General features: G+C 60.3%; 52 protein-coding genes and 2 tRNA genes (2 of these 54 only partly in view). 41 read left to right on the top strand and 13 right to left on the bottom strand.

Annotated elements, in window-relative coordinates; genetic code table 11:
* Together topA and OHL11_RS08420 are read left to right on the top strand one after the other, a co-directional pair.
* Window positions 1-1,229 carry the 3' portion of a type I DNA topoisomerase gene (gene topA, locus OHL11_RS08425; RefSeq protein WP_263371043.1) on the top strand. Its footprint begins 1,684 nt before the window's first position, so only the last 1,229 of its 2,913 coding nucleotides appear in the window; the start codon falls outside the window, past its left edge; its stop codon occupies window positions 1,227-1,229.
* A 9-nt stretch (window positions 1,230-1,238) separates the two neighbouring features.
* A complete protein-coding gene (locus OHL11_RS08420; protein WP_263371042.1) occupies window positions 1,239-1,700 on the top strand; it encodes an OsmC family protein in 462 nt (153 codons plus the stop codon).
* Between the two features lie 25 nt (window positions 1,701-1,725).
* Here the strand turns inward: OHL11_RS08420 and OHL11_RS08415 are convergent, their stop codons facing one another.
* Window positions 1,726-3,894 carry a M28 family metallopeptidase gene (locus OHL11_RS08415; protein WP_263371041.1) on the bottom strand — a complete coding sequence of 723 codons (2,169 nt, stop codon included), beginning with the start codon at window positions 3,892-3,894 and terminating at the stop codon, window positions 1,726-1,728.
* Between the two features lie 91 nt (window positions 3,895-3,985).
* Window positions 3,986-4,384: a large conductance mechanosensitive channel protein MscL gene (mscL, locus tag OHL11_RS08410; RefSeq protein WP_263371040.1), complete on the bottom strand. Its 399-nt coding sequence runs from the start codon at window positions 4,382-4,384 to the stop codon at window positions 3,986-3,988.
* A gap of 163 nt (window positions 4,385-4,547) precedes the next feature.
* Between mscL and OHL11_RS08405 the strand changes: the two genes are divergently transcribed.
* From OHL11_RS08405 to OHL11_RS08370, 8 genes are all read left to right on the top strand, one after another.
* The gene (locus OHL11_RS08405; RefSeq protein WP_263371039.1) at window positions 4,548-5,255 is read left to right on the top strand and encodes a molybdenum cofactor biosynthesis protein; all 708 of its coding nucleotides are present in this window, start codon (window positions 4,548-4,550) and stop codon (window positions 5,253-5,255) included.
* Window positions 5,252-6,187 carry a VWA domain-containing protein gene (locus tag OHL11_RS08400; RefSeq protein ID WP_263371038.1) on the top strand — a complete coding sequence of 312 codons (936 nt, stop codon included), beginning with the start codon at window positions 5,252-5,254 and terminating at the stop codon, window positions 6,185-6,187. Before OHL11_RS08405 ends, OHL11_RS08400 begins: the two co-directional genes overlap by 4 nt.
* Window positions 6,188-6,221: 34 nt before the next feature.
* On the top strand, window positions 6,222-6,500 hold the full coding sequence (locus tag OHL11_RS08395) for an RNA chaperone Hfq (RefSeq protein ID WP_263371037.1): 279 nt from the start codon (window positions 6,222-6,224) through the stop codon (window positions 6,498-6,500).
* A 24-nt stretch (window positions 6,501-6,524) separates the two neighbouring features.
* Window positions 6,525-7,394, top strand: coding sequence for an inositol monophosphatase family protein (locus OHL11_RS08390; protein ID WP_263371036.1), 870 nt, complete (start codon window positions 6,525-6,527; stop codon window positions 7,392-7,394).
* Window positions 7,394-7,849, top strand: coding sequence for an NUDIX hydrolase (locus OHL11_RS08385; protein WP_263371035.1), 456 nt, complete (start codon window positions 7,394-7,396; stop codon window positions 7,847-7,849). The genes OHL11_RS08390 and OHL11_RS08385 overlap by 1 nt, the downstream gene beginning before the upstream one ends.
* Before the next feature lie 139 nt (window positions 7,850-7,988).
* Entirely contained in the window at window positions 7,989-8,249 is a 261-nt protein-coding gene (locus tag OHL11_RS08380; protein ID WP_263371034.1) for an indolepyruvate ferredoxin oxidoreductase subunit alpha, read from the top strand.
* A gap of 79 nt (window positions 8,250-8,328) precedes the next feature.
* Complete coding sequence (gene recO, locus OHL11_RS08375) at window positions 8,329-9,075, top strand: DNA repair protein RecO (protein ID WP_263371033.1); 747 nt, start codon at window positions 8,329-8,331, stop codon at window positions 9,073-9,075.
* A 32-nt stretch (window positions 9,076-9,107) separates the two neighbouring features.
* Window positions 9,108-9,479, top strand: a complete 372-nt coding sequence (locus OHL11_RS08370; RefSeq protein ID WP_263371032.1) for a hypothetical protein — start codon at window positions 9,108-9,110, stop codon at window positions 9,477-9,479.
* A 70-nt stretch (window positions 9,480-9,549) separates the two neighbouring features.
* Here OHL11_RS08370 and galB read toward each other — a convergent pair whose 3' ends face one another.
* On the bottom strand, window positions 9,550-12,264 hold the full coding sequence (galB, locus tag OHL11_RS08365) for a beta-galactosidase GalB (RefSeq protein WP_263371031.1): 2,715 nt from the start codon (window positions 12,262-12,264) through the stop codon (window positions 9,550-9,552).
* A 97-nt stretch (window positions 12,265-12,361) separates the two neighbouring features.
* Between galB and OHL11_RS08360 the strand changes: the two genes are divergently transcribed.
* From OHL11_RS08360 to OHL11_RS08350, 3 genes are all read left to right on the top strand, one after another.
* A complete protein-coding gene (locus OHL11_RS08360) occupies window positions 12,362-13,339 on the top strand; it encodes a glycine--tRNA ligase subunit alpha (protein WP_263371030.1) in 978 nt (325 codons plus the stop codon).
* Entirely contained in the window at window positions 13,339-15,423 is a 2,085-nt protein-coding gene (glyS, locus tag OHL11_RS08355; protein WP_263371029.1) for a glycine--tRNA ligase subunit beta, read from the top strand. Before OHL11_RS08360 ends, glyS begins: the two co-directional genes overlap by 1 nt.
* A gap of 215 nt (window positions 15,424-15,638) precedes the next feature.
* Window positions 15,639-16,688: an alkene reductase gene (locus OHL11_RS08350; RefSeq protein ID WP_263371028.1), complete on the top strand. Its 1,050-nt coding sequence runs from the start codon at window positions 15,639-15,641 to the stop codon at window positions 16,686-16,688.
* A gap of 61 nt (window positions 16,689-16,749) precedes the next feature.
* On the opposite strand, the gene feoB is transcribed toward OHL11_RS08350, so the two are convergent.
* Together feoB and OHL11_RS08340 are read right to left on the bottom strand one after the other, a co-directional pair.
* The gene (gene feoB, locus OHL11_RS08345) at window positions 16,750-18,657 is read right to left on the bottom strand and encodes a ferrous iron transport protein B (RefSeq protein WP_263371027.1); all 1,908 of its coding nucleotides are present in this window, start codon (window positions 18,655-18,657) and stop codon (window positions 16,750-16,752) included.
* A gap of 3 nt (window positions 18,658-18,660) precedes the next feature.
* Window positions 18,661-18,918: a FeoA family protein gene (locus OHL11_RS08340; RefSeq protein ID WP_263371026.1), complete on the bottom strand. Its 258-nt coding sequence runs from the start codon at window positions 18,916-18,918 to the stop codon at window positions 18,661-18,663.
* Between the two features lie 152 nt (window positions 18,919-19,070).
* Between OHL11_RS08340 and OHL11_RS08335 the strand changes: the two genes are divergently transcribed.
* Window positions 19,071-20,114 carry an acyltransferase family protein gene (locus OHL11_RS08335; protein WP_263371025.1) on the top strand — a complete coding sequence of 348 codons (1,044 nt, stop codon included), beginning with the start codon at window positions 19,071-19,073 and terminating at the stop codon, window positions 20,112-20,114.
* Window positions 20,115-20,196: 82 nt separating this feature from the next.
* On the opposite strand, the gene OHL11_RS08330 is transcribed toward OHL11_RS08335, so the two are convergent.
* Window positions 20,197-20,272 (bottom strand) — tRNA-Arg (locus OHL11_RS08330).
* Window positions 20,273-20,396: 124 nt separating this feature from the next.
* Here OHL11_RS08330 and OHL11_RS08325 point away from each other — a divergent pair.
* The 6 genes from OHL11_RS08325 (at window position 20,397) to efp (ending at window position 26,636) form a co-directional block, all read left to right on the top strand.
* The gene (locus tag OHL11_RS08325; RefSeq protein ID WP_263371024.1) at window positions 20,397-20,642 is read left to right on the top strand and encodes a hypothetical protein; all 246 of its coding nucleotides are present in this window, start codon (window positions 20,397-20,399) and stop codon (window positions 20,640-20,642) included.
* A gap of 91 nt (window positions 20,643-20,733) precedes the next feature.
* The gene (locus OHL11_RS08320; RefSeq protein ID WP_263371023.1) at window positions 20,734-21,549 is read left to right on the top strand and encodes a cytochrome C assembly family protein; all 816 of its coding nucleotides are present in this window, start codon (window positions 20,734-20,736) and stop codon (window positions 21,547-21,549) included.
* Window positions 21,546-22,799, top strand: coding sequence for a glutamyl-tRNA reductase (gene hemA, locus OHL11_RS08315; protein ID WP_263371022.1), 1,254 nt, complete (start codon window positions 21,546-21,548; stop codon window positions 22,797-22,799). The genes OHL11_RS08320 and hemA overlap by 4 nt, the downstream gene beginning before the upstream one ends.
* A gap of 44 nt (window positions 22,800-22,843) precedes the next feature.
* Window positions 22,844-23,803, top strand: coding sequence for a hydroxymethylbilane synthase (gene hemC, locus OHL11_RS08310; protein WP_263371021.1), 960 nt, complete (start codon window positions 22,844-22,846; stop codon window positions 23,801-23,803).
* Between the two features lie 214 nt (window positions 23,804-24,017).
* Window positions 24,018-26,003 (top strand): O-linked N-acetylglucosamine transferase, SPINDLY family protein, encoded by a 1,986-nt coding sequence (locus OHL11_RS08305; RefSeq protein WP_263371020.1) that lies wholly within the window; start codon window positions 24,018-24,020, stop codon window positions 26,001-26,003.
* 57 nt (window positions 26,004-26,060) lie between these two features.
* The gene (efp, locus tag OHL11_RS08300) at window positions 26,061-26,636 is read left to right on the top strand and encodes an elongation factor P (protein WP_263371019.1); all 576 of its coding nucleotides are present in this window, start codon (window positions 26,061-26,063) and stop codon (window positions 26,634-26,636) included.
* Window positions 26,637-26,698: 62 nt separating this feature from the next.
* Here efp and OHL11_RS08295 read toward each other — a convergent pair whose 3' ends face one another.
* The 4 genes from OHL11_RS08295 to deoC all read right to left on the bottom strand — a co-directional run bounded on the left by OHL11_RS08295 (window position 26,699) and on the right by deoC (window position 33,359).
* Window positions 26,699-28,705: a putative bifunctional diguanylate cyclase/phosphodiesterase gene (locus OHL11_RS08295; RefSeq protein WP_263371018.1), complete on the bottom strand. Its 2,007-nt coding sequence runs from the start codon at window positions 28,703-28,705 to the stop codon at window positions 26,699-26,701.
* A gap of 222 nt (window positions 28,706-28,927) precedes the next feature.
* Complete coding sequence (locus OHL11_RS08290) at window positions 28,928-31,318, bottom strand: aldehyde dehydrogenase family protein (RefSeq protein WP_263371017.1); 2,391 nt, start codon at window positions 31,316-31,318, stop codon at window positions 28,928-28,930.
* Between the two features lie 26 nt (window positions 31,319-31,344).
* Window positions 31,345-32,316 carry a hypothetical protein gene (locus OHL11_RS08285; protein ID WP_263371016.1) on the bottom strand — a complete coding sequence of 324 codons (972 nt, stop codon included), beginning with the start codon at window positions 32,314-32,316 and terminating at the stop codon, window positions 31,345-31,347.
* Between the two features lie 14 nt (window positions 32,317-32,330).
* A complete protein-coding gene (gene deoC / locus OHL11_RS08280; protein ID WP_263371015.1) occupies window positions 32,331-33,359 on the bottom strand; it encodes a deoxyribose-phosphate aldolase in 1,029 nt (342 codons plus the stop codon).
* 115 nt (window positions 33,360-33,474) lie between these two features.
* On the opposite strand from deoC, the gene OHL11_RS08275 reads away from it, so the two are divergent.
* On the top strand, window positions 33,475-36,777 hold the full coding sequence (locus OHL11_RS08275; RefSeq protein ID WP_263371014.1) for an alpha-mannosidase: 3,303 nt from the start codon (window positions 33,475-33,477) through the stop codon (window positions 36,775-36,777).
* A 68-nt stretch (window positions 36,778-36,845) separates the two neighbouring features.
* Here OHL11_RS08275 and OHL11_RS08270 read toward each other — a convergent pair whose 3' ends face one another.
* The gene (locus tag OHL11_RS08270; protein WP_263371013.1) at window positions 36,846-38,852 is read right to left on the bottom strand and encodes a S9 family peptidase; all 2,007 of its coding nucleotides are present in this window, start codon (window positions 38,850-38,852) and stop codon (window positions 36,846-36,848) included.
* Between the two features lie 94 nt (window positions 38,853-38,946).
* On the opposite strand from OHL11_RS08270, the gene OHL11_RS08265 reads away from it, so the two are divergent.
* The 5 genes from OHL11_RS08265 to truB all read left to right on the top strand — a co-directional run bounded on the left by OHL11_RS08265 (window position 38,947) and on the right by truB (window position 42,115).
* Entirely contained in the window at window positions 38,947-39,699 is a 753-nt protein-coding gene (locus OHL11_RS08265; protein ID WP_263371012.1) for a uroporphyrinogen-III synthase, read from the top strand.
* 52 nt (window positions 39,700-39,751) lie between these two features.
* Window positions 39,752-40,165: a 6-pyruvoyl trahydropterin synthase family protein gene (locus OHL11_RS08260; protein ID WP_263371011.1), complete on the top strand. Its 414-nt coding sequence runs from the start codon at window positions 39,752-39,754 to the stop codon at window positions 40,163-40,165.
* Window positions 40,162-40,596 (top strand): 6-carboxytetrahydropterin synthase, encoded by a 435-nt coding sequence (locus OHL11_RS08255; protein WP_263371010.1) that lies wholly within the window; start codon window positions 40,162-40,164, stop codon window positions 40,594-40,596. Before OHL11_RS08260 ends, OHL11_RS08255 begins: the two co-directional genes overlap by 4 nt.
* A 101-nt stretch (window positions 40,597-40,697) precedes the next feature.
* The gene (folE, locus tag OHL11_RS08250; RefSeq protein WP_263371272.1) at window positions 40,698-41,246 is read left to right on the top strand and encodes a GTP cyclohydrolase I FolE; all 549 of its coding nucleotides are present in this window, start codon (window positions 40,698-40,700) and stop codon (window positions 41,244-41,246) included.
* Window positions 41,243-42,115 (top strand): tRNA pseudouridine(55) synthase TruB, encoded by an 873-nt coding sequence (truB, locus tag OHL11_RS08245; protein ID WP_263371009.1) that lies wholly within the window; start codon window positions 41,243-41,245, stop codon window positions 42,113-42,115. The genes folE and truB overlap by 4 nt, the downstream gene beginning before the upstream one ends.
* On the opposite strand, the gene OHL11_RS08240 is transcribed toward truB, so the two are convergent.
* Window positions 42,112-42,810: an arylesterase gene (locus OHL11_RS08240; RefSeq protein WP_263371008.1), complete on the bottom strand. Its 699-nt coding sequence runs from the start codon at window positions 42,808-42,810 to the stop codon at window positions 42,112-42,114. The two genes, truB and OHL11_RS08240, sit on opposite strands and share 4 nt — an antisense overlap.
* A 113-nt stretch (window positions 42,811-42,923) precedes the next feature.
* On the opposite strand from OHL11_RS08240, the gene OHL11_RS08235 reads away from it, so the two are divergent.
* From OHL11_RS08235 to OHL11_RS08220, 4 genes are all read left to right on the top strand, one after another.
* Complete coding sequence (locus OHL11_RS08235; protein WP_263371007.1) at window positions 42,924-43,619, top strand: ABC transporter ATP-binding protein; 696 nt, start codon at window positions 42,924-42,926, stop codon at window positions 43,617-43,619.
* A gap of 4 nt (window positions 43,620-43,623) precedes the next feature.
* A complete protein-coding gene (locus OHL11_RS08230) occupies window positions 43,624-46,233 on the top strand; it encodes an ABC transporter permease (protein ID WP_263371006.1) in 2,610 nt (869 codons plus the stop codon).
* Between the two features lie 74 nt (window positions 46,234-46,307).
* Window positions 46,308-46,381 (top strand) — tRNA-Gln (locus OHL11_RS08225).
* Between the two features lie 190 nt (window positions 46,382-46,571).
* Window positions 46,572-47,801 carry a tyrosine-type recombinase/integrase gene (locus OHL11_RS08220; RefSeq protein WP_263371005.1) on the top strand — a complete coding sequence of 410 codons (1,230 nt, stop codon included), beginning with the start codon at window positions 46,572-46,574 and terminating at the stop codon, window positions 47,799-47,801.
* A 1-nt stretch (window position 47,802) separates the two neighbouring features.
* Here the strand turns inward: OHL11_RS08220 and OHL11_RS17335 are convergent, their stop codons facing one another.
* Window positions 47,803-48,096 (bottom strand): AlpA family phage regulatory protein, encoded by a 294-nt coding sequence (locus OHL11_RS17335; protein ID WP_396269584.1) that lies wholly within the window; start codon window positions 48,094-48,096, stop codon window positions 47,803-47,805.
* A gap of 435 nt (window positions 48,097-48,531) precedes the next feature.
* On the opposite strand from OHL11_RS17335, the gene OHL11_RS08215 reads away from it, so the two are divergent.
* From OHL11_RS08215 to OHL11_RS08165, 11 genes are all read left to right on the top strand, one after another.
* Window positions 48,532-49,530 carry a LysR family transcriptional regulator gene (locus tag OHL11_RS08215; RefSeq protein ID WP_263371004.1) on the top strand — a complete coding sequence of 333 codons (999 nt, stop codon included), beginning with the start codon at window positions 48,532-48,534 and terminating at the stop codon, window positions 49,528-49,530.
* Window positions 49,531-49,773: 243 nt separating this feature from the next.
* Window positions 49,774-50,070: a hypothetical protein gene (locus OHL11_RS08210; RefSeq protein ID WP_390236519.1), complete on the top strand. Its 297-nt coding sequence runs from the start codon at window positions 49,774-49,776 to the stop codon at window positions 50,068-50,070.
* 14 nt (window positions 50,071-50,084) lie between these two features.
* The gene (locus OHL11_RS08205; protein ID WP_263371002.1) at window positions 50,085-50,348 is read left to right on the top strand and encodes a VirB3 family type IV secretion system protein; all 264 of its coding nucleotides are present in this window, start codon (window positions 50,085-50,087) and stop codon (window positions 50,346-50,348) included.
* A complete protein-coding gene (locus tag OHL11_RS08200; protein WP_263371001.1) occupies window positions 50,329-52,698 on the top strand; it encodes a VirB4 family type IV secretion system protein in 2,370 nt (789 codons plus the stop codon). The genes OHL11_RS08205 and OHL11_RS08200 overlap by 20 nt, the downstream gene beginning before the upstream one ends.
* A gap of 25 nt (window positions 52,699-52,723) precedes the next feature.
* Window positions 52,724-53,560 (top strand): TrbG/VirB9 family P-type conjugative transfer protein, encoded by an 837-nt coding sequence (locus OHL11_RS08195; protein ID WP_263371000.1) that lies wholly within the window; start codon window positions 52,724-52,726, stop codon window positions 53,558-53,560.
* The gene (locus tag OHL11_RS08190; protein ID WP_263370999.1) at window positions 53,560-54,834 is read left to right on the top strand and encodes a TrbI/VirB10 family protein; all 1,275 of its coding nucleotides are present in this window, start codon (window positions 53,560-53,562) and stop codon (window positions 54,832-54,834) included. Before OHL11_RS08195 ends, OHL11_RS08190 begins: the two co-directional genes overlap by 1 nt.
* Before the next feature lie 16 nt (window positions 54,835-54,850).
* Entirely contained in the window at window positions 54,851-55,054 is a 204-nt protein-coding gene (locus OHL11_RS08185; RefSeq protein WP_263370998.1) for a hypothetical protein, read from the top strand.
* 22 nt (window positions 55,055-55,076) lie between these two features.
* Window positions 55,077-55,862, top strand: coding sequence for a hypothetical protein (locus tag OHL11_RS08180; RefSeq protein ID WP_263371271.1), 786 nt, complete (start codon window positions 55,077-55,079; stop codon window positions 55,860-55,862).
* A gap of 9 nt (window positions 55,863-55,871) precedes the next feature.
* Window positions 55,872-56,078 carry a hypothetical protein gene (locus tag OHL11_RS08175; RefSeq protein WP_263370997.1) on the top strand — a complete coding sequence of 69 codons (207 nt, stop codon included), beginning with the start codon at window positions 55,872-55,874 and terminating at the stop codon, window positions 56,076-56,078.
* 18 nt (window positions 56,079-56,096) lie between these two features.
* Window positions 56,097-57,020 (top strand): type IV secretion system protein, encoded by a 924-nt coding sequence (locus tag OHL11_RS08170; RefSeq protein ID WP_263370996.1) that lies wholly within the window; start codon window positions 56,097-56,099, stop codon window positions 57,018-57,020.
* Between the two features lie 141 nt (window positions 57,021-57,161).
* Window positions 57,162-57,671, top strand: the 5' portion of a protein-coding gene (locus OHL11_RS08165; protein WP_263370995.1) for a VirB8/TrbF family protein. The gene runs 297 nt beyond the window's last position; only the first 510 of its 807 coding nucleotides appear in the window; the start codon lies at window positions 57,162-57,164; its stop codon lies beyond the right edge, outside the window.

Below are 57,671 nucleotides of genomic sequence, written 5' to 3'. Positions count from 1 at the left end.
AGATCGGCATGGTCGTCACCGATCTGCTGGTGAAGAACTTCCCGTACATCTTCAAGGTGGAGTACACGGCCGATCTCGAGAACGAGCTCGACGCCGTGGAAGCTGGCAACGAGAAGTGGACCGCGCTGCTGGGCGGCTTCTACGAGCATCTTGAGAAGGAACTCAAGGTTGCCGAAAACGAGATGGAAGACATCAAGGCCTGGGAGAAGCCTTCCGCAGAAGTCTGCGAGAAGTGCGGCGCGCCGTTGATTCTGAAGTGGGGCAAGTTCGGCTCGTTCTATTCGTGCTCGAACTTCACCAAGGAAAAGCCTGTCGCTGTAAGCGCGGCGGCGTTGAAGAAGGACGCGAAGGCCGTACTGAAGAAGGTGCACGACAAGTTCGGGCCGATGGACCTGATCGTCCGCGGCGTGGATGATGCCGGTCGCGAGCACGAGGTTCCGGTGGGGGACCCGAAGAAGCTCGAAGCGGAACTGAAGGCCGCAGTGAAGCAGTGGAAGAAGGTCGTCGTCGACCCTGACAGCTGCGACTTCACGAAGGAGAATGTCGAGGCGAAGCCCGACCTAACGGTGCCGGGCGCAGACGCTGCCGACGAGCAGGAAGATGAGGCGTGCGACAACTGCGGACGCACGATGGTGCTCCGCAATGGACCCTGGGGACCGTTCATGGCGTGCCCCGGTTACAACGAAGATCCGCCGTGCAAGACGATCCGCAAGCTGACGCAGAAGGTGCAGTCGAAGCCTCCGGTGCAGTTGGAGGAGCCGTGCCCGAAGTGCGGCAAGCCGCTGCTGCAGCGTGATGGTCAGTACGGCGAGTTCATCGCCTGCTCGGGTTACCCCAAGTGCAAGTACGTGAAGCAGGAGCTGCTTGACGTGCCTTGCCCGAAGTGCGGCAGCGAAGTGGCGGTGCGCAAGAACCGCCGCGGCGATACGTTCTACGGCTGCACGCGGTATCCAAAGTGCGACTTCACGAGCAACCAGAAGCTGGTGAACGAGACCTGTCCGAAGTGCGAATCAGCGTATCTCGTCGAGGTGTCGAACGCGGAGGGCACGTTCCTCGTCTGCCCGAACAACTCGGAGAAGATGCCGAAGCGCCGCGCGAAGAAGGGCGAAGCTGAGGTCGTACAGACCGCGCCTGACTGCTCGTACGAGAAGAAGATTGGTCCGCCGAAGGTGAAGGAAGAGCTCGCCAAGCCGGACCCTGAGAAGACTCGCCCTGTGGCGATTGCTTAAGAGGAAACAATGGTCAAGATTTCACTGGAGTATGAAGGTCAACTGCATTGCAAGACCGTGCACGAGCCTTCCGGGACGGTGCTGTTCACGGACGCGCCGAAGGACAACCAAGGACTCGGCGAGAGCTTCTCGCCGACCGATCTGGTGGCCACGGGGCTGGCAAGCTGCATCCTGACGACGATGGCGATTCAGGCGCGCACGCTGGGCATCGACATCGACGGTGCCACGGCCTCGGTGACGAAAGAGATGACGGCGGCGCCTCCGCGCAAGATTGCGCGTCTGGCCGTGACCGTGAACATTACCAAGCCTGTGGATGAGCAGAACCGCATCAAGCTCGAGCGCGCCGCGCACACCTGCCCGGTGCATCGCAGCTTGAGCCCCGAGGTCGACGCTCCGATCGAGATCACCTGGCATAGCGCTTCGCTGCTTCGCACGAAGATCTCTTGCAAAGACAGAAGGGGCGTGGCCTAAGCCACGCCTCTTCTGTTCTTGTAGGCTACTTTGCTGCTGCGTCGAGGATTGCTGCTGACTTGTTCAACGCCGCTGCCAGCGCATCGATCTGCGCCTGCGTGCGTGCTTCGTCCTTCGCGTCGATGCCTTCGGTCACGCCCGGAATCACCACCGCTGCATAGCCGGTGAATTCGCCCGGAGCGTAGATGAGGTGCTTGTAGAACGGTCGCTTCGGCAAGCCCTGTTCGCTGAGCAGCGCCGACTCTGCATCGCGCAACGCCGCGTTCAGCTTGGCCTGCCTGGCATCGGCGTTCACCGCGCCGGTCTGCACCGCGTAGACCGCGTTGCCCGCCGCTGCGAACTTCGAAGAGGCATCGTCGAGCGCCGACCAGTTTAGCTTCATGCCGAGCTTGTCGGCCCGCTTCTGCTGCTTTTCGATGTAGCCGGCGACGTCCTTGCCGTAGAGGCGATAGTCGTAGGGCAGTACATCGGCATCGGCCATGTGGAGCAGTTCGAGGCCGAAGACCTGCGACATCTCCTTCAGATACGCGAAGGTCGGGTCAGCGTTCTTGATGAACCAGTTGTAGTTGTCGAAGACCGAGTGATAGACGCCGTACGGGCCGTGCGAGCCGATGTCGGTCGAAGGCACGCCAAGGTGCTGGATGAAGGGCGTGTAGTCCGAGCCGGAGCCGAGCACACCGACGTGAACCTCGTCGCTCTTGCTCGACGCAAAGGTCGGCGTGGCGTGCGGATCACCGAAGTCTGGCTTCTTGCGCGGCGCCTCTTCGTCATCGCCGCCCTTCCACTGTGAGTACACCGTGCCGCCCTTCGGCGAAGGCACCTGGCGTGCCACATCGCGGACGAAGTCCATCAGCGAAGGCACCGACGATGCGCCGAAGTTCGGTCCGGAGACACCGACGTCTACGTTGAAGTAGGCGACTGCCTTGGAGAGTTCCTTGGTGTGGCCTTCAGCCCACTCGGTCGAGCCGATCAGGCCTTCTTCCTCGGCGTCCCAGCTGGCAACGACGATCGTGCGCTTCGGCTTCCAGCCCTGCTTCAGCAGTTCGCCGAGGCCGTGGACGCTCTCGAGCATCGCGGCCGTGCCGGAGTTCGGGTCGACCGCGCCATAGACCCACGCATCGCGATGATTGCCCGCGATGACCCATGCATCCTTCTGCGCCTTGTCCGTGCCTTCGATCGTGCCGATAACATCCCAGATCGTGCGCAGCTTGTAGTCCTGCTCAAGGTGCATGTGCACCTTCACGCTGCCGGTGCCGCCGAGGTGGTAGGCGAAGGGCAGGCCGCCCTGCCACTCCTTCGGTACGTTCTTGCCTTCCATCGCTGCGAGGATCGGCGCGGTGTCCTTGTACGACAGCGGGTTCACGGGGATCGACGGCTGGTTCTGCTTAGCCGGATCCATCACGCGCTTGGAGTCAGGCAGGTTCACCGTGGCCGACTCACCCGGCGATGACGGATCGCCCGGATAGATGGGCAGGAACTGCACGGAGCCGCGCTGTACGGCCGTCTCAGGGTGATACGCGCCACGCGGATACATATCTCCGCGCACGTAGCCGTCATCGGCGGGGTCGGAGTAGATGATGACGCCTGCCGCGCCGTACTGCTGCGCGATGTAGCTCTTGATGCCGCGGAAGTTTGCGCCGTAGCGCACGATGACGATCTTGCCCTTGACGTCGACACCCATCTCCTTGAGGCGCTTGAAGTCCTCAAAGGTGCCATAGTTCGCGTAGACGGCCTCGGCGGTTACGTCGCCCGAAGGCGCGGAGCCATTGAACGCGGGCAACACGCGCGGATCATCCTGATAGGGGTCGCCGCCGAAAGCGGCGTCGACGTGCTCGGGCGTGGGACCGCTCATCAACTGCTTGCCATTGGCGTCGGTCGCGGTGATCTCAATCTTCACCGGCTTGTTCAGCCACACGCGGTAGGGAACGATCTCGGTCTTGAGGCCGGCGGCACGGAACTTCGCGGCCACATAGTCGGCGGTCTCTTTGTCCTCGGGGGACGAGGCCCAGTGAGGAGCCTTCGTCAGCTCCTTGAGGTGCGCGCCAGCGAGTGCGGCGTCCGGCACCTTCATGAAGGCCGAGTCCCACTTGGACTGCTGGGTGAAGTCCTTGTAGCCGAACACAGGAGCGGTTTGGCTATAGGCAACGGGAGCGGCCAGGGCCGCAAGCAGAAACGCCACGCGCAGTCTTTGCATACTGAGAAATCCCTCGTTGAAGCTGGAGTGATCCTAGTATGTCAGGTGCGCGTGGCGTTCGGGTTCGCTTATCGAATCTGCGGGTCGAATCTTAGACCGGCTGCGTGCAGAACTTGCAGCGCGTAGCGGCCAGCGGGATTTCGCCGAGGCACTGCGGGCAGGCCTTGGTCGAAGGCGGTTCAGCCGCAGGCGGGTTGAACTTCTTGAGCAGGTACTGCGTCGGCACGACGAGGAAGAAGTAAACCACTGCCGCGATGAGCAGGAAGTTGATGACGGCCGTGATGAAGACGCCGTACTTGATTTCGCCGCCGTGCACGTGGGCAACCAGGTAATCGAAGTTCGGCTTGCCGATCACCGCGCCAAGAAGCGGGTTGATGATGTTCGCCGTCAACGCCGTAACGATGGAGGTAAACGCTGCACCGATGATCACGGCGACAGCCAGGTCCATCACATTGCCGCGCAGAATAAAATCGCGAAAGCCTTTGAGCATGAGTCAATTCTCCGGTAGGTTACTTGCGTGCGAGTATATCGCTTCGCTATCGGTTGTGAAGACAATTCGTACGTCTCAACGTCTATCTGGGATGGGCGTTCTTACACTGCGCGTTGCATCGCTGGCGATGCCAAGGTCGGCGCTCCTCGCGTATCGTGAACACATGTCGCAAAGCTCTATCCACGTGCGCGTGCTGTCGTTCGGGCCTCTCAAGTCAGTCTTCGGAGAGGGCGGATCGGTGCGTGAACTACCCACTGGCACCACCGTGCGTGAACTCCTGCAACGCCTGCGTGCAGAAAGCCTGATCGCCGAGCAGATGCTGTGCTCTGCGGCGGTTGCAGTGAACCAGGAATACGTGAAGCCTCCGCATGTGCTCGCCGATGGCGACGAAGTAGCGGTGCTGCCGCCGGTGAGTGGTGGGTCTGACGATGCTGTGAAGCTGACGCGCGAGCCCATTGTGATCGCTGAGGTCGTGGCTGCGTTTGCCCACAGCGCGGACGGAGCGATGGTGACCTTCGACGGCGTGGTGCGCAACAACACGCGTGGTCGCCAGACGCTGCATTTGGACTACGAAGCCTACGAAGAAATGGCCGTCAACGAGATGCGCAAGCTGCGCGCGGAGGCGATGGCGCGCTTCGGTGTGCGTGAGGTCGCGATCGTGCATCGACTCGGACGATTGGTGATCGGCGAGACGAGTGTGTTGATCGTGGTCTTCTCCGCGCATCGTGGTCCGGCGTTTGAGGCGAGTCGCTTCGTCATCGACACGCTGAAGAAGACGGTGCCGATCTGGAAGCGCGAGCAGTTTGTGGATGGCGCCGTCTGGGTGGATGGGGAGCCATTCCCCGAAGAGATCGTGGAGTCTGCGCAGTGAAGTCGTTGTGGCTGCTTCCGTTGGCCTTGGCCTGTGCGCTGCACGCGCAGCAGGCGCCTGCGCCTGTCGAACGCCACATGCCGGACCTGCCCACGATCAAGGTCACAAGTCGCCTTGTGCCGGTTGCCGTGAATGTTGTCGACGAGCATGGAGCACCGGTTGCGGGACTCACGCAGGAGGACTTTGAAGTGCTCGAGGACGGCAAGCCGCAGAAGATCGCGGTCTTCGAGAAGGAGTCGACCACGCCGCTCAGCATGGTGATCACCGTGGACGCAAGCGAGAGCACGATTGCGCAGAACAAGCTCGAACGCGATGCGATGCGCGATTTTCTGCGCAAGCTGATGCGTCCGCAGGACCGGGCTGCGCTCTTCGCGTTCGCTGACACCGTCGATGAAGTCGTGCCGTTCACCAACGACGCGCACAAGCTCGAGAGCGGCTTCGGCAAGATTCAGCGCGGTGACGCGACCGCGATGTACGACGCGATCTACCTTGGCGCGCAGCACCTCGGCACCTCGCAGGACCCCGCCGCGCGCCGCGTGCTGGTGGTCATCAGCGATGGCGTGAATACGACGCATCATGGAAGCTACGATGCGGCGTTTGAGCAGGCGCAACGTGCGGGCGCGATGATCTACTCGCTGATCGTGGTGCCTGTGGAGGCTGACGCCGGTCGCAACACCGGCGGCGAGCACGCGCTGATGCAGCTCAGCAAAGACACCGGCGGCAAGTTTTACGAGATCATCGCCAAGCAGGATGTCGTTGCGGCCTTCGAGCATTTGTCCGACGATCTGCGCACGCAGTACACGGTGGGCTATTACGCGCCGCAGCAAAAGCTGGGCCGCGACAACCTCCACCGCATCGAACTGCGTCTGAAAGACCAGAGCCTGCGCGCAAAATACACGCTTCGTTACCGGACCTCGTACTACGCGCGTTGAGGCGATTCGCTACGTCAGGACGTACAATCAGCGCATGAGAATCTGGAATCGGCGGCAGAAAACGCCCACGGGCGACACCGGGCAGGAAGCGCTGTATCTGAAATCGCTTTCCGACCGACAGGTGCAGGTGCAGGTGAAGCTGCGCGATGGCGAGACGGTCGCGGGTTGGATCGAGTACTTCGACGACATGATGCTGCGTCTGACGCGCGAAGGTCAGCCGAACCTCTTCATCTACAAGGCGCAGGTGCGCACCATCACCGAAAATACGCAGGGCTCGGGCCTGAAGCGTAACGGCAACCGCGACGATCTGTAAGTTTTTCCTTTGGAGTTTGTGGCGATGAGTGAGTTTGTAGAGAAAGCCTCGGCGATTGCGCGCGAAGCCGGCGCGCTACTGCGCGAGTATTACAAGACGGGCGTGCGCGCTGAGTACAAGGGCGATGTGGACCTCGTCACCGAAGCCGACCGCGCCAGCGAAAAGCTTATCGTCTCGCGACTGCAGGAGGTCTTTCCCGACCACGGCATCTACGGCGAAGAGGGGACGCGTTCCGGTCTCGAAGCCGAGTATCGTTGGTACGTCGATCCGCTCGATGGCACGACAAACTTCGCTCACAGCTTTCCGGTCTTCTGCGTGGTACTTGGCTGCGAACGTCGCATGCCGGACCTGAAGCCGGAGGAAGACGGCGAGATGGTCGCGGGCATCATCTACGATCCGCTGCGCGATGAGCTCTTCACGGCCGCGAAAGGCGAAGGTGCGTTTCTCAACGGGGAGCGCATTCATGTTTCCAAGGCGAAGCTGCTGCAGGAGTCGCTGATCGCGACGGGCTTCCCGAGCCACAAGCGCCACCGCTCGCCGAATGTGCACTTCTACCAGGAGTTCACGCTGCGCTCGCATGGCGTCCGCCGCGCGGGTTCGGCAGCGATTGACCTTGCGTACGTCGCCTGCGGCCGCCTCGATGGCTACTGGGAGTTCAAGCTGAACCCGTGGGACACGAGCGCCGGCTATCTGCTGGTGGAAGAAGCTGGCGGCAAGATTACGCACATCGATGGCGCTAAGTTCACGCTCGACAGCGTCGAAGTGCTTGCGACGAATGGCAACATCCACGACGAGATGCAAGCGCTCTTCATGCAGATGATGGCTGGGGAAGGGCTTGAGCCGATCCCGACGCCTGCAGAGTTTGCGGCACGGCGCGCAGCGGGCGAGCAGTAGTGCGACTTCGTCGTTCCGCTCGCGTTTTGCTCTTCGATGCGCAGGACAATATCTTCCTGATTCGCTTCACCGCAGAGCTCGACGGCAAGCCTTTCATCTTCTGGGTGACGCCCGGTGGTGAGGTAGAACTGCTCGAGGACGATCACACCGCTGCGTCACGTGAACTGCTCGAGGAAGTGGGGCTGTCGCTGCCGCTGATCGGGCCGGTTCTGGAGAACACCGGCGGCACGTACACACACCTTGGCGAGACCGTGCGCAACTACGATGTCTACTTCGCGGCATGGTGTGAGCACGATGCGCCGAAGCTCTCTGGCGTGACCGCGGACGAGATTCGCTTGATGACCGAGGCGCGCTGGTGGTCGCTGGAGGAGCTTGCCAGCAGCACGGAACGTGTCTTCCCAGAGCAGCTTGCGGGGCTCGCCCGGCAGGTGCTGGCGGAGCGAAAACCCGCGTAAATAGGCCTGATTTAGTCCTATTTGTGAAAAACTTCCTGCTTTGGATTCCGCGAAATCCTTGCTACTATCGACTGGTCTAAGCGAGCAGGGTTGAGGGACTCAGAGCTCAAAGTTTTCGCACCAAGGAGATCAACGAACAATGGCTTACGTAATCGCAGAACCCTGCATCGGCACCAAGGACCGCGCTTGCACTGACGCTTGCCCGGTGGACTGCATCCACCCCAAGGCTGGCGAACCCGGCTCCGAAGAGCTCGACCAGCTCTTCATCGACCCGGTCGAGTGCATCGACTGTGGCGCTTGCGTTCCGGTTTGCCCGGTTTCGGCGATCTACGCCAGCGACGATCTGCCGGACAACTGGGTACACTTCCGCGATCTGAACGCGACCCACTTCGGCCGCTAAACCTCGCGAGAGATTCGCAAAAGGCACAGAGCTTCCGCTCTGTGCCTTTTGCTTTGCGCGAGATGAGACGATAGAAACAGTGGCTCAAGGCAGGCAAATCCCGCACCACAGCGAAGCGATCGTGCTGCGCACCTGGCCGTTTCATGAGGCCGATCTGCTCGTCAGCCTCTTCACGCGCGAGCAGGGTAAGGTGAAGGGCGTGGCGCGCCATGCGATGAAGTCGCGCAAACGTTTTGGTGGTGCGCTGGAGCCTGCAAGTTACGTCCGCGCGCACTATACGGAGCGCCCGCGCGTCGAACTGGTACGGCTCGATAGCTTTGAGATCCTTTGGTCGCCGATGAAGGCGACGGTTTCGCTGGAGCGGCTCGCAGGGCTGCAACTGATCGCCGAAGTGCTGGAAGAAGCGGTCCCCGAGGGCGCGCGCGAGGACAATCTCTTCCGCCTCGCGATGACCTGTCTCACCGCGATGGACGAGCATCCGATTTGGCTGCCGGTGACGTACTTCGCGGTATGGATGGCGCGCCTGATGGGCTGCTGGCCGGAGCTGGGGCATTGCGTGGTGTGTGGGCTGGACCTGCGCGGGCAGGACGTATGGTGGTCGCCTGTGGCCGATGGCGTAACCTGCATGGACGATCGAAGGCCGCAGAGCCGCAGGTTGTCCGCTGAGAGCATCGTGACCGCGCAACATCTGATGCGCAACGGGCTGGAGACACTGCTCGAACAGCAGTGGACGTCGGCGACGGCTCGCGATCTGCGACAGCTTGCGGTGGCGATGCTGGAGCGGCATCTGGAGCGCCGACTGCGCAGCGCTTTTACGCTCGTCTAAACGCGCCAGCGCGGTGTAGAGTCGGCCTATCCATGAATCTCAAGCGAACTGGAACGGTGGCACGTGAAGTGCTCGCGGCGGCCTTGCTGCTGGCTTCGGCGGCGCTGCTTGCGATGCGTTATCGCGCGCTGCCGCTGCGAATGCATACGCCGATCAATGGCGCAGGCGATGCGCACGGCATGGGCAGTCGCGATCATCTATGGCTGCTGCTGATGATGGCCGGCTGGTGCTTCGTGCTGATGAGCGCCGTCAATTTCCTTCCAGTGGAAGCGGTGAATCTGCCCGAAGGCACAAGCCTTAAGACGAAGCGGAAGACGCTTGCGGTCTGCAAGCAAATTGTCGGCTGGCTCAAGGTAGTGTTGATGGCCGGATTGCTCGTTTGGATTTGGCGGTTGGTGCGGTAGGCAGGCATTCTCGCTTGCCCATCCGTCCGCAAGAAGCCGCGTACGGATGGGGCACCCAGATTTGTGGGGACTAGCGAATTGCGATGCTTGTTGAGCCGAGGGTGAGGCCGTCGGCCTTTGCGGTGATGTGGAGGATGCCGTGTTCGCCGCGCTTGGCGCGCACGATCACCAGAGCCTTTCCGTGGAACGCTTTGCGGGTGTGATCCGGGAAGGCGTTGAGGTCGGTGGCGTCGCCGTTGTCGGTCGCGACGATCTCGCCGGCGCCGGTGACGCTGAAGGTAATCGCGGCGTCGGAATTCGGGTTGATGATGTCAGCTTTGTCTTCCACGTAGGCACGGATGAAGGCGAGGTTGGTGCCGTTTGCGGCGATCTGCTTCTCTTCCGGTGCGAGCTTGATCTGGGTTGCGGCGCCTGCGGTTTTCACTTCATCTGTTGCCCAGAGCTTGCCGTTCTTGTAGGCAACGACCTTCAGCACGCCCGGTTGATAGACCACGTCATCCCAGCGCAAGCGGTACTCAAATGGAGCCTTCTTCTTGCGACCGAGCGACTTGCCGTTGAGGAAAAGTTCGGCTTCGTCGCCGGAGGTGAAGACGTGCACCGGCGTGACCTTGCCGACGCGGTCGGGCCACGTCCAATGCGGAAGAATGTGCACCATCGGCAGATCTGCGCGCCAGCGCGACTGGTAGAGGTAGAAGCGGTCCTTCGGGAAGCCCGCGAGGTCGATGAAGCCGAAGTACGAGGAGCGCGAGGTGTAGTACGGCGTGGGTTCGCCGATGTAATCCCAGCCGGTCCAGACGAACTCGCCGGCGACGTAGGGGTGATGGTCCTGCGCGCTGAAGACCTTGTCGGCGGAGGAGCCGAAGTCGGCGGCGTAGAGCTCGTACGCGCTCACCTGGTGCGTCTTGTCGTCGCTGCCGGAGCCATCACGCGCGGGGTAGCTCTTGCCCGGAGGCACGGGGAAGAGATAGCTGTCGCGCGAACTGATCGCCGCTGCGCTCTCGCTGGTGAAGATCATGCGCTGCGGGAAAGCAGCGCGGAAGTTGTCGTACTGCGGCAGCGTCTTCAGGCCCTTGAATCCGGTGTACTCCACGGTGTCGCGGATGCCTTCACCCTGGTAGTTGATGCTGACCACATCCATCGCCTTCGCGAAGCCGGAGTCGGACTTTGCGAAGTTCATCGACGCGGTCGCTGGGCGCGTGGCGTCCTCTTCATGCGCGAGCTTTACCATCTCTTGCGCGACCTTGACGCCTACCTCGCCGTTCTGCTGCTCGCCGACTTCATTGCCGACGCTCCAGAGAAAGACCGAGGGATGATTGCGGTCGCGGCGCATGAAACTGCGCAGGTCCTGCTCGTGCCAGTCGGGGAAGATGAGGTGGAAGTCGCCGGTGGTTTTCTGGCGCACCCAGCCGTCGAAGATCTCGTCCATGACGAGGAAGCCCATGCTGTCGGTGAGCTCAAGCAGCTCCGGCGCGGGCGGGTTGTGCGACATGCGGATGGCGTTCGCGCCGGCTTCGCGCAATTCGTCGAGCTGTCGCTTGGCCGCGTTCTCGTTGAACGCTGAGCCGAGCGTGCCGAGATCATGATGCTGGTTTACGCCCTGGATGCGGATGCGCTCGCCGTTCACGTAGAGGCCGTCGGGTTTGTACTCGATCTTTCGCACGCCGAAGCGCGTTTCGTAGCGATCTACGAGCTTGCCGCGCTGCGTGATCGTGGTGACGGCGACGTAGCGATTCGGCTGCTGCGTGGGCGGCGGGCCCCAGAGCTTCGGATGCGCGAGATTGGCGGTCGCAAGCGCGTCTTCATGCGCGCCAGCCGCGAGCGAAAGCTTCACCGGCTTCATCGCTGCGAGCGGGGCGCCTATCTGCTTGCCGTTTGCGTCGAGCGCGTAGATCTTCGTATTGACCTCTGCGTCGGTTGCCGCGGCCGAGTCGTTGTCCACGGTCACCTTCAGGTCCACGCGTGCAGAGTCTTTATCGATGATCGGCGTTGTGACGAACGTGCCCCACTCGCCGACGTGGACAGGCTGCGTCTTCACCAGCCACACGTTGCGATAGATGCCCGCGCCGGGATACCAGCGCGAGAAGTTCGTCGGATTGTCGAGGCGGATGGCGAGCTCGTTCTTGCCGCCGGGCACGAGATACGGCGTGAGGTCGAGTTGCCACGTCGCGTAGCCGTAGGGCCAGCCGCCGACGAGCTTGCCGTTGCACCACACCTCGGCATAGCTCATCGCGCCGTCCACCTGCAGGAAGATGCGCTTGCCCTTGTCGCTCACGGGCACGTCCAGCGCCTTGCGATACCACGCGATGCCCGGGCTGGGGAGCTTGCCCATACCGCCGCCGACCCTGTCGGTGAACGGGCCCTCGATCGCCCAGTCATGTGGCAGGTCGAGCTTGCGCCAGCCGCTGTCGTCGAAATCCGTATGCGTGTAGGCCACGCTCTCGCCGGGGTTGCCCGCAGGCCGCGCGTGGTGCTTCGACGCATCGGGCAGGAAGGCATCGCCGCTCGGCAGAATCCACGGTTTTAGCACCGGGAACTTGGCTTCTTCGAGCTTCGCGGCGTCAGAAACGGCCTCGGCCACGTGCGGCTTCTGATCATCGCTTTTCGCCACCGGCCGCACGTCGTAGAGCAGTGTGCGGGAGTCCACACCAGCGGGGTCGCCGTGCGTGAAGCGCCAGTCACGGTCGATCAACACCTTCTCGCGCGGCTGTTGGGCAGCGGCGATGGCGGGGAAGAGGGTTCCGGCGGAGACGAGGACAGCGAGGGCGGCGCGGGAGAAGGGTGTCATGGGTGATTATTTCGTCGAGCGAAAGTATTATGCTCCCGCCGCGGGACCACCGTCGAGCCGCAATATCCTCGGCCCTAAGTTGGCTACACTGTAAAGGATGAAATCCGAAAGCCAGAAGAAAGCCCTGACCTTCCAGGAGCTTCTGTTTACGCTGCAGAAGTTCTGGGCCGAGCATGGGTGCGTGTTGCAGCAGCCGTATGACCTCGAGGTCGGCGCGGGAACCATGTCGCCCGACACCTTCCTGCGCGTGTTGGGGCCGAAGCCCATCAACATCGCCTACGCACAGCCCTCGCGCCGCCCTGCGGACGGCCGGTACGGAGAGAACCCGAACCGCCTCTTCCGCCATACGCAGCTGCAGGTCATCTTGAAACCGCCACCCGAGCGCGTGCAGGAACTCTACCTGCAGTCGCTGGAGGCGATCGGTATCGTGCTCGCGGAGCACGATATCAAGTTCGAGGAAGACAACTGGGAGTGGCCGGTGGGCGGCGCCTGGGGCGTCGGTTGGCAGGTCATGCTCGACGGCCAGGAGATCACGCAGTTCACCTACTTCCAGCAGTGCGGCGGCATGGACCTTGACCCTATCTCCGGGGAGATCACCTATGGCCTGGAGCGCCTCGCGCAGTTCGTGCAGGACCTCGATTCGGTGTATGACATCGTGTGGTCGCGCGATGCGGTGACGGGGAAGGAGCTGACCTTTGGCGACGTGCGCCTGCATGAAGAGCAGCAGTTCTCGGCCTATGCGTTTGACTACGCGGACGTGGACAAGCTCTGGCAGCACCTCAACCTCTATGAGGAAGAGTGCAAGGCGTTGCTCGCGCGCGCGAAGGATGTGTTGGTCGAAGAGTGCGGCGACACGCTGACGATCTTGCGCTTCCCGACGATGGGTGCGTATGAGCTTGCGTTGAAGTGCTCGCATACCTTCAATCTGCTCGATGCACGCGGCGCGATTTCGGTGACCGAGCGCGTCGGCGTGATGGCGCGCATCCGTAACCTGATCGTGGGCGTGGCGAAGATCTACGCCGAGCAGGAACGCCTGAAGGCAACGAGCAACGAACAAACATTGGTGGGTGCGTAGTGGCAGAGTTTCTGTTTGAGATTGGTCTGGAAGAAGTCCCCGCGCGCATGATTCCCGGCGCAGAGGCGGAGTTGCTGCGTCGCGTCGTTGCGTTGCTGGGCAAAGAGCATCTGCTGCCTGAGGGCTTTGAGGCGTTGAGTGATGCGAAGAGCTACTCGTCGCCGCGTCGTCTTGCGGTGTACATCAGCGACGTGCTCGCGGTGCAGCCGGACATCACCGAAGAGGCGACTGGCCCTGCGGTGAAGATCGCGTTCAAGGACGGCGTGCCTACGCCTGCTGCGGAAGCCTTCGCGAAGAAGAACGGCATCGCCGTCAGCGAGCTCAAGACGATCACGACGCCGAAGGGCGAGTACATCGCTGCCTCGACCGTGAAGAAGGGCCGCAGCGCTGCAGAGGTCATTGCAAGCGAACTGCCGAAGGAACTCGCCGCGATCTACTGGGCGAAGAACATGCGCTGGATCCCCGGATCGACGCAGACCTTTGTGCGCCCGGTGCAGTGGATGGTTTGCCTGCTCGGCGACGCTGTCGTTCCCGTCGAGTTCGCAGGCAAGACGGCAGAGCGTGTGAGCTTCGGTCATCGCGTGCTTTCGAGCGGCGAAGCATTTGAAGTGCAGACGCCTGCAAGCTATCTCGCGCAACTCGAAGGCGAATATGTGCTTGCTGACGTTGAAGCGCGCCGCCACAAGATTCGCAAGACACTTGATCATGTTTGCCGCACCGTGCCCGGCGCGCGTTGGCGTGAGGACGAAGCGCTCGTCGAAAAGATGACGCACCTCGTCGAGTGGCCCGATGTGTTGCTCGGCTCCTTCGAGCCCGAGTATCTCGCGTTGCCGGAAGAGGTGCTCGTGACCGTGATGCGTGATCACCAGAATTACTTCGCGCTCGAAGGTGCAGATGGCAAGCTGCTGCCCTACTTCCTCGCCGTGACCAACATCTCGCTGACGGAAGCGAACGCGCCGATCATCAAGGGCAACAACGAGCGCGTGCTGCGTGCGCGTTTCAACGATGCTCGCTTCTTCTGGGAGTTCGACCAGCGCACGCCGCTCGAAGAGCGTGTGAAGCTGCTCGAGAATGTCACGTTCCAGAAGGACCTCGGCACGTATGCACTGAAGTCTGAGCGCATCGGCGCGTTGGCTGCGAAGCTCGCGCAGGGCATTGACGGCGTCGATACAGCTGCGCTTGCAGAGGCTGCCCGTCTGGCGAAGGCCGACCTTACGACGGAGCTCGTGAAGGAGTTCACTGAGCTGCAGGGCGTGATCGGCGGCTTGTACGCGAAGTCGCAGGGCGTGTCTGCTGTGGCTGCGGATGCGATCTACGACCAGTACACGCCGGCGAGCATGGAAGACGGTGTGCCGCGTTCGCTTGAAGGCGCGCTGCTTGGCGTTGCGGACCGCGCAGACACGATCGCGGGTATGTTCGGGCTTGGCCTGGAGCCGACAGGGTCGAAGGACCCGTTTGCTCTGCGCCGCGCGGCGAACAGCATTGTGAAGATCCTCGTAGAAGGTGAGCTCGCGCTGACGTTGCAGCAGATCGTCGAACACGCTGCGAAGGATGAAGCGACCGCGACGAAGATGCTGAATTTCTTCCGCGATCGCGTTGAGTTCTACATGCGCGAAGTGAACGGCACGTCGTATGACGTCGTCGCTGCGGTGCTCGCTGCGGGCTTCTACGACGTGCGTGATGCTGTGGCTCGTGCTGCGGCGGTGAGCGCGGCTCGCGGCGGTGATGACTTCATTGCTGTCTCTGCGGCCTTCAAACGCATGAAGAACATTCTGACGCAGGCGAACTTTGCGCTTGCTGCAGATGCGAAGCTTGCGCCCGCGGGCGTCGCTGTTGAAGATGCGCTGATCGCCAAGTTCAATGAGGTTGAAGCTGTTGTGACGAAGGCTGCAGCCTCGCAAGACTACGCTGCGGCATTGGCTTCGATTGCAACGCTACGCAAGGAAGTGGACGCATTCTTCGAAGGCGTGATGGTCAACGATCCTGACGCAGCCGTGCGTGAGCGCCGTCTGACACTGCTCGCGAAGATCGTCGCGAGTGTTGCTGCGATTGCGGACTTCGCGGAGATTGTCGCGGCAGGTTAGCCGTGAACGTCGGGTGCCCCACATCTGCGCTTTATGCAGATATGGGAGAGCGAAGATTTAGCCTCACGCGCATCCTGCAAACCCACATCTCAAAAATCGAGATGTGGGGCACCCATTCGTGCTGGGTTTGTTTTGAAATTTCGATGCTCGTCGAATCTTTCCCGCAAGCGCGCTCATCCTACAAGGTGAGCGCGTTCGCGCTTTAGGAGAGAACTGTGCCTGGTTTGTTTGACCCCTTGAAGGTGGGCGATCTTGAATTGCCGAACCGCATCCTGATGGCTCCGCTCACGCGTCTGCGTGGCACCGGCGATCACTTCCCGACGCCGATCATGATCGACTACTACAAGCAGCGTGCCAGCGCTGGCCTGATCATCACCGAAGGCACGCCGATCGATCCGATGGGCGTGGGGTATCCGCAGGTGCCGGGGCTCTGGAGCGAGCGTCACGCCGAGCTTTGGAAGCCGATCACCGAGGCTGTGCACTCGGCGGGTGGGCGCATCTTTGCGCAGATCTGGCACGTGGGCCGCGTGAGCGACCCGGTGTATCTCAATGGAAAACTGCCTGTAGGGCCGAGCGCGATCGCACAGCATGGACACGTCAGCCTGATTCGCCCGATGAAGCAGTATGACGCTCCGCGTGCGCTGGACCTTGATGAGATTCCGGGCATCATCGCTTCGTACAAGAGCGGTGCACAACACGCCAAGGACGCGGGCTTTGACGGTGTGGAGTTGCATGGCGCGAACGGCTATCTGCTTGACCAGTTCCTCGAGTCGAACAGCAACCATCGCACCGATGCCTACGGTGGCTCGATTGAAAATCGCGCGCGCTTGATGCTCGAGGCTACTGACGCCGTGAGCGAAGTCTTCGGTGCTGGTCGCGTGGGCATGCATCTCTCGCCGCGCGCCGACGGTCAGTGCCCCGGCGATGCGAACCGCGCGGAGACCTTCGGCTATGTGGCGACGGAGCTTGGCAAGCGCAAGATCGCATTCATCATGGCGCGTGAGTACGAAGCTCCGGACTGGCTTGGCCCGCAGTTGAAGCAGCAGTTTGGTGGAGTCTATGTGGCCAACGAACGCTTCACGCGCGAGAGTGCAGAGGCTGCGATTCAGCGTGGCGATGCAGACGCCGTGAGCTTCGGTGTGAAGTACATTGCGAACCCCGATCTTGTGGAGCGTTTCAAGCAGGATGCTGCTTTGAACGAGCCCGTGCCTGCGACGTTCTACCTGCACGGCCCGGAAGGCTACATCGATTACCCGACGCTGTAATCTGCAGCGCAACACAAAGGCCGCGAGTCCATCGACTCGCGGCCTTTGTGTTGCGTAGAGCTTAGAGGATGCGCATCAGCAGTTGGTTCGTGAGCAGTGCGGCGATATATGCCACGCCGGTCATATAGCAGAACTGCAGCAGCGGGAACTTGATGCTGTTTGTTTCGCGCTTCACGATGGCGAGCGTTGAGGTGCACTGCATCGCGAATGCGAAGAAGACGACGAGCGCGATCGCGCCGGCGACGGTCATGTCATGGTGCAGGGCGAGCTGCAGGTTCTGTGCGTGGGTTGCAGGGTCCACGCCGTAGAGCGTGCCCAGCGTACCGACGATGACCTCACGCGCCACGATGGAGCTCAACAAGCCGATACCGATCTTCCAGTTGAAGCCCAGCGGGTGAATGATCGGCTCGATGAAGTGGCCGATGTGGCCGATGATCGAGGACGAGATCTCCGAGAACTGGCCGCCATGGACCGGCAGTACGCTGAGCAGCCACACCACAAACGTGGCACCGAGGATGATCGTGCCTGCCTTCTTGAGAAAGAGGCCCGCGCGGTCATACAGACGCAAGGCGAGACCGCGCAGCGTGGGCCAGCGGTACTGTGGCAGCTCCAGCACGAAGGGAGTGGGCTGCGCCCTGAGCACGCTGGACTTCAACATGCGAGCGGTGAAGAGCGCGGCGAAGAATCCCAGCGCGTAGAGCCCGAGCATGACCGCAGCGCGCAGGCCGAAGATCGAGCCGAGGAAGCGCTTGTCGGGCACGAAGGCCGCGATGATCAACGTGTAGATCGGCAGGCGTGCTGAGCAGGTCATGAACGGTGCAACGAGGATCGTGGCGATGCGCTCGCGCTTGTTCTCGATGGTGCGCGTGGCCATGATCGCGGGCACCGCGCACGCATAAGCGCTGAGCAGCGGGATGAACGCCTTGCCATTGAGGCCGAAGACACGCATGACGCGATCCGCGATGAGTGCCGCGCGCGCCAGATAGCCCGAATCTTCGAGGATGCCGATGAACAGGAAGAGCAGCAGAATCTGCGGCAGGAAAACGAGCACGCTCTGCACGCCGTTCCACAAGCCGTCGCGCAGCAGCGGACGGAGCCAGTTATCGGGCAGTGCATTGGCCACGTGCGCGCCGAGCTTTGTCAGCACATCGCCGAAAGCGTCGCTAAGCGGCTGACCAAGCGAGAAGACCACCTGGAAGACGGCGATCACGACCATCAGGAAGATGATCGGACCCCAGATGCGGTGCAGCAGAATTGCGTCGAGACGGCGTGTCCATTGCGGAGCTTCGGGGGCGCGATATTGTGTGCGCTGCGAAACCTGCGCGGCCCATTTGCGGCTCGTCGCCGCGGGCTGAAGCACGGGCAGACGCAGCGATTGACGATGCTCTACGGTCTCGGCGGTCGTCTGGTGGATGAACGCAGAGATGAGATCGAGGCCGCGTCCTTTTGCGCTGGAGATCAACGCGACAGGATGGCCGAGCTCTGCGCTCAGTGCGAGAGGATCGACCTTGCCGCCGCGCTCTTCGAGCAGATCGCTCATGTTCAGCAGCACCATCGTCGGGAGGCCGAGCGAAAAGACCGTCTGCGCGAGCATGAGCTGGCGGTTCATGTGCACAGCGTCGAGCACGAGCAGGACAACGTCAGGAGCCGGCACGCCGGGCATGCGTCCGGTGAGCACATCGACGGCGACACGCGCGTCTTCAGAGTATGTTGCCAGCGAATAGATGCCCGGCAGATCGATCAGCGTGAGGTCGGCGCGACCGATGCCCTTCATCTTGCCGGAGTGATGATCGACGGTGACGCCGGGGTAATTCGCGGTCTTCTGGCGCAGGCCGGTCAGGCGATTGAAGAGTGTGGACTTGCCGCAGTTCGGCGGCCCCACCAGCGCCACCGTACGAATGCGGCGCTGCTTGCCTTCTTCGATGGGCTCGATGGGGATCTCAGGTGCGGCGGTGACGTGACAGCTCATCGGCTAGCGAACCTCGGCGACGGAAGAGCGCTCGTGGTTCAGCTCAATCTCGATGTGACGCGCGGTTTCCGAGCGCAGTCCTACTTCGACGCCGTCGATGCGATAGACCGTGGGGTCGCCGGCGGGGGCACGGCGCAGCACTTGCACTTCTGCTCCGGGCAGAAAACCGAGATGCGCCAGGTGGTCGGAGATGTCCTCGCTCAGGTCGACGCGCTGCAAGACGCCTGACTGCCCGACCTGAACTTCGCTCAACAACACCATCGCGCACACCCAATCTCGGACCCGAACTCGCGGAGGCCTAAGTGCGACCGCTTCAGTCCTCTTTGATGATAGACGAAAGTGTGCGGCCCTTGCAGGAAGATCGTTCGGGGCGTTCGCCTTTCGCACGAACCGTGCGTTATACGATGGGACATATGCCCGGTCCCCGAAGAGGCCTGTCTCCAAGAGTTGTCGCCTCGCTCGACGCAGCTCGCGCCGTTTCGGCGATCTACGTGGTGTTGCACCATCTGCGCACGTCCTACAGTGCGCTGGACCGATTTGGCTATTCGCTGCGCTTCGGTCAGGAAGCGGTGCTGGTGTTCTTTCTGCTGAGCGGGTTTGTGATCTTCGCAAATGAGAAGCAGCGTGCGCTTCGCCCTCGCGGATACTTCCTCCGGCGCCTCCGGCGCATCTATCCGCCGCTCCTGGTGGCGATGTTGGTCTCCACGGCGGTGGCGCTCGCAAACCATGATCTGGCGACGCAGTTCACGCAGCGCAGTTTCTGGGGGACGCTGCTCTCAGTGCAGGACGTCTCTGCGCTGAAGCCGGGCGTCATCACCGACCCTTACCTCGGCAACGATCCTCTCTGGTCGCTTTCCTACGAGATCGCGTTCTACATCATCTTCCCCCTGGTGCTGCGGGCGTGGACACGGCGTGAGGCCATTACGAATCACGGCGTGGGCCTCCTCTGCTGTCTGCTCTATGTAGCGTTCGTGCTGCATCCGAACCACTTCCTGCTGGTGGGCGCATACTTCCTGGTCTGGTGGGCGGGAGCGATGGCCGCAGAGGCTTATCTCCAGGGCGGCGACAGCGTCTTCTCCATGCTGCCGACGCTAGGGTGGTTGCTGGTTCTCACCGCTATCGCGGTGGCAGTTGCCGTTCACCTGGGCATCCGCTCGGTCGGATACTATCCGGCACTTCCGGCGCGCCACTTTGCTGTGGCTGCATTGATGCTGGTGATTTTCTTCAGCCCCTTGGGCAGGGCGCTGGGCGGGGTCTCGCTGCGCGTGCAGCGACCCGCGGTGGCCATCGCCTCGATCTCATATGGCCTGTACATCCTGCATTTCCCGCTGCTGATCAAGTGGCACGGGGCGCATTCTGCAGCGGGCTTCTGCGCGGGCGTTGTACTGCTGATCGTGCTGTCATACCTGACAGAGCGTCAATTGCCGCGATTGCTGCCGAAAGCGCCGCGAAATTAGCGGAGATGCCGCGCACATAGCAAATCGCAGCCAGAACACAAGGGTTCCCGCTGAAGGCTAACGTTGAGTTTTGAGGGGGAAGTGGTGCGGCCGGAAGGAGTCGAACCTCCGACCTACTGGTTCGTAGCCAGTTGCTCTATCCACTGAGCTACGGCCGCACATTGCATTTGCAACTTGGTTAGAATATCGCGACTCGGGGGATCGTGCAAGTGCGCCTGTGGAAGAAGCGTATGGGCAAGGAACGACGCGACCCTATACACTCGCCCCATGATCGAGATTCCGATGTCCGAGACGATGTTTGACGAAGCTGCCAAGAAGCTCACTGCCTTTGGTGTTCCTATCGAAGGTCGCTCCGGCGAGATCACCAAAGAGGGCATCAAGGCGCGCTACGAGTTCAACGGTGAAAAGCTGGTGATCGAGGTCGTCGAGCGCCCGTTTTTCATGCCGGTGAACATGATCGAGGAGCGTCTGGCGCACTACTTCAGCAGCATGGGGATTACCGCCTCGCCGGACCAGCCGCAAAGCTAGCTGCGCGAAGATCGGCCATCATGTGCGTTCTTCGTAATGGCGCGGAGCGCGGACGATATACTGAGGTGTCGCACTCTGCGCACCTGAACGCATGTCTCTGCTCTGGTTACGATTCGCGGTCACCTTCTACGCCGTTGCGGCGTTCGCGGTGCTGCCAGCAGCGTTGTACAACCGCCCGCGCTGGCGCCATGTCGCTATGCCGGCTGCGGGGCTTGCGGTTCTCTTTCATTTTGTAGCGCTGGTCGAAACGCTGGTCGCCGCGCATCGCGCGCTGCCGGTCGGTTCGCATGAGACGCTTTCGATGTTCGGCCTTCTGCTGGGCATCGCGTTCCTCGTCCTCACGCAGATATATCGCACGGTCTCCTTCGGTATCTTTCTGCTGCCGCTCTGCGTGCTGCTGACGATGGTGCCCGCCGTCCATCCTGGCGCTGAGGTCATCCACTATCCGTTCATCCGCACGGGCTGGCTGTTGCTGCATGTAGCGTTCCTGCTGGCGGCCTACGCTGCGCTGCTGCTGTCGCTCGTGGCCAGTGTGCTCTACATCGTGCAGGAGCGCCGCCTGAAGCAGAAGCGCGCGCCGCAGACGCGCTCGTGGCTGCCGCCGCTCGCGGTCACCGACCAGATCGCCGTGAAGAGCCTGCTCTTCGGCTTGCCCTGCATGACCGCAGGCTTGCTCATCGGCTCTGTCGTAGCGCTCGAGAGCATCGGCCCGGCGTTTTTTGCAGACCCCAAGGTGCTGCTTTCGCTGGCGATGTGGCTGGCGTACATGCTGATGATCTGGATCCGTCAGCACTCGGGAATGCGCGGTCGTCGCGCGGTGTATCTCTCGAGCTTTGCCTTCATCTTCGTGCTCGCGGTGTGGGCCGCGAACGCGCTTTCGAACGTCCACAGGTTCCGCGCGCCATGAGTGAGACGACCCAGAACAAATCGTCGCTGCTGCTGGTCGGCGTGAACCACACGACCGCGCCTCTGGCCGTGCGTGAACGGCTGGCGATTGAGGCCTCGCGTCTCGGCGAAGCGACGCGCGCGTTGGCGCATCAGCCCGGCGTACGCGAGGCCCTCATCCTCTCGACGTGCAATCGTGTGGAGCTCATCACGGTGCACGAGTCCGAGGCTGAGACTGCGCGCACGCTGTCATTCCTGCGCGAGTATCTGAACCTTCGCGATACGGATTTGCAGCCGCATCTTTACGAGTACCGCGAGAACGAGGCGGTGCGCCATCTCTTCCGCGTGGCTTCGTCGCTGGACTCGATGGTCGTTGGCGAGCCGCAGATTCTTGGCCAGGTGAAGCAGTCGTGGAGCGTGGCGCGCGAGGTTGGCGCGGTGAGTAACATGCTCGATCCGCTGCTGCAGCGCGCTTTCTCGGTCGCCAAGCGTGTTCGCACAGAGACTCAGATCGGTGCCTCACAGGTTTCCGTGGCGTCGGTGGCTGCTGAACTCGCGCGCAAGATCTTCGGCTCACTCGCCGGCAAGACGGTGCTGCTTGTCGGCGCGGGCAAAATGTCGGATCTCGCCGCGCGTCATCTTATTCAGCAGGGCGCGACGACGCTGCTCGTGTCGAACCGCACAGAGGCTCGCGCCGAGCGTATGGCTGCGGAGTTGCGCACGCCGAACATCACCACCGGCGTCATCCCCTTCGTCGAACTGCATGAGCGCGCCCATCGCGCGGACATCATCATCACCTCCACGGGAGCAGGGCAGATCTTCCAGCGCGAACACGCGAAGGCCCTGCTGCAACGCCGCAAGAATAGCCCGATGTTCTTCATCGACATCGCTGTGCCGCGCGACGTTGCGCCAGAGGTCAACGAGATCGAAGGCTGCTTCGTCTACGACGTTGACGATCTCCAGCAGGCCGCACAGCAGAACCAGGCGACGCGCACGAAGGAAGCCGAAGCCGCCGAGACGATCGTTCGCAATGAGGTCGAGCGCTACAACCAGCGTCTTGCGCAAAACGAGCAGGCGGGTGCGATCCGCGAACTGCTTGCGCAGGCCGAGCTGGTGCGTGAGACCGAGCTTGCGAAGGCGTTGGCGAAGATGCCGCAGCCGATCAGCGACCTACAACGCGAGGCGATCGAGCAGATGACGCGCCAGCTTACGAACAAGCTGCTCCACAGCCAGATCACTGCGCTGCGTGAAGGCTCGCAAACGCGCGACTAGCGCCCGGTTCGGCGGAATTCTTAGTTCGGCGTATTCTTATCCAGATGATTCAGAAGACTATTCGCATCGGTTCGCGCGGCTCGCAGCTCGCGCTCTGGCAGGCCCACCACATCGCTGATCGCCTTCGCGAGCAGGGTGTGAACGCCGAGGTCGAAGTGATTCGCACCGTCGGCGATCGTATGCAGGACCCCAACTTCAAGGCCCCTGCGACCTTTGAAGATGGCACGCCGCTCGACGCGAAAGGCATCTTCATCAAAGAGATCGAAGACGCGTTGCTGGCCGGGCGCGTGGACCTCGCCGTGCACTCGCTGAAGGACCTGCCCACGCAGCTCGACGCGCGCTTCGCGTTGGCGGCCATTCCGCAGCGTGCTGACGCGCGTGATGCTTTCGTGTGCGAAGACTACTGGGGTTTGCACATGCTGCCTGGCGGTTCGCGCATCGGCACGACCTCGCCGCGACGCAAGGCGATGATCCTCGCTCTGCGTCCTGACGTGACCTTCGTCGAGTTCCGCGGCAACATCGATACGCGTCTGCGTAAGTGGCAGGAAGGCGTTGCGGACGCACTCATCCTCGCGTCCGCTGGGCTCGATCGCATCGGTCGTGCGGAGAATGTGCATCAGCGTTTCGCGGTGGACGAACTTACGCCAGCGCCCGGCCAAGGTGCTCTTGGGCTGGAGACGCGTGCTGATGATGCGGAGACGATCGCGGCTGTGCGCGCGTTGAACTGTGCGGACACCGAGTATGCAACGCAGGCGGAACGTCACGTGCTGCACGCTCTCGGTGGAGGCTGCCAGCTTCCGTTGGGTGCCTATGTCCATCGCGTAGACGAGCAGTGGCATTTGCATGCACAGGTCGCGTCGCTCGATGGTGAGCAGGTCGCGCATGTGAAGCTCTCCGTGCCGCTGGCGATGTCGGCGAAGGAGCTAGGCGAGCGCGGCGCAGAGCTGTTGAAACAGCGTGGCGCGCTGGAGCTGCTGCGCGGTGATTCGCGGCAGGATGCGTAGCGATCGCACTTGCGTAAAAACCAGCCTGCGGGCTGGTTTTTTCGTTAGCAGCCGCTAATGGTCTGGCTGCGCGAGCCGATCTATCTCTTAGAGCGAGCCAACGTCCTCCACAAGAAATTGGCGACCCACGTGCAGCTTGCTCGCGCGGAGAACGAGCGTGTCCATTGAGAAGCCATCGTCACTGAACATCACTACACGGAACCATCAGCGCCGCTTGGCGAGCCTTCGTATTCAGCCTTCGCTCGATGAGCAGGACGCTGCGATCGAATGGATCGCCAGCGAGCAATATTCGCAGGCAGAGAAAGAAGCGCACCGTTTATTGCAGAAATATCCGCGCCACGTCTTCGGCCTGAAGTTGTTGGCTGCAGCGATCGCTGGGCAAGAGCGGTGGACTGAAGCGCTGGAGGTGTATCGGCGTGCGTTCTCCGCATGCGAGGGTGATTGGCAGTTCCTGAACAACTACGCGAACGCATTGAAGATGTCGGGCTATGTTGCGGAGAGCGTGAAGTACTACAGACGCGCCTGCGTTCTGGTACCTGCGAAGACGCTCGATCCGCACTACAACCTCGGCCTGGCGTACATACAGCTCGGAGATTTGAAGAACGCCGAACTCACCATTCTCGCTGCGCTGAACGTCGATGCGATGCATCCGATGGGCAACCTGAATCTTGGCAACGTGTACAACATGCAGGGGCGCCACGCTGCAGCGGAGCTGCACTATCGTGCGGCGCTGCATGGCATGGAAGACAACGTGAAGTTACAGAATAATCTTGCGCTGTGTCTGCGTCGTCAGAACCGTTACGCCGAGGCCGAGAAGCATTACCGGCGCGCGCTGGAGATCGATCCGCATTACGTTGCCGCGCTGTCGAACTTCTCGGAGTTCATGGCGCTGCATGGGTTCATGCACGAGTCGATGATGCTGTTGCGCGAAGCGCTTTCTACCGATCCGCAGCATGTGGAATCGTTCAGCAATCTGCTCTTCACGTTGGGGCATGTCGATGGCATCACGCGCGAGCAGATGTTTGCGGAACACCTCGCGTTTGCTGCGCGCTTCGAGCATCCGTTGCTGGCTTCACAACTGCCCCATGCGAACGTGCCGGACCCGGATCGCCCGCTGCGCGTAGGCTTCGTGTCGGCGGACCTTCGTAATCATCCTGTGGTGCGTTATCTGCCGTGGGTGTTGGAGCATCTTCAGCGTCAGCATCCTGAGCTTTGCCTGATCGCTTATTACAACTACACCTCGCGCGACGCAGAAACTGAGTTGTACCAGGGGCTCTTTCAAGAGTGGAACGATGTCGCACACTTGAGCGCAGAGGCGTTCGCGCACAAGGTACGGCTTGATCGCATCGATATCCTCATCGATCTCAACGGCCATAGCGGCAGCCATCGTTTGCTGAGCTTCGCGCGTAAGCCTGCGCCGGTGCAAGTAAGTTGGATGGGATATGTTGGCACCACCGGCATGAAGTCGATGGATTACTTCATCGCTGATCCGGTGCTGGTGCCGGAAGAGCCGCGTGCGCAGTTCACCGAAGAGCTGATGATGCTCCCTGCGACAACGGCCTTTCAGCCCTGCACCGACGCACCCGATGTCGCACCGCAGCCCGCGTTGGCTAGCGGCGTGTTCACATTTGCGTGTCTCGCTCGCATGAACAAGATAAGCCCGCGTGCTGTGGCGTTGTGGTCGCGCATTTTGCTGGCTGCGCCGCACGCTCGTCTGATGCTTGCGACGATGGCCGACGGCGAACCTCCAAAGCCTCTGCTGGCGTGGTTCGCTGCTGAAGGCATCGGGGCAGAGCGTCTGCACTTTGTCCACATGCACAGCGTCATGCGCATCCTCGAACTTCACCGCGAAATCGATTTGGTGCTCGACACCGTGCCCTACAACGGCTCGACCAGCAGCAGCCACTCGCTGTGGATGGGAGTGCCAACGCTCACGTTGACGGGGGATACGATCCCCGGCCGCATGGGTACGACGCTCAACCTGCATACCGGGCTGGAGGAGTTCATCGCGAGTTCCGAGGAGGAGTTCGTATGTAGTGCGGTGCAACATGCTTTCGACGCGCGGAGACTAGCAGAGTTACGCCCGACGATGCGAGAACGTTTCCTCGCGTCTCCGCTTGGTCAGCCGGAAGTCGTCGCGAACGCGCTCGCGGCAGCACTCCGGAAAGCGTGGGCAAAGTGGTGCGCAGCGCAAGAGTAGCTCACTCTCCGCTACACTCAGAGAGGCGCCAAACCTGGCGGAAGGGAACGACTCACTATGGCTGCATTGCTCGATGCCATCGAACTGAAGCGCAAGAACTTTTTTGAATTCGAGGGCGTGCCGTACCGCTGCCTCGATAAGGACATCTCCACCCCCACCGCTCGTGGCGGACAGACGCTCGTGCGCGTGAAGATGCGCAACATGCTCACCGGCGCGGTGATGGACAAGACCTTCAAGGCGGAAGACAAGTTCAAAGAGCCTGATCTCGAGAGCGTCGACGCGTCGTATCTCTACAGCGACGGCGACGGTTCGTATTTCCTCGATCAGACGACCTTCGAAACGTTGACGCTCTCGCAGGAGATGATGGGCGATGCGCTCGAGATGCTGCTCGAAGGCATGATCGTGCAGGTGAACAAGTTCAACGGTAACCCCATCGGTCTCGATCTGCCGATTCAGGTCACCCTGACGGTGGAGTACACCGAGCCTGCCGTGCGTGGCGATACATCGTCGGGATCGGTGACGAAGGTTGCTCGCCTCGAGACGGGTGCCGAGATCCGCGTGCCGCTCTTTGTGAAGGAAGGCGAGAAGATCATCGTCAACACAGACTCGCGCGAATTCTCCAGCCGCGCCTAAGCTCCGACGCGCAGCAGAAAGGCCTCCACCTTTGTGGAGGCCTTTCTGTTTTGTGATGATGCTTAGTTCGGCTTCGCGATCGGGATTTCGTCGGAGCTCTCCGTGATCGGTACGATCTGCAGCTCTTCCGATTCCTGTGTCAGCTGCGCCATCTGCTCGTAGAGGATGTGGATCGGCTGCGGCTTGCCGAAGAGGAAGCCCTGCGCTTCTTCGCAGCGACGACGCAGCAGGAACGCAAGCTGCTCTTCGGTCTCCACGCCTTCAGCGACTACGGTCATATCGAGGCCGTGTGCCATTGCGACGACAGCCCGAACGATGGCCGCAGCGTTCACGTCCGTAGCGCAGTTTGTGATGAAGCTGCGATCGATCTTCAGGCGGTCCACGCGGTACTCGAGGATGTACTGGAAGCTCGAGAAGCCGGTGCCGAAGTCATCGACAGCAAGGCGCACACCGAGCTCGCGCAGGCGAGCCAGCGTTGAAAGCGTTTCCGCCGAGCTGATCATCAAGGTGTTCTCTGTGATCTCGAGCTCGAGGTCGCGCGGGTTCAGGCCGCTCTTCAGCAGCGCGCGTTGCACGGTGTCGAAGAGGCCATCGCTCAAGACCTGGCGGGGCGAAAGGTTGACGGCGAGCGTCAGTCGGCGACCGGTTTGGATCTGCATCGCGCGCGCTTCGCGGCAAGCGTTCTCTAGCACCCACTCGCCGATGGAAACGATGAGGCCGCTTTCTTCGGCAGCACGGATGAAGGTCAGCGGCGGCACCATGCCGCGCTTCGGATGCTTCCAGCGCAGCAGGGCTTCCATGCCGGTGATGGTGCGCGTGCGCGTGTTCACCTGCGGCTGGTAGTAGATCTCCATCTCGTCGCGGTCGATCGCGTAGCGGAGTTCAGCCTCCAGCGCGAGGCGGTCGGCGCGGTCTTCACGCATCTGCTCGTTGAAGGCGTGGAAGTTGCCTTCGCCGCGGCGCTTGGCTGCGTGCATGGCGAGATCCGCGTGACGGACGATCGATGACGTATCGAAGGAGCAGTCGGGGAAAGTGCATGAACCGATGCTCGCCGTGATGTTGATCTCGTGGCCAGCCATCGTCAACGGCTGCGAGAGTGCGGCATGCAAGCGGCTCGCAGAGTGCGCCACAGCAGACGGCTCACCCAGATTGCGCGCGACAACTACAAACTCATCGCTGGCGGTGCGCGCTACGAAGTCCGATGCGCGTACGGATTCACGCAGACGGTTCGCGACGGTGATCAGAAGCTGATCGCCTTCGGAGTGGCCGAGCGAGTCGTTGATGCGCTTGAAGTGGTCGAGGTTGATCAGGAAGAGCGTGAGCGGCGTTTCGTCGCGCTTTGCGTCTTCCAGCGCGCCAGCGAGGAGCGAGTTCAGATAGGCGCGGTTCGGCAGACGCGTCAGCGCATCATGCTTCGACATGAACTCTACCGACTCGGTGAGAGATTTGCGCTCCGTCGCGTCGAAGGGGAGAACGATGTAGCCGGTGATCTCGGCGGACTTGTCGCGGAGCGGTGAAACAGCCACCTGTACCGGGATCTCGGTGCCGTCTTTGCGTACGTAGGTCCACTCGCGGCGACCGTCCTGCTCGGGGCACTCGGACGCCTGGCAGAGCACTTCGAAATCCGAGCGCGCGGAGCGCTTCGAGGACTGGAGCGTCTGAGCGCGTGAGCGCAACTCCTCAAGCTTGTGCAGATGGGTGATGTTGCGACGCCCCATCAACTCCGGAGCGGTGTAAAGCGTCAGGTGCTGCGCGGGGGCGTTGATCTCGAGGATCGTTCCCGCGGCATCCGTCAGGATCATGGGAAAGGGTGCGCTCTGAAGCGTCGAACGGAACTCGGGCTGGTTCGCTACCGTCTTGGAGATGCGTGCAGGTGCGTCTACTTCCGGCGTTGCAGGCACGCGGCGCTTACGCAGCGAGGAGCCGAGCGTGAAGGCCAGAAGAGCAGCTGCCGAAACCGGAATAACCGTCGCCACAGAAAGCGGGAACGCCGCTACGCGCTGGAGCGCGAGAGCTGCCATGGAGGAATCGAAGAGACCGAGGTGCTGCACAGTAAAAACGATCGACATAGATGGGGTACCCGTACTCACGGAACGTCGACAACCCGTTCCAGAGAGTACCTTCATTACAGCGGCTACCCCTGTTTTCCCCCATTGCACGGGGGGCGCATGACATTACTACTTTCGGGTTACCTGCGGTTACCTTGGACTCTATGTTTCATGGCGTCAAAAAAGGGTACAGGCGCCTCAAGTGAGGCGCCTGCTTCATTTCCGGAGGTAACCGCGCAGTGGTTACTCTCCGTACGGAACCCACACATTCTTGACTTGTGTGGCGTGGCGGAGGAACCAGCGGCCCTCGGCCTCGGCGGGGTTAAACCAGTCAATCTGACGGCCTTCGTTGGTCCAAATCTGCTTCAGGTTGCCGATGGAGAGCGCCTTGGCCTGGGTGGAAGCGGCCTCATCGCGGAAGCTCCAGACCGCGTCGATGTCATCGTGCTCGGCGAGCGTCTTACCGAGTTCGCTGGCCTTGCCGGAGACGAAGTTCACGACGCCGCCGGGCAGGTCGCTGGTGTCGAAGACTTGGTAGAGCTCGCCCATCAGCGTCGCCGTGCGTTCGCTCGGGACGGCGATGACGGTGTTACCCATCGCGACCGCCGGCAGCACCAGCGACATCAGGCCGAGCAGAGGAGCGTCGTCCGGCGCGAGGATGCCGATGGTGCCGATGGCTTCCTTCATCGCCAGAGTCACCATGCGCATCGGCGGGTTGTGGACCGAGCCCTCGTACTTATCGCACCAGCCCGCGTAGGCGAAGGTGCGCTCGACGGTGTAGTCGAGCTCAATCGCCGCCTGCTCCGGTCCGACGAACTGCGCAAGCTTCGCGACGATCTCTTCGCGGCGCTGCACAAGGTTTTCAGCGAGGAAGTAGAGCACCTGTGCGCGGCCGTGAGCGGTGTTCTTGCCCCACTTGGTGGCGGCGCGAGCGGCCTCCACGGCGTTACGAATGTCCTTGCGGCTGCCCAGCGGAGCCTCGCCGACCTGCTTGCCGTCGCGACCATAGACCGGGTAGCTGTAGCCCGAGTCCGGACGCGCCTGCTTGCCGCCGATGTAGAGCTTCACGGTGCGGTCGATGCCGAAGGCGTCGGCGGGCTCGTCGGTAGTTTCGACCTCGGGCTCGGGCAGCGCTTGCACGGGCTTCGCCTTCACCTCGTCGTGGAACCACTTCGGTACGAGGTACTCGTACATCCCTTCCTTGCCGCCCTCGCGCCCGTAGCCGGATTCGCGATAGCCGCCAAAGCCTGCGGCCGCGTCGAAGACGTTCGTCGCGTTGATCCAGACGACACCCGCCTTCACCTGCGCGGCAACGTCGAGCGCGACGTTGATGTTCTCGCTCCAGATGCTCGCGGCGAGGCCGTAAACGGTGTTGTTCGCAAGCTCAATCGCCTCGGCGGGCGTGCGGAAGGTCATCGCCGAGAGCACCGGCCCGAAGATCTCTTCCTGCGCCACGGTGGAGGCAGGGGAGACGCCGGTGAGCAGCGTCGGCTTGAGGAAGAGGCCCTTCTCGGGCAGCGAAATCTCCGGCTGCCAGCAGGTCGCGCCCTCGTCGCAGCCCTTCTTGATCAGCGACTGGATGCGGTCGTACTGCACCTGATCGACGATGGCGCCGATGTCGACCGCCTTGTCCAGCGGGGAGCCGACACGCAGCGTCGCCATGCGCGCGCGGATCTTGTCGTAGAGCTTTTCGGCCACTCGCTCCTGCACGAGCAGGCGCGAACCTGCGCAGCAGACCTGGCCCTGGTTGAACCAGATGCCATCCACGAGGCCTTCGACCGCGGAGTCGAGGTCGGCATCGTCAAAGACGATGAACGGCGACTTGCCGCCGAGCTCGAGCGAGAGCTTCTTCGACGACGCAGCGGTCGCCTTGCGAATGATGCGGCCCACTTCGGTCGAACCGGTGAAGGCGACCTTGTCGATGCCGGGGTGTTCGGCGATCGCGGCGCCGGTCTTGCCGTCGCCCTGCACGATGTTCAGCACGCCCTTAGGCAGGCCGATTTCGTCGGCGATCTCGCCGAGCGCGATGGCGGTGAGCGGCGTGTACTCGGCGGGCTTGATCACGACAGTATTGCCCGCAGCCAGCGCCGGAGCGACCTTCCACGCAAACATCAGTAGCGGGAAGTTCCACGGAATGATCTGGCCGACGACGCCGCACGGCTCATAGCCGGGGAACTCTTCGTCGATCAACTGCGCCCAACCGGCGTGGTGGTAGAAGTGACGCGCTACCAGCGGAATATCGATATCGCGTGACTCGCGAATGGACTTGCCGTTGTCCAACGTCTCCAGCACGGCGAGCTTGCGCGAGTGCTTCTGCACCTGCCGTGCCAGCGCATAGAGGTAGCGCGCACGCTGGTGCCCGGTGAGCGCCTGCCACGCAGGCAGAGCCGCACGAGCAGCCTTCACGGCACGGTCAACTTCCGTAGCATCGGCACTGGCGATGGTCGCGAGCGTCTCGCCGGTCGCGGGGTTCTTGGTGGCGAAGGTCGCCTTGCCGGGCTTGGTCCACTCGCCGTCGATATAGTGCCCGAAGCTGCGCTTGTGCGCGTCGAGCCACTTGATCACTTCGCTTGCGTCTTCCGGTGCCGGACCGTATTCCATGCTGTGGTACTTCTCCACGATGCTGTTGCTCATATGATTTGTCTCGCAATACACAGGTCTTAAAAAAGGTAAAGATTAGAATTGTCGACTGCTTTATCGAAGCGAAGAGTGTCGCGAAAGAATTCGCATATATCTTTTGCCTTGTCTTGACTCCAAGTGTCGAAAATGGCGGGTGCAACAACGAAATTCTCGCAATGCTTGATAACTAATCTGCTCAAGAGATATTTCTGGTAGTCGCCTGATGCCGAGACGACTTCTCTTAGGTAGTCTCTCGCTCTTGGAGCTTCTTCGGGCAGAAAACTGAAGAGCACAAAACTCTTAGAATTTGAGACAGGAAACAGATTCATCGCAACCCAAGGAGCTTCCGTGTCTACCGCTTGCTTGTCGATATCGAATAACGCGCTCACAGCACAACTAGGTTGTGCATGATCTATCCAGAAGCTGATGTGCTCGAGTCTTGAATAGTCTGCCTGCCCGATGGCTTCATCTAGCAGGAGCTTGTATTGATGAGCGTTATAGGCCGCCATCATTCGTTCAATCGCCATCATTCCTGCTGGTTCGGGTTCGTTGCCGTTGTCGATACCAAGCGTAACGCGTTTTTGATAGGCAGATTGAGAAATAGATGCCGCTTGCATTGACGAGTGGACCTCTTTCGCCACTGATCTATATGCCAGCAGAAATAGTTGCTCGGTGTTTGCTTCATCTATTTGCTGCAAATCTATGGGCTTAAAAATTTCCGTGTCATGATCTGAGCAGAACCCGCCAAATGTTGATGCTTGATTCCTGCCGATATCCTGAAAGGCGATGATGAAATCGTCTTTCTTCATTTCATATTTGATCATCTTTACATGACCATTTCGGCTAAGAAGGTCAAGAACCTTCGCGTTTTGGATTGAGTGAGAATTTATCGCATGCGACTTGCACTCGTCTCCTGGCGCTAAACATCTATTGAATCCCCATTTTTGCGCACGGAACAGGAATCCAAGCAATTGCTTGGATTTTGGGGAGTCCATTGGTGCGTCATTTGGCATGTGGACGGACATGCCTACGCCAACGGATGCCGATACGTTGCTGAATACCGCCCGGTCACGTAGTGCTCAAGCTGGCGCTCGATATCGCCGAGCATCGAGCTTGCACCAAAGCGGAAGAGTGACGGCTCGAGCCACGGACGACCCAGCTCATCCTTCATCAGCGAGAGCCAGTCCAGCGACTGCTTAGCCGTCTTGATGCCGCCTGCGGGCTTGTAGCCGACCGACATGCCTGTGCGCTCGGCGTAGTCGCGGATCGCGCGCACCATCACCAGCGAGACCGGCAGCGTCGCGTTCACGGCTTCCTTGCCCGTCGAGGTCTTGATGAAGTCCGAACCCGCCATCATGGAAACCCACGATGCGCGGGCCACGTTGCGCAGCGTCAGCAGGTCGCCCGTGCCGAGAATCGTCTTCATGTGCGCCGGACCGCAAGCCTCCTTGAAGGCTGCGACTTCGTCGTACAGCGCGTTCCACTCGCCGTTGAAGACATGCGAGCGCGTGATGACGATGTCGATCTCGCTTGCGCCTGCTTCTACCGAACGGCGAATTTCTTCGACGCGCGTCTCCAGCGGGGCGAGACCAGCAGGGAAGCCCGTCGACACAGCGGCCACTGGCACGCCCGAGCCTTCGAGCGCCTTCACGGCCGTCTCCACAAACGTGTGATACACGCAGACGGCGCCGGTCGTGAGCCTCAGGCTCTCGATGCCCAGCGCGTTGACGATCTTCTCTTCGAGCGGTCGACGCGCCTTGGCGCAGAGGCGCTTTACGCGCTCGGCCGAGTCGTCGCCCGCGAGTGTCGTGAGGTCCATGCAGGCGATGGCGCGCAACAGCCACGCGACCTGCCACTCCTTCTTCACCGAGCGGCGTGAGCCGATCGTCGCGGCGCGCCGTTCGACCGCTGAGGTGTTTACCTGAATCTCTTCCACCCAGTCGAGGTTCAGCGGAATCTGCTTGTTCGGCGTCAGTTCGCGCCCGTGCAGCGTCACTGGAAGCTCGGCGGTTGGAGTGTGTGCGCCCGAGGCGGTGGTCTCTGTCTTTGTGGTCATCTGGACCCTTCTTCCCAATCAAAACAATTCGGCCCGCCGAGCAACGGCAGGCCACTGTAGTACGTCTCGCGGATCAGTTTATACCTCTTAGCTCGCTTGCGATACCCTTCTGCTCATGCGATTCCGTTTGCTTGCTCCGCTCGCTCTAGTGGCCTCACTTGCTTCCGCCCAGTCGTTCACGCCGGTGCGTGAGTTGAAGAACCTTAGCCAGGAAGACGTGGCCCGACTGCATTCGCTTGAAGAGCTTTCGGTGCTGCCTGGCGGTGCATGGCGCTTCCACGCGGGCGACCTACCGCATGGCGAAGCGCCCACGCTCGAGGATGCGGGCTGGCCGTCGGTCGACATGCCTGCGCCGCGTAAGCCCATCCTCGCGCCGATGGATGCGGTCTGGTATCGCCGCGTGATCGAGATCCCGAAGACCGTCGGCGGTTACGACATCACGGGTTCCCGCATCTGGTTTCAGTTCCAGGCTGACGCGAACGGCCCTATGCCGGAGATCATCTACTTCAACGGCCGCCGCGTCGCCATCGGCGAGGACCTCGAGCCGATCGTGCTGACCGAAAGTGCGAAGCCGGGCGATAAAATCCTCGTCGCCGTGAAGTTGTTGCGCACGGTGGACGAGAAGCGCTTCCGCGGCGTGAGCCTGCGCATTGAGCCGCCGGCGGACTCCACGCGTCCCAGCCCTAACGACATCCGTACGCAGATCATCGCCGCTGCGAACCTGCTGCCGGCGTTGCCGAAGCCGCGTCCGGACCTTCTGCCCGAGGTGCATAAGGCCATCGCCGCGATCGATTTCAAAGCGCTCGAACACGCTAACCAGAAGGCCTTCGACGTGTCGCTGGTGAAGGCGCAGGCGGTGCTCGCTACCCTCGCTCCGGCGACGCATACGGCAACGGTGGACCTTGTGGGCAACTCGCACATCGACGCCGCGTGGCTGTGGCCTGCGAGCGAGACGGTGGACGTGGTGAAGCGCACCTTCTCCACCGCGCTGCAGCTGATGAATGAGTATCCGGACTACAAGTTTTCGCAGTCGGCCTCGCAGTATTCGGCGTGGATGGCGGACAAGTATCCGGATATCGATGCGCAGATCAAGCAGCGCGTGAAGGAGGGTCGCTGGGAGATCGTCGGCGGCATGTGGATTGAGCCGGACCTGAACCTGCCCGGTGGCGAGTCGCTCGTGCGGCAGTTGCTAGTGGGGCAGCGCGTCTTCAAGAACCTCTACGACGTGACGGCGCGCATCGGCTGGAACCCGGATTCGTTTGGCTACAACTGGCAGCTGCCGCAGATCTATAAGCGCTCGGGGCTCGACTACTTCGTCACGCAGAAGATGCACTGGAACGACACGAACCAGCTTCCACTGCGCCTCTTCTGGTGGCAGTCGCCCGACGGCTCCAAGGTCCTCACATACTTCCCGACGGACTACGCTTGGACGAACGTCAACCCCACGCGCCTCTCGGCGGATTACGCAGAGTCGTCGCAGCGCAACCCCGGCACCGCTGAGCACCTCGACCTCTACGGCGTAGGTGACCACGGCGGCGGCCCCACGCGCGATATGCTCGACTCTGCCGAGCACTGGATGGCGCTGAGCAAGCAGCTCACCGCGCTGCCAAATTTCCGTTTCACCACCGCGCAACAGTACTTCGACAATGTGCAGACGAAACTCTCTGCGAACTCACCGGTGCTGAACTATGACAACGTTTTGAGCTACAAGCCCGCAGCCCCTGACGCGAACGGAAATCTATCGATTCCGACGTGGAATGACGAGCTTTACTTTGAATACCACCGCGGCATCTACACGACGCAGGCCAAGCACAAGGCCTTCATGCGCCGCACCGAGGCCGAGACGCTCGATGCAGAAAAGCTTGCGAGCTTCGCGTGGCTCTTTGGGCAGAAGTATCCGGCGGAGGAACTGACGGAGAATTGGAAGAAGATCACCTTCAACCAGTTTCACGACCTTGCCGCAGGTTCCGGCGTGGCGACGATCTATCGCGATGCCGCGAAGGATTACAAAGAGGTGTTGAATCAGGATGCCTTGATCAACGAAGGCGCTATCAAGCAAATTGCCGCTCAGGTGAATACGCAGGTGCCGGTCGGCGGCCCGATCGTCGTATTCAATCCACTGCCATGGGAACGTAAGGATATTGTTCGCGTTGATGTACTTCCTGAAGGATCAACAGGCGATCAGTTCGGTGACTACTCTCCAACTAGCGGCGGCATAGTGCCTTCGCGTGTTGTAGATGGTGGAGCATTGGTGGAGGTTCGAGTCCCGGCTTTGGGCTACACGGTCATCCATCCGCAGAAAGGGTGCGGTAAGCTTAGCTGCACCGCCCTCACCAGGAACTTTCTCCCCGTAAATGAATCTGCTGACGAGATCACGGTATCCAACAGCAGCTCTGAACTTTCTATCGACAAGAAGAACGGCTGTATAACTCACTTGCGAATCGATGGTGGGAAACGGGAGATGCTGGCTCAGGGCTGCTCCAATCAGCTCCAAGCCTTCGCAGACAATCCAAAGAACTACGACGCATGGAACATCGATCCGGGCACTCTAGATAAAGCTCCCGAAATCATAGCGAAGGCTGATTCTGTTCGCGTCGTGCATGCTGACGGGTTGGGTTTTGTTGTTCGAGTCCAGTACACATACAACAAGAGCCATATCACTCAAGACATCTCGATGACGAACTACGCTGACACCGTTGTCATTGACACCACTATCGACTGGCACGAGAAGCACGTCCTGCTGAAGGCTGCGTTCCCGCTCGCTGCAACGGCACCGAAGGCCACTTACGAAATCCCCTACGGCAGCATCCAGCGTCCGACTACGCGCGACAACAGCTACCAGAAGGCGCAGTTCGAAGTCCCTGCGCTGCAGTGGGCTGATCTCGGCGACGCGAAGCAGGGTGTGTCGATCCTGAACGACTCGAAGTACGGCTACGACGCGGTCGGCAACGTACTTCGTCTCACGTTGCTGCGGTCGCCTACGTGGCCGGATGCCGATGCCGATCAGGGCATCCAGCACTTCCGCTACGCCATCTACCCGCATACCGGCGAGTGGCATAAGTCTGACACCATCCGTCGCGCGTATGAGTTGAACCAGCCGCTCATCGCAACGCAAACCTTCGCGCACACTGGCAATCTCCCTGCTGAGATGAGCTTTGTCAGCGTCGACCAGCCGAACGTCATCCTGACCGCTGTGAAGAAGGCCGAGGACGCCGACGCCCTCGTCTTCCGCATGTATGAAGCGGAAGGCAAGGCGACGACGGTCACGCTGCATATTCCGCAAGGAGCAAGCGGCGCGCGTGAGGTGAATCTGATGGAGTCACCGCAGGGCGCGTTGCCGCTGGCGAAGGACACGATCACGGTGCCGATCAAGCCGTATGAGATCCTCACCGTCGAAGCGGCGTATCCGAAAAAGTAGCACGCAGGCTTCATTCGTGATCCAAAAATCAAGAGGCCACCGATGCATCGGTGGCCTCTTTCTTACTGCTACTTCGTTGCCGGTTCATCGAGGTACTGATGCAGCCACGCCGTCCAGCGGCGCCACACATCGCGCGAGCGAATGGGGTCCGCAGGGGAGTGGCCGGGGACCGGATACGCCACGAACTTCACCGGCACGTTGTTGTCCTTCAGCGCGTGGTAGAGCTTGTAGGCCTGCGTCGTTGTCACGCGCCAATCACCCACATCGCTCATGATGAGGGTCGGCGTTTTCGCCGCCCACGCATGAGTAATCGGCGACTCCTCTGCGTAGAGCTTCATCGCATCCTTGCCGACAAACGGCGAAGGGCCGTAGCCTGCCGCGCGTTCCACGTTGTTGTCGCTCAGCGTGTACTGATCGACGAGGTCGGTCACGGGCGCGCCTGCAACGGCGGCCTTCCACATGGTCGGATACGCACCGATCATCCACGCGGTCATCTGTCCGCCGTAGCTCCAACCGCTGACTGCGATGCGCGATGAGTCAACGATGCCGCGCGCTTCGATCGCCTTCACACCGGCCATGATGTCGCGCCCCGGAGCTGCGCTCGCGTGGTTGATGATCGACGACTCAAACGCATTGCCTTCGTTGTTGCTGCCGCGATAATTCGGCTCGAGCACAAGCCATCCCTGCGCTGCGAGAATCTGCGAAGCTGTGGTGAACGTCTCGAGCGAAGTCGCCGTGGGGCCGCCGTGAATGTAGAGCACGAGCGGCAGCTTCTTGCCCGGCGTGTAATCCGGCGGATACGTCAGCACGCCATCGACCGTAAAGTTATCGCTCTTCCACGTCACCGTCTCCTGCTTGCCGAGCGTCATGCCCTCGGTCACGGTCTGCAGGTGCGTCATCTGCACTGGCGCATCTCCGAGGTGTGCCACGTAGAACAACTCAGCAGGATGCATTCCATCGGTCGCCGTAAACGCGAGCGCGCCATCCTTGCCGAGATCGCTTGCGCCCGGAGTCAACGCACCCAGCTCCACTGCCTTCGCCTTGCCTTCAAGCGGCTGCACCCAGAGCCGCGATTTCGTGCCATCCGCGCCTTTGAGGAGCAACGCTTTCCCGTCGGCAAACCACTGCGCATCGCCCACAGCATGGTCCAGCGCGTAGGCCACATCATGTCCATCACCAGGCTTCGCAGTAAGCGGAGCGACATACACCGTCTCCTCAAAACGCTGGTGTCCTTCGCGAGGGTACTCGTACGCCACCATGGAGCCATCCGGGGACACGCTCGCCGAACCCTCTGCCACCTTGGCGTTCGTCAGCGTATGCATCGCTCCGCTGGCGACATCCATCACGACCACGCGTGCCGAGTCCGACTCACCGGTGATCGGCGAATCGGCCTTCTCGAAGACGAGGCTCTTGCCGTCGGGCGTGTACTCCAGCGCAGCCGGCGGCCCGCTGGGAGCCATGTGTTGCGGTACCGACCACGCGCCGTTTGTAAGGCGCTTTGCCTGTGCGCCGAGCTCGATCGTCCACAGATGCACCGGCACCGCCGCCGTGCGTTCGAGATAGCTGTTGTTGCCGACTTCAAACGCATCTTCGAACTTCGCTTCGTCCTTCTTCTCCGGAACTTCATCGGCTGCGGTGAAGGCAAAGGCCTTGCCGTCCGGTCGCCACGTGAAGGCCTGAATGCTCGTCTTCGAGTGCGTTACCTGCTCGGCATCGCCGCCGTTGACGGGCATCACGAAGATCTGCGCCTTCCTGTCCTTGTCCTGTGCGAGGAACGCGATGCGATCGCCGTTGGGCGACCACTTCACGTTGCCCAGGCCGCTGCGATCATGCGTCATCACGCGCTGCGTTTTGCTGGCTACATCGACGAAGACGAGCTCGCTATCGATGCGGTCTTCCTTCAGATTCGCGCGACCGACGGTGATCGAGATCGTTTTGCCATCAGGCGAAAGCTGCGGCGAGCCCACGCGCACGATGCGCGGAAGATCATCGGCAGAGAAGCGCTTCGCTTGGGCAACGGCGAAGGGCGACGAAGTGAATAGCAGCAGCGAAAGCGGCAATGCGAAAGCGCGCAAGAGAGTAGCTCCTTGGGGAGGGGATGGCGACAAACCTGCCCTCAATGTAGCAGCCAGGCAGGTCGCATCGCTGCTAACGTAAGGAGGGACCGCTATGCCAACATCGCCTCGCATCCTTGTCACTCGCGCGCTACACCAGGCCTCTGCGTTGGAAGCGGAGTTGCGCGCACTCGGCGCAGAGCCGGTCGTCATTCCATCGATTGAGATCGTCGCGCCGGAGTCTTTCGCTGCGCTCGATAACGCCTTCATGGCGATCTCGATGTTCGACTGGTTGCTCTTCACCAGCGCAAACGCCGTCGAAGCCGCCCTCGGACGTGGCCTCTACGAACGCTGGAGCACCGCGCGCCGTCGGCCGCGCGTTGCGGCCATCGGTAACGCCACAGCCAGGCAACTGGTCGCCGCTGGGCTCAGTGTGGAGCTGCTTCCGGAGAAGGCGGTCGCTGAGTCTTTCGCAGAAGTCTTGCTCGCAAACTCGCAAGCAGGGCAGCGCTTCCTGCTTATACGCGCTGCAGAGGCCCGCGAGGTTTTGCCCGATGCGCTTACCGCCGCCGGCCGCGATGTTGTCATCGCCCCGGCGTATCGCAACGTCATCCCACATGAGTCGGCCGATGCCCTGCGCGCACTCTTTGCGACCGCACCGCCCGACGCTATCACCTTCACGAGCTCTTCTGCGGTGAGCCACCTGCTCGCGCTGTTCGAGGCTGCAGGCATCGCACTTCCCGAGAACGTGCGCCGCGTCTCCATCGGTCCGGTGACGTCGGCGACGCTCGCTGAGGCAGGCTATCCCGCACATGCCGAAGCACGGGAAGCCACCGTGCGCGCGCTCGCCGAAGCCTGCATGAGCTAACGCGACCTCGGCACACCCTCCTGCATCCGATACACTGAGAAGCTGGTTGCCGATGATCTTACTGACCCGAAAAGCCGATTTTTCCGCCGCGCATTTTTACTGGAACCCTGCCTGGAGCGAGGCGGAAAACGCGCGCGTTTTCGGCAAGTGCTCCAATCGCAACAGCCACGGCCATAACTACACGCTCGAGGTCACAGTCGCGGGTGAGATCGATCCATTGACCGGCTTCGTCGTGGACCTGAAGCTGCTCAAGGACATCATCGAGCGCGAGGTCGTGGACGTTTACGACCATCGCCATCTCAACCACGAAGTGCCTGAGTTCGCCACGATGCAACCGACCACCGAGAACATGGCCATCGCAATCTGGCGACGACTCGACGGCAAGATTCCCAATGCGAAGCTCCACCGCATTCGCGTCTACGAAATGCCCGAGCTCTTCGCAGACTTCTACGGAGAAGGCCTGTGAGCGCGCGCCCCATCGCCCATCTATCGCGTCGCTGGAGCTTTGTCGCAGCGCATCGGTTGCACGTGGATTCGCTGCCCGCGGAGCAGAACCGCGAGATCTTCGGCAAGTGCAATAACCCGTATGGCCACGGCCACAACTACATCGTGCAGGCGACCTTCTCCGGCCCTGTCGATGAAGCGACCGGGATGGTGACGAATCTCGCGGACCTCGATGCGTTTGCGAAGGCTGAGCTGCTGGAACGGTACGATCATCAGAACCTCAACACCATCAAGCCGTTTCTCACGCTTGTGCCCACGACGGAAAACCTCGCGGTCGAGGTCTGGCGCATCTTCAGCGCTTATCCTCACGCAAAGCTGACGCGCATTCACGTGGAAGAGACCGGCAACAACGCCTTCGACTACTTTGGTGAAGGTGAGAAGGAAGTGTCATGAGCACCAAAGAGCCCGTAGAAAATCCGACGCCCTCGCGGCCCGGTAAAGTTCCTGCGCAGATCGCGCAAGAGAGCCGCAGCGTTGCACTTGGTGACGCCACCATGCAACAGCTATACGCCGAGATGCTGATGCGCGTTGGCGAAGATCCTTCGCGTGACGGCTTGTTGCGCACGCCTGAACGCATGGAGAAGTCCATGGCGTTCCTGACGCGCGGCTACAACCAGACCGTGGAAGAAGTGCTGCATGAAGCACTCTTCGACGTCGATTACGACGAGATGGTGATCGTCAAAGACATCGAGTTCTACTCGCTTTGCGAGCATCACCTTCTGCCGTTCTTCGGCAAGGCGCACATCGCTTACGTGCCGAACGGCAAGGTGCTCGGTCTCAGCAAACTGCCGCGAATCGTCGACGTCTTCGCGCGTCGCCTTCAGGTGCAGGAGCGCCTGACGCAGCAGGTTGCCGAAGCGGTACAAGCAGCCGTAAATCCGCAGGGCGTTGGTGTCGTTTTGGAAGCGTCGCACCTTTGCATGATGATGCGTGGCGTTGAGAAGCAGAACTCCTCGACCGTCACCAGCTCCATGCTGGGTGTGTTCAAGGAGCAGGTGCAGACGCGCAACGAATTCCTCTCCCTCGTGAGGCCGCAGCGTTGAACGGCTTGATCGTGCTGGACAAGCCAGCCGGAGTCACCTCGCATGACGTGGTCTCCATCGTGCGTCGCGCGACAGGGGAGCGGTCTGTCGGACACCTTGGAACGCTGGACCCCATGGCCACGGGCGTTTTGCCGCTTTTGCTCGGGAAGCACACACGCCTTGCGCAGTTCTTCGGCCAGGCGGAGAAGAGCTACACCGGCCACATCCGCTTCGGTTTCGCGACCGACAGCTTCGATGCGGACGGTTCTCCTACGACAGAGCCGAAGCCGCTAACGCAGTCCCTCGAGGAACTCCGCGAACTCGCAAAGAAGTTCGATGGCCCGATGGACCAGATGCCGCCCATCTTCTCCGCGAAAAAGATCAATGGCGTGGCAGCTCACAAGCTCGCTCGCGCGGGCAAAGAAGTCGACGTGAAGCCGGCGCGCATCGTGATTCATCGCTTCGCGCTGACAGGTCTCGAAGGCGATACGGCCACCTTTGAAATGACGGTTTCCTCGGGTGGTTATGTACGCTCTGTTGCGCATGAACTCGGCGAATCGGCCGGTTGTGGCGCGCATCTTTCGTCGCTGCGTCGTACGCAGGCGGGAGCTTTCGACCTGTCGCAGAGTATCACCGTCGAAGACCTGCGCTCGCTCACACCTGAAGGCATCGAAGCGCGCCTGCCGCATCCGCGTACGTTGCTGCCGGAGATGCCTTCGGTCACGGTGAACGAAACCACTGCGGGCCGTCTTCGCAATGGGATGCAGACGAATCTGCCGGAGTTTTCAAATGCGCCGCTGATCAAGGTCTTCACCGGCCCACGCGAGTTGCTTTGCATCGCAAAGCGCATCGCCGGTACGCTGATGCAGCCGATCGTCGTGATGGGTTAGTGCTTCAGCAGTGGCTTCACAAGCGTTTCAATGTTGAGTGCCACCTGCGCCGCGCCCTGCGTCGTCGGGTGGATGCCATCTGCCTGCATCGATCCTGCCACGCCGTAGGCGCCCTTCAGCACGAAGGGCAGATAGGGCACGCGGTACTTCGCCGCCACTGCGGGATAGATCGCGTTGAATCGGCTGACGTACTGCTGCCCGTAGTCCGGCGGGATCGTGATACCTGCCAGTGCTACGCGCACGTTCGCTGCCTGTAGCTGCTCGACGACGCTCGCAAGGTTCGCCTTTGTCTGTTCGAGCGGCAGGCCTCGCAGCGCGTCGTTGCCGCCAAACTCCACGACGACGATTGCGGGCGACTTCGCCAATACATCGGCGACGCGATCGAGAGCGTCCTTCGTCGTGTTGCCGGACACACCCGCGTTTACCACGCGGTAGGGATAGCCGTCGCGATCCAGCAACGACTGCAGATACTGTGGGTATGTCTGTCCGTTGTCGATACCATAGCCTGCGGTAATCGAGTCGCCGAAGCAGACGAGCACGGGCCGGCCATCGGCGACGCGCGCAGCACGCGTCGGCTCGTACGTGGTCTGCGTGGCGCCTGAACTCAGGCCGGGATCGACCTTGCCGCCGTCGGCTTTGCATCCAAAGGTGAGCAGGGTAAAGGCGGATAAGATGGCCGTGAGCGTGCGTCGCATAGATATCAGTCTAGCGGTTTGCAATAATTTGTCGTCACATCCGTCTCAATAGAACTTATGTACGCGCTGCGCCGTATTGCAGGGTGAAGGAGATTTACTTGCCTCAGGAAACCATGATTGCCGTACAAGACCTCCGCAAAAGCCTTCGCAGCGGCGTCACCTCGCTTGAAATCCTCAAGGGTGTCAGCTTCACCGTGGAGCGCGGCGAGTTCGTCGCGATCATGGGCGCGTCCGGTTCGGGCAAATCCACGCTGCTCGGCTTGCTCGCGGGCCTCGATCATCCGACCTCGGGCAGCGTCGCGCTGCACGGCACGACGATCTCGAACCTGCCCGAAGACAACCTCGCGCAACTGCGCGGCAAGCTCCTCGGCTTTGTCTTTCAGAGCTATCAGCTGATCCCCACGCTAACCGCGCTGGAGAACGTGCTGCTGCCGTACGAGCTCAACAACGATGCCGGCTCGTTGCGCGAGGGCGTGGAGCGCGCAAAGTCGTTGCTCGGCTCTGTGGGGCTCACCTCGCGCATGGAGCATTATCCGATCCAGCTTTCCGGCGGTGAGCAGCAGCGTGTCGCGCTGGCACGAGCCTTCATGCTGCGGCCGCCCATCGTGCTCGCTGACGAACCGACCGGCAACCTTGACTCCGTGAACGGCCAGCATGTGTTGCAACTTTTGCTGGATCTCAACCGCGCCGAAGGTACGACGCTCGTGCTTGTCACGCATGACCCCGGCCTGGCGTCTCATGCGTCGCGACGGATCGTGCTGCGCGATGGCGCCATCGTCTCTGACGATCGCCTCGAAGAGGCGCAGTAAACCGATGGCCGCGCTTCGTTTCTCCACCGCTACTCGCATCGCTCTGCGTGAAATTCGCTCTTCGCGCGTGAAGTTTGCGTTCGTCATCCTCAGTGTCGCCATTGGCGTCGGCGCGCTCACCGGCGTGCGCGGCTTCTCGGCCAGCTTTCGCCGCGAGTTGCTGTTGCAGGCTCGCTCCATCATGGCGGCGGACATCTCCGTGCGCAGCACACAGCCGCTGACGAAGGACGAGTCCGCATCACTCGCTGCAATAGGGAAGAGCAACGGCGTCGAGCAGACGGACGTGACCGAGCTACTCTCGATGGCCTCGAGCACCGCTTCGTTTGATCCGCTGCTCGTTGCATTGAAAGCGGTCGACCCTGCGAAGTATCCGTTCTACGGTCGTGTGGAGCTGTCGCCGAACCTTTCACTTTCCTCCGCGCTCACGCAAGACACCGTGGCCGTTGCGGACGACCTGTTGATCCGCCTCCATCTGCACGTCGGCGACAGCATTCGCCTCGGCAACCACAACTACCGCATCGCTGCGACCGTGCAGCAGGAGCCCGATCGCCTTAGCGGCATGTTCGCCGCAGGGCCACGCGTTCTTCTTTCGCAACAGGCACTCGCGCAAAGTGGCTTGCTTGCGCCGGAGTCTCACGCAACGCGTCGTTACCTGTTCCGCATGAAGCCCACGCAGGGCAAGGTCGCGAGTGATAGTGAGGTCGCACAGCTGCGCGCGCAGCTTGAGCAGGCGTTGCCCGAAGCGCAGGTGCAGGATTATCGCGAGGCCAGCCCTGCGGTAACAAAGACGCTCGACGGCGCGACAGGCTTGCTGTCGTTGATGAGTCTCGTCGCGCTGGTGCTTGGTGCGGTGGGTGTCGCGATGTCGATGCGTGCGCATCTGCAGCAGCGCATGGAGTCCATCGCCATCATGAAGTCCATGGGCGCGACCAGCACGCAGGTGATGAAGATCTACGTCGTGCAGACGCTACTGCTCGGGCTTGCGGGTGGCATCGCAGGCGCGCTTTTAGGCCTTGGCGTACAGGCGGTTTTTCCCCTCTTCCTTGCCAGGCTGCTGCACATCACGCCGCACTTCACGATCAACGCTGGCTCGGTCGCGCTGGGCATTGCAGCGGGTCTGCTGACCACGTTGCTCTTCACCGTTCCGCCGCTGCTCGACATTCGCGGTGTGCGGCCGATCCTCATCCTTCGCCGCAACGTGGAAGGCTCTGACGATCCGTTCGTCGCGCGCCTCACCAGCAAACTTCGCTCCTCGGGCGCGCAGATCATCGCAAGCCTGGCGCTCATTGCGGGACTCGCTGCGCTTGCGGCTGCTGTTTCAGATTCTCGGGCGGTCGGCGGCTTCTTCGCTGCAGGCCTCGCACTGGTGTTGCTGGTGCTGCTGGCGATGTCGGCGCTGACGCTCAAGCTGCTGCGCATATTCCTTCGCAGCACGGGCATGTCCTTGCCATCGAGCCTGCGCCACGGGCTCGCGAACCTCTATCGCCCCGGTAACCCGAGCGCTGCGCTCCTCGCCGCGCTTGGCCTCGGCGTGATGCAGATGGGCGCGGTTTACTTCGTACAACGCGCGGTGGTGGAGGAGATGCAGATTTCCACCTCGGCACGTTTGCCGAACCTCTTCCTGCTCGACATCAGCCCACGCGAAGTCGATGGTCTACGCACGCTGCTCTCGTCACAACCGTCGATCAAAGGCGAGCCTGAGATTCTTCCTGTCGTCGGCTCGCGGCTCATCGCAGTGGATGGCACGCCCGTTGCGCAACTTCACTTCGAGCACATGCCGAAGCGTGCGATGCAGTCGTTGAATCTCACCTGGGCGCCGCAGGACGACGCGCCGCCGCCGGGCGACACCATCACCGCTGGCGAGTGGTGGACACTTGCGCAGGCCAACGATGCCGCGCGACATCCTGTCATCGCAGTAGAGCGCGAACAGGCCAGGCGAATGCACCTGAGTATCGGTCAGCATCTGACGCTCGCCGCGCAGGACGATCAACTCACAGCAACAGTCGCGGCCTTCTTCGATGCCGACAGCCGACACGCGTACTCGCGCGCCAGTTTCATCATGCCAAAGGCCTCGCTCACCGGCCTGCCCGTTATCTGGTACGGCGGCGTGCATTGCGAGCCGTCACAAACTGCGATGCTTCGTCGCGTGCTCTACGAGCACTATCCGACGGTCACGGTCATCGATGTCGCGGCGACCGTGGAGACCGTGCGCCAGGTCATCCTGCAAGTGACATATGTCATCCAGTTTCTCGCTGCGTTCTCAATCCTCGCCGGCGTGATCATTCTTGCGAGCGCCATAGCGGGCAAGCGCTATCGCCGCATGAGGGAGGTCGTCGTGCTGAAAACGCTCGGCGGTACACGCGCACGCATCGCCAGCATTTTCTCGTGGGAGTTCGCGGTGCTCGGGCTGGTGTCTGGATTCGTAGGGCTGGTCTTCGCAAATATCCTGGCGCGACTCCTGCTAGTGCACGCCATGCATTTCGCCTACAGTTTCCACATCACAGCTACGCTGCTGATGTGGATCGCGACGGCTGCACTTGCAGTAATTGCAGGCTGGGCCGCGAGTTTTCGCATCCTCGGCCAAAAGCCGCTGGAGGTTTTGCGAGAAGAGTAGAAGCGTTGTATACTTGCTTCAGGCAGTTGATCGTGGCTCGCAAGAGTCTGCAACCTGCCGGTCACAACCTGTGTTGCCCTCTCGTTCAATGGTAGGACTAGCGACTCTGACTCGCTCGATCGGGGTTCGAATCCCTGGGGGGCAACCAACTACGCACTTTGGCGAACTTCGCCGAACCTCTTGGAATTAGCGTAGGTTGCGATAAATGAACCACTTAGCGGTAAAGATGGTTCGAAAAGGTTCGATAGAGTCCGGCGAGAGCCGGACTTTTTTATGGGTACGGATACGGGTATCGTAAGGCAGTCATACGGGTATCGTCTTTCCCGCTTGGAGGCCCCATGCCGCTCACCCTCAAACAAATCGAAAACGCATCACCGAAGACAAAGCCTTACAAGCTCTCCGATGGTGGAGGCTTATGTCTCCTTGTGTCCGTGACCGGCGCGAAGCTCTGGCGCTGGCGCTACTGTTTCGACGGCAAGGAGAAGATGATGGCCTTCGGAGAGTATCCCGCACTCGGGCTGAAAGACGTGCGAGAACTCCATTTCGAAGCCAGGAGAATTCTTATTTCTGGCTCCGATCCTATGGCGAAGCGAAAGGCTGAAGCTCAGGACAAACAGAAGGCGATTCGTGATGAGCAGCGCGAGTCGGAGAAGAGCTTTGAAAAGATCGCGCGTTGTTGGTGGGATTGGTGGGCGATCGGAAAGTCTCCGCGACATGCAGAAACTGTGATGAATCGTTTGGAAGCGGATGTCTTTCCGGCAATCGGCCATCTATCTGCCGATGATATCCAGCCAGGGCAGGTTCGCAACATCATCACTGCGATTGAGGCTCGCGGCGCTAGCGACGTTGCAAAGCGAGCACACCAAACTATTGGTCAAATCTTCCGCTTTGCCATCGCTCGTGACTTGGCCACCCGAAACCCTGCTGGCGACTTCAAGCCCAGAGATGTCTTGGCCGCAGTCGAGTCAGAGAACTTCGCTCGTGTCGATGAGACTGACCTTCCTGAGTTGCTCGTAAAAATGGACAACTATGAAGGCGATGCACTCACTAGACTTGGGTTGAAGCTAATGGCGTATTGCTTCCCGCGAACGAGCGAACTCATCGAAACTCCTTGGACGGAGATCGATCTCGTGCGTGCGCGTTGGGAGATCCCACGCGAACGCATGAAGATGAAGACACCTCATATCATTCCGCTCTCGCGCCAGGCTGTTGATGTCCTCAAGGCTTTGAAACTCCTCGCCGGCAGAAGCCGCCTCGTGTTTCCGGGCGCGAATGACAAGACGATTCCGATGAGCAACAACACGTTGCTCTACGCGCTCTACAGACTCGGCTACAAAGGGCGCATGACCGGCCACGGCTTCCGTGGGCTGGCGTCAACGATTCTCAATGAGAATGACTTTGACGAAGAGCATGTAGACCTCCAGTTGGCGCATATGAAGCGCAACAAGGTCTCGGCGGCATACAACCATGCAAAATATTTGAAGCAGCGAACCGCAATGATGCAATGGTGGGCCGACTACCTGGACACCCAGTTGGAAAAAGGAAACGCCGCAACGCTAAATCATTGAGTCATGCAGTGCGGCGGAGGGCGATGCGGGAGTTCGCGGGGCCTCGCCGTAGTTGCCGGAGTTCTATGTGCCGACGTTCCTCTCTTGCAGCCAGTACTTGATTTGCAGCCCACTGCTTGATCTCTGAGGCGATCCATCCCACAGCTCGCTTTCCAATTGGAATGGGCAACGGAAAGGCATTGCATTTGATTTTTTCGTAGATGCTCGTCTTCGACAGTCCTGTAGCCGCTTTGACCTGAGGAAGGCGCAGGAAGATGATCTCTTCGTTCTGCGTCCTTGATTCCGTCTCTACCATCAACATTGTTCTCATGTCCCTCTCCGATTTTCTTCCTGCAAGACATAAATCTCGACACATCTCGCGTACGACGCGGTCGAGACTGACCTGTTAGGAGTGATCGTTGCTTCCACTGTCTTCGCTATCCATCTTCTTCGTCTACTACACAGTCAGCTTCGAGCGAGATCAACGAGCCGTCCAATACTTCCCATTTATGGCCCGATAGGTGTGACCTATCGCGACCGCTGATGAGGTCGTTCCAATCTCTGACGGATTCACTGAGCGACAACTGCAGCGCCTGGTATCGATCACTTCTGCCAACCCTTTCCGCTCTCGGGAGTAAATTTGGCCACAGCACAACTCCGTGGGCAGCTTGCGATTCATAGAACCAAACGCTGTATGAGAAGCCGCATGGGATATGCGGTCTTCACCTTTGGCTATACGGTGAGCTGAGCTATGCACGATTGGGCTGAGTTTCGTCACTTCTTGTATTTGCTAAAGATTCTTGAGCGCGGAGGCTTTCGCTCCGCTGCGGAGATGCTGCATACGTCGCAGCCAAACCTCACCGTGCAGGCTAGACAGTTCCAGGAAAATGCTTCCGTCACGTTGTATAGGAAGGCGAAGGATGGAAGAATTCATCCAACCGAATCAGGGCTCGCTTTCATAACGCTTGCGAAACATGTTCTGGAAGCTCGCGACGAAGCGATTGAGGCTCTGATCGCGATCGATAGAGGAGAACTCGAGACCATTCGATTTGGGTGCAGTCCGCTCGTCGATCAAGAGCTTTTCAGAACGCTATGTTCCCTACACAAAGAGCTACTGCCGAACTGTACAATCCGCTCGGCACACGGAGACACGGTGTACCTTGCCGCACAAGTTTTGGAGGGCAAGCTGGACGCGGCGTTGATCACTCTTCCTTTCACGCATCCGGAGTTACGTCTCGATCGCCTTCGGAAAGACAAACTTGTTGTCTGCATGCGAAAGGACAATCCACTCGCGGAACATGCTGCCCTTCAGGTCAAAGACTTGCAGGGCAAATTGGGTGTCTTCTACGAACCCGATCGGCACCCGCAAGCACATGCCCGACTGCTCGAACTCCTTGCGCAGTCGGGCGTTTGCATTGAAGAGTATTCCAGCGGATCACATCCAATAGAAATGCAGATGCTTGTCCTCGAAGACTATGGTTTAGCACTCGTTCGTGAGGGCGGAGTGCACGAGCCAGAACTGACGACAAGAAGGCTTATTGATGTCGAATGGACAATCGATAGCGCGATCATTTGCCGTCGTGAAAAGTATCCGAAGACGCTTCCGATCATTATCCGGCGTTTGCAGAAGAGCATCTTGCGTAATGCAAGTCCTACAGAGCAAAAGCGACTTGCTAACTTCCTCCATGCAAGAGAAGAAACTTCAAGTCCCAAGCCGAAAGTCCCGATTCAGCTTCGATTGATTCGATGAGCAAATTCAGATTGCGACTGAGGTGCGGTTGAACTCTTCCTGCATGCATCCCGATAGTCCGCACCTATCGCACGATATGCACCCGATAAATAAGAAGTATTAGACGGCTAACCTGCACCTCGCCAATGATGACGGCATACCGCGACTGACTGCAGTCGTCAGGAGGTGCCGATGTGGTCCAGCTCTAGTACCGCTAATTCAATATTGGTTTCTCGCAAGAGAGGTCATCGCATTCAGCCTCGGATCGAAGTGATTCGCAAGCTGATTCCCATTCTTCTTACACTCGGTCTCGTCTCGGCCGCCCATGCGCAAGGAACGATGGATTTTTCCGGAGCACAAACGCTCATGGGAACGTTCAAAACCTTCGCGATGTACGCCGGTGCGGTCATCTGTCTTGGCGGCCTGATCTTCGCGGGCATCCGCATGATGAGCGGTCGCTTTCAAGATGCGATTCCCGGACTCTTCGGTGCGCTGTTTGGTGCCGGAGTTCTCGGTTGGGGAGCTGGTTGGATTGGCTCGCTGACCGGGCAGTCGATGTAGGAGGTACATCGACTATGACTCGTCGAGGAGAGCCGTCACCAATCAATCAAGCGCTGAACCGGCCCCGAGCCAAGCTCGGATTGGACCTCTCAGCATGGATGGCGATCGTATTCGTCTGCGTGACGGTTTTCCTCGTCGGGTTTCGTTTTCTCGCGATGCTCGCGTTTCCAGCACTCGCAATCGGCGCATGGTTCATCGTGCGCAAACACCCAAAGATGTTCCAGCTATGGGGCCTGGGCCTCAACCAGAAGAGCTACTATGACCCGCGCAAACAGTGAGCAGACCCAATCCGTGCCGTGGTTCGCGAAGGCTGGGGCCGCCTGCAGCATCGTGCCGATTGCTCGCTTCGTGAGCGATCGCCTCTTTGCTCTCAAGAGCGGAGGCTACGGGTGCTTGTTCAGTCTCTCCGGCCTGGATGAAGAGTGCCTGACCGATCAGGAACTCAATTCACATCTCCGCATGATCGAAGGTGCTCTGCGAGGTCTGCCGGAAGGCGCTTGCCTGTATCAGTATTCGCGCATTCGGTCGGGCTTCGCCCTGCCAAAGCGCGATCTTTATCCCCACCTGATGACGGATGTCATCGTGAGTGAACGTGTGCGCTTCCTTGAAAAGGAAGCTGCCTTTCGACGAATGGACATTCACTGGTGCCTGACCGTCGAGCCGGAGAAGGCAGAGGCCTTCAAGAAGCATCCACACGAGAATGAGTTCGCCACATCGCGCATGTTGGCTGACTTGGAGAAGACAGCTACATTGCTCGCCGGGAACCTCGGCAGCCTGCTTGGCTTGAAGGTTCTCGGCAAAGAAGAAGCGTTTAAGTTCTTCAGCTATCTGTTCAACCTTGAAGACTGGGCCGAGCAGGATCGTCTCCGCTCTAATGACGGCGTAGATCGCCAGATCGTGAAAAGCCCCGTTCATTGGGAGAGCGACCATCTTCGCGTCGGCAAGCGATTCGTGCAGATGTTCTCTTTGAAGATGACGCCGGAAGCATCGCGCCCATGCCTCTTCTCTGATCTCGCTAAGCTCGATTGCGACAGTATCCTCTGTACGACATGGAGGCCGAAATCCACGACAGCAGCGCGTGGAGAGATCGACCGGCAGGAAAAGTTCATCGAGTTCTTCAAAGTCGGCGTGCTGACCCGCGTCATGAGCGGGCGCGACACTGCCTCACTTGATAAAGGCGCGGGCGCACGAGCCGCGAATAATCAGGTCGATGACCTTGGCGATGTCATTCGCTCGCTCGATAAGAAGGCACAGGGCGAGTTTTCGCTCCGGCTACTGATCGCATCTCGCAGCCGGATGGAACTGGTCGGCATCGCTCCTATGGTTCACCGCGTCTTCGTGGAATCGCGTGCTCAGGTAATGGAAGAGACGCTTGGCAATCTCTCCGCCTTCTATGCGATGTTCCCCGGCAATGGGAAGTTCAACGTCTTTCCTCTGTGGCTCGCGGAAGATCACAACGCGCGGCTGGCCTCCGTTTTTGCTCCTCATCTTGGTCATCCGTATTCCGAAGACCTCGACAACGAGTACCTCAACATCTTCGAGACACGCACAGGGACGCCGTTCTTTCAGGATGCGTATGTTGATGGCGTCCGTGTGCAACTGATCCTCGGGCCTACGGGCAGTGGCAAATCGGTACATGGCAATATGGCCATCGCACATGAGCAGAAGTATGCGGGCTTCACCTACATCTTCGACATTGGTGGAAGCTACGAAAGCGTCGTCGAGCTGTACGGCGGCAGGGTTGATCGCATTGGGAAAGATGGTCCGCGCGTCAATCCGTTTTGCCTGGAGCCGACCGAGAGCAACATCCAGTTCCTCTACAGCTTCATCAAGCTGCTCCTCTCGAATAGCGGTGCGGAACTTGAGCCGGAAGACGACGACGTGATCCATAAGGCCGTGCAGGATATATATCTGCTCGATGCCAGCAATCGTCGTCTCTCGAATCTATTTCTGCCAAAGAAGCTCGACCGCTACCTGTCCAAGTGGGTTGGCAAGGGCGTCTACAGCGCGATCTTCGACAACATCGACGACAGCCTTTCGCTCTCGCGTATCCAGTGCTTCGACTTCCAGGGCGTGAACAACCAGCAATATGCTGACCTGATCGAGCCGCTGATGGTCTGGTTGTTGCGACGCATCAATGATGTGCTCTACAACCCCGCCAATCTCGGGGTGCCGAAACACATCCTGATCGAAGAGATCTTCTCTTCGATGAAGAACAAGCAACTGCTTGACGCGGCATTGGCCTCCATCAAGACCGTCCGCAAGAACCTTGGTGGCGTCACGATGATCGGCCAATCAGCCGAAGACCTCGGAGCAAATGCCGATTCCATCGTGAACTCTTGCACTTCGTTCCTCTTCCTGAAGGATGCCACCTTCAACCGGAAGAGGTATGCCGAGCTGTTCAAGATGAACGAACAACAACTCACTCTCTTCGAGAGCTTGCAGGATCGCGAAGGTCTCTACATGAGGCGCGATGGATTGACCAAGGTCATCCGCCTCAATCTCGACAAGCGTAGTTACGCCACCTTCTCCACTAAGCCAAAGGACCGCGTTCGCCGGTCTCAACTCATCGCCAAGTACGGTCTCGCCGAAGGCATCGCCCGCTTTGCCGAAGGTGAGACCGCATAACCCAGCACTCGAAAGGACTGAAGCCGTGAAACCACTCATCCCTCTCTTTGTTGCCGCCGGAATCATGCTCCCATCGCTGCCGCTGCGGGCGCTTGAGCTGAACCATCCTCTCCAGCCGTCCGCTCCGCGCACTGTGTCCGTCTCGGAGTCCCAGACGCCGCCCATTATCCGGGCTGGCCTGCTCCAGTGCACACTGATCGTGCTGCCCGCCGAGGAGAAGGTTGCGAATGTCTTTGCAGGCGACACGGTGGACTGGGTATTCGACGGCGGGCATGTCGCATCGCGCTTCGTGAGCGTGAAGCCAAAGGTGGTGAACGGATCGACGGACATCCATATCGTCTCCGACCACGGCAACGAGTACACCCTTCAGCTTCAGGAAGTGTCGAACGACGCGGACGCGCACTTTGACTCGAAGATCCGCATCGACCCCGGCGATAAAGCTGCCAAGGATCGCCTCGCCCAGCTTCCCGTCTTCGTACCTGCTGCAGACCTCGATAAAGCAAAGCAGGAAGCTGCTACAGCCAAAGCGGCTCAGGCCGCCGAACTGAAGGCAGAAGCGGCGAAAGCAGAACAGTACCGCAGTCAGTATCCCGGCTCGCTCCACTTCGATTTCACCTGGGACGAGAAGAAAGGTAAGGAGCTTGGACTTCAGCAGATTTGGCGGGATGACAAGTTCACCTATCTGCGCGGCCAGTTTCAGGAGACGCCCGCTCTCTATGAGGTGAAGGACAAGAAGCCCTCGCTCATCAACTTCGATTTCTCGAATGGCCTGTACATCGTGCCGAAGCAGATCGACGGCGGTTATCTCGAAATTGGCAAGCAGAAGGTTGACTTTCACCGCTCACCTGAAGGGAGGCAGTAATGCCGGAAGAGATCAACACACCCTCAGCAAGCGTCCCCGAGCAGCCGGAGGCGAAGCCTCCTCTGCGGAAGACCATGCCCGTCGTCATTGCCCTTGTGGTGATCGTTGCCCTCATTGGGATAGCGAATCTCTCCAGCCTGGTCAGCGGCAGCAAGAAAGCCGCTCCTCAGAGTGCGCTGACCACAAGCCCAATGACGCCCAATGCCCAGCAAGTATCGAGCTTCCAGGCCCAGCAACAGAATCAGGCTCGCCATGACGCAGAAGAGTTGCAGCGAAAGAAGGCGCTAGCCGATGCCATGCAGGAGTTGCAGCAAGAGCAAGCGGTGCCCAGTCCGGAGTCGGCAGGTACACCACCGATGACGGCTGCGCAGAAATCACAGATTTATGGCGACAGCGCAAATGCGCCGCAACACACCTCGAATGTCTCTGAAGCTCAGGCTGAGGCGAAACAGAAGAGGCTGGCTATCGAGAAGCAGCGACAGGACGCGCGGAACAGCGACACCGTGGCCATTGATTTCTCCCATCAGGGAGTGGGAGCTGCGCCCACCGCAGTGCTTGCGGCGAAGTCGGAGGCCAGCGACAAGGGTTCCGAAGAGGATTTGTCAGGCCATACGGGGTCCAAAGAGCAGACCGTGGCTCAGACCGCAAAGACCGATCCGATGTCGTCCTATAACTTCGACAACTATCAGGGGCAGCTCTACCGGGTCTTCGAGGGAACGGTGCTAGAAGGTGTCGTTACCAACCACATCGACGGCGGCCTGTCCGGCCCCATCCTTGTGATGCTGACCACCGATTACTACTCGCACGATCATCAGCAACTGCTCATGCCGCAGGGTACTCGCTTGATCGGCACGGTGCAGAACGTAGGCAACGCACAGCAGCGAAAGATGTTCGTCACCTTCCATCGCGCTGTGTGCCCGGACGGGTTTTCGCTCGACTTCGACAAGTATGTCGGTCTCGATCAGATTGGGACGACAGGCCTGGCCACGAAGATCGATCACGGATACCTGATGGCGTTCGGCGCTGCCGCTGCTATCGGTGGCCTCGGCGGCCTGGCGCAGATCGGCAACAACGGCAGTGTCTTCACGCCATCAACGCAGATTCGTAACGGCATCTCGGAGCAGACTTCCTCTGAGGGCGAGCAGGTACTGAATCATTTCCTCAATCGTCTGCCGGTTATCACGCTCAAGGAAGGCTCACGCGCGCGCATCTACATCGGTCGCGACATCCTTATTCCTTCGTACGCGGAGCATCGCGTCGACCCAACTCTGTAACGAAAGGAGGCTCGTTGTGATCCTTCCCCGCGTACGTCCGTTCCTCTGCGTTGGAGTTGAAGTGTGCCTCGCAGGCGCGCTGCTCGCCTTGATGGGGAACACCTTCCGCATAGCGCGTCCGGGTGAGGATTCTCTTGAGTTCGTCGGTTCTCTCATCGGCGGCCTTGATAAGGCCTGCTTCTATGAAGGCTTCAATCCGACGTGTCCCTGCTACTTCTAAACATTTCCCTTTGGAGCTCATGATGAAGATCCAGCTCAAACACCCGCGTAGATGGCTCATTGGAGGAGGAGTCCTCCTACTGACCGCCACACCTAGCTTTGCTCTGTTCGGGATCGGCGACATCGTCTTCGACCCGACCAGTTATGCAAGCCTCGTCTCGCAGCTCACGACGCTCGAGTCACAGTACACGATGCTCAAGAACAACGTCGAGCACTTCAGCCTGAAGCAGCAATGGCAGACGGCGATGACTGCGTTGAAGAGCGTGAATGTTGCAAATACATTCGGCGAAACTGCCGGCATGACGGTCGCGCTCAACGGCGGTTCAACCTCGGCGTCAGCCACCGCTTGGAATTCGGCGACTACTCCCGTCAGTTCGAACGTGAGTAGTTACTTCCAAGGCCAGACGGTTGGCACTCCGCAGATGTCGCAGCTTGCGATGGTCGAGATGTCTGACGCCATCTCGCCCGACTGCATCACGGCGGTCGGAGCGTACCGTGCAGGCCGCACGCAGAACGCAACGGCTAACAGCACCCTGACAGCCAACCAGCTTGATGGGTCGAGCACGACCAACAGCGAAGTGCAGCAGCTGAACCTACTTAATGCAGCGGAGGCACAGAAGATGTCCGAGATTCAGAACCAGGGCGCTCTTCAGGCTTGCGTTGCTTCTCAGATGGCCGTGGCCAATATGGAGCGGCGCAATGCAGCCGCCACCGACCTCAACGATGCTGCTTTCGTGCAGACTCAGCGTTCAACGCACGACATGAGCGCCGCCACAGAGAGCAATACCTGGCAGACCTATCTGCCGTAGAGAGACGACATGCTGAAGCTGCTCAACACCAAGTTGTTGATTGCGATTCTTGCGGCGCTGACCCTACTCGCCAGCGCCGTCCTTTACCAACGCCACGAAGCCGAGCACCGCAAGAAGGAAGAGATAACCATCCGCAAGACGGTCGAAGAGAACAAGCGCAAGCAGAACTCCGCAGCAGGCAGTGAAGGCAAGACGTGGAAGAGCTACATCCCTTAGAGGCATTGGAGATTCGTCATGAGCATCGCACTTCTCGCACAAGCGTTACCTTCCGCAAGCTCGGGTATGGACTGGCTCTACCAGTTCACGAACAACCTCACGAATCTCACCACGCAGAACGGTGGTGCGCTGACTCAACTCGGTGCAATCGAGCTGAGCTGCATCGCGCTCTTCACTCTTGTGAGTATGGTCGTGAACTGGAACACGAGTGGGATGACCTTGCGGCTTCATCATCATCCTGTCCGCGCTGGCGATCTCACCAACTTCCTGATGAAGCTCATCATCTGCAGCTTGATGCTCAACTACTGGGTCAACCCGTTTCCCGGAGCGAGCTTTGGCATCAATCACTTCTTCTCGTACATCGCCCAAGCGATGGTGGCGGCATTTGATCAGAATTCGCTCGATCAACTCTTACAGCTTCTGAAGACCGCCGGGGACGGGACGGCAATGCCGTCCTTCACTGCGCCCGTTGAGATCCTCTGCTATGTGCTCGTCCAGATCATGCTCGGCCTCGCCTCGGCGATCCTCTTCGTCATCAATGTAAGCGCCTTCATCCTGTACGGAGTGACTGCTCTCTTCGGTCCGGTCTTCATTCCTCTTCTGATGATGCAGAGCTATCGTGCGAAGTTCTTCCAGTTTCTTGACGTGCTCATCAGCTTCGCCATGATCCGCGCCGTTGCCGCCGCGTTCATTTATGTCTGGGCTGGATTCATGAACGGGTTCCTTCAGCAAACGTTCAATGGGAACTACTCGATGGAAATGTGGATCGCGAATCTCATCCCATGCCTGATGGTCTTCGTTGCCTTCGTCATCAACATGCTTTTCATCCCGAGCATGACTCAGGCGATCTTCGGCGGTGCCGCTGGTATGGCTGGAAGCGTGGGAAATGCGATCGGCAAAGTGGCTTCAAGCGCCGCCATGGCGGGCGCGGGAGCCGCTTGATCGATCGCCGCTTTTTACCCGCATGGTGCTCGCGGGTGTGAGCTAAGCTATCTCTCCCATTACGCTACATCGCTGTCTTTGCCACGGCAGATTGCTTAGTCACACTCCCGGAAAGCATTTTGGAAAGGGGAATCAGTCCTTATGTCAGCACACACAGTTCACGTTGGATCGGCGCTTACATCGGAGCAAGCCTTGCTCACGGACAAGATCGGCAACGAGGTCTACTCGTCGCACTACTCAGAGCGCCAAGCCTACCGCTTTGTGATTGGTTGCGGCGCTATGCTTCTCTGCGGATCCATGTGGCTCAACTTCTCGTTGGCTCATCGCCCGATCGCCAGTCGATACATCCGAATCGACGAGATGGGGCGCGCTCAGGCAATTCAATACAGTGATCTGAACTACAGCCCACGCGAAGGGGAAGTGCGTACCTATCTCACGGATTGGGTGAACTATCGTTTCACCATCAATCGGGAGGTCATCGCAAAGAAATATCCGTTGAACTACTACTTCCTCGCGCAGCCGCTGGCTGCGCAGCTCATGGCTACTGACAACGATAGCCATCTTGTCTCTCAGGTCACGGGAGGACAGGTCGAGTCGGGTGATGTTCAGGTGCGCAACGTGACCATCACCTCCATGTCCGAGGAGACCGTC

Origin of the sequence: Granulicella cerasi (assembly GCF_025685575.1) — a bacterium.
Classification (GTDB): domain Bacteria; phylum Acidobacteriota; class Terriglobia; order Terriglobales; family Acidobacteriaceae; genus Granulicella; species Granulicella cerasi.
Note: the sequence above shows the minus strand (reverse complement) of the source record. Positions and strands in the feature narration are given on the sequence as shown.

Coding starts and splice junctions, on each gene's coding strand:
- OHL11_RS08420 (WP_263371042.1), top strand. CDS start 1,239: ATGGTCAAGATTTCACTGGAGTATGAAGGTCAACTGCATTGCAAGACC.
- OHL11_RS08415 (WP_263371041.1), bottom strand. CDS start 3,894: ATGCAAAGACTGCGCGTGGCGTTTCTGCTTGCGGCCCTGGCCGCTCCC.
- mscL (WP_263371040.1), bottom strand. CDS start 4,384: ATGCTCAAAGGCTTTCGCGATTTTATTCTGCGCGGCAATGTGATGGAC.
- OHL11_RS08405 (WP_263371039.1), top strand. CDS start 4,548: ATGTCGCAAAGCTCTATCCACGTGCGCGTGCTGTCGTTCGGGCCTCTC.
- OHL11_RS08395 (WP_263371037.1), top strand. CDS start 6,222: ATGAGAATCTGGAATCGGCGGCAGAAAACGCCCACGGGCGACACCGGG.
- OHL11_RS08390 (WP_263371036.1), top strand. CDS start 6,525: ATGAGTGAGTTTGTAGAGAAAGCCTCGGCGATTGCGCGCGAAGCCGGC.
- OHL11_RS08380 (WP_263371034.1), top strand. CDS start 7,989: ATGGCTTACGTAATCGCAGAACCCTGCATCGGCACCAAGGACCGCGCT.
- OHL11_RS08370 (WP_263371032.1), top strand. CDS start 9,108: ATGAATCTCAAGCGAACTGGAACGGTGGCACGTGAAGTGCTCGCGGCG.
- galB (WP_263371031.1), bottom strand. CDS start 12,264: ATGACACCCTTCTCCCGCGCCGCCCTCGCTGTCCTCGTCTCCGCCGGA.
- OHL11_RS08360 (WP_263371030.1), top strand. CDS start 12,362: ATGAAATCCGAAAGCCAGAAGAAAGCCCTGACCTTCCAGGAGCTTCTG.
- feoB (WP_263371027.1), bottom strand. CDS start 18,657: ATGAGCTGTCACGTCACCGCCGCACCTGAGATCCCCATCGAGCCCATC.
- OHL11_RS08340 (WP_263371026.1), bottom strand. CDS start 18,918: ATGGTGTTGTTGAGCGAAGTTCAGGTCGGGCAGTCAGGCGTCTTGCAG.
- OHL11_RS08335 (WP_263371025.1), top strand. CDS start 19,071: ATGCCCGGTCCCCGAAGAGGCCTGTCTCCAAGAGTTGTCGCCTCGCTC.
- OHL11_RS08325 (WP_263371024.1), top strand. CDS start 20,397: ATGTCCGAGACGATGTTTGACGAAGCTGCCAAGAAGCTCACTGCCTTT.
- OHL11_RS08320 (WP_263371023.1), top strand. CDS start 20,734: ATGTCTCTGCTCTGGTTACGATTCGCGGTCACCTTCTACGCCGTTGCG.
- hemA (WP_263371022.1), top strand. CDS start 21,546: ATGAGTGAGACGACCCAGAACAAATCGTCGCTGCTGCTGGTCGGCGTG.
- hemC (WP_263371021.1), top strand. CDS start 22,844: ATGATTCAGAAGACTATTCGCATCGGTTCGCGCGGCTCGCAGCTCGCG.
- efp (WP_263371019.1), top strand. CDS start 26,061: ATGGCTGCATTGCTCGATGCCATCGAACTGAAGCGCAAGAACTTTTTT.
- OHL11_RS08295 (WP_263371018.1), bottom strand. CDS start 28,705: ATGTCGATCGTTTTTACTGTGCAGCACCTCGGTCTCTTCGATTCCTCC.
- OHL11_RS08290 (WP_263371017.1), bottom strand. CDS start 31,318: ATGAGCAACAGCATCGTGGAGAAGTACCACAGCATGGAATACGGTCCG.
- OHL11_RS08285 (WP_263371016.1), bottom strand. CDS start 32,316: ATGCCAAATGACGCACCAATGGACTCCCCAAAATCCAAGCAATTGCTT.
- deoC (WP_263371015.1), bottom strand. CDS start 33,359: ATGACCACAAAGACAGAGACCACCGCCTCGGGCGCACACACTCCAACC.
- OHL11_RS08275 (WP_263371014.1), top strand. CDS start 33,475: ATGCGATTCCGTTTGCTTGCTCCGCTCGCTCTAGTGGCCTCACTTGCT.
- OHL11_RS08265 (WP_263371012.1), top strand. CDS start 38,947: ATGCCAACATCGCCTCGCATCCTTGTCACTCGCGCGCTACACCAGGCC.
- OHL11_RS08260 (WP_263371011.1), top strand. CDS start 39,752: ATGATCTTACTGACCCGAAAAGCCGATTTTTCCGCCGCGCATTTTTAC.
- folE (WP_263371272.1), top strand. CDS start 40,698: ATGCAACAGCTATACGCCGAGATGCTGATGCGCGTTGGCGAAGATCCT.
- OHL11_RS08240 (WP_263371008.1), bottom strand. CDS start 42,810: ATGCGACGCACGCTCACGGCCATCTTATCCGCCTTTACCCTGCTCACC.
- OHL11_RS08235 (WP_263371007.1), top strand. CDS start 42,924: ATGATTGCCGTACAAGACCTCCGCAAAAGCCTTCGCAGCGGCGTCACC.
- OHL11_RS08230 (WP_263371006.1), top strand. CDS start 43,624: ATGGCCGCGCTTCGTTTCTCCACCGCTACTCGCATCGCTCTGCGTGAA.
- OHL11_RS08220 (WP_263371005.1), top strand. CDS start 46,572: ATGCCGCTCACCCTCAAACAAATCGAAAACGCATCACCGAAGACAAAG.
- OHL11_RS17335 (WP_396269584.1), bottom strand. CDS start 48,096: ATGGTAGAGACGGAATCAAGGACGCAGAACGAAGAGATCATCTTCCTG.
- OHL11_RS08215 (WP_263371004.1), top strand. CDS start 48,532: ATGCACGATTGGGCTGAGTTTCGTCACTTCTTGTATTTGCTAAAGATT.
- OHL11_RS08205 (WP_263371002.1), top strand. CDS start 50,085: ATGACTCGTCGAGGAGAGCCGTCACCAATCAATCAAGCGCTGAACCGG.
- OHL11_RS08200 (WP_263371001.1), top strand. CDS start 50,329: ATGACCCGCGCAAACAGTGAGCAGACCCAATCCGTGCCGTGGTTCGCG.
- OHL11_RS08190 (WP_263370999.1), top strand. CDS start 53,560: ATGCCGGAAGAGATCAACACACCCTCAGCAAGCGTCCCCGAGCAGCCG.
- OHL11_RS08180 (WP_263371271.1), top strand. CDS start 55,077: ATGAAGATCCAGCTCAAACACCCGCGTAGATGGCTCATTGGAGGAGGA.
- OHL11_RS08175 (WP_263370997.1), top strand. CDS start 55,872: ATGCTGAAGCTGCTCAACACCAAGTTGTTGATTGCGATTCTTGCGGCG.
- OHL11_RS08170 (WP_263370996.1), top strand. CDS start 56,097: ATGAGCATCGCACTTCTCGCACAAGCGTTACCTTCCGCAAGCTCGGGT.